The sequence below is a fragment of the Pseudomonas sp. MWU15-20650 genome, assembly GCF_023242475.1.
Lineage (GTDB): Bacteria > Pseudomonadota > Gammaproteobacteria > Pseudomonadales > Pseudomonadaceae > Aquipseudomonas.
Genome location: NZ_JALJFG010000044.1, coordinates 1 through 53,198, shown reverse-complemented (window position 1 = coordinate 53,198; position 53,198 = coordinate 1). Strand labels below are relative to the sequence as shown.

Annotated in this window: 58 protein-coding genes and 2 pseudogenes; 29 read left to right on the top strand and 31 right to left on the bottom strand. The window is 59.6% G+C overall.

Annotation, left to right across the window (positions count from 1 at the left end; all coding sequences use genetic code 11):
• Positions 1–36: 36 nt before the first annotated feature.
• Entirely contained in the window at positions 37–414 is a 378-nt protein-coding gene (locus tag M5B43_RS24675; protein WP_248752513.1) for a hypothetical protein, read from the bottom strand.
• A gap of 210 nt (positions 415–624) precedes the next feature.
• Here M5B43_RS24675 and M5B43_RS24670 point away from each other — a divergent pair, with 210 nt between their 5' ends.
• The 3 genes from M5B43_RS24670 (at position 625) to def (ending at position 2,476) form a co-directional block, all read left to right on the top strand.
• Entirely contained in the window at positions 625–810 is a 186-nt protein-coding gene (locus M5B43_RS24670; RefSeq protein WP_248752512.1) for a CsbD family protein, read from the top strand.
• A gap of 169 nt (positions 811–979) precedes the next feature.
• Positions 980–1,933: a YihY/virulence factor BrkB family protein gene (locus M5B43_RS24665; RefSeq protein WP_248752511.1), complete on the top strand. Its 954-nt coding sequence runs from the start codon at positions 980–982 to the stop codon at positions 1,931–1,933.
• Positions 1,934–1,936: 3 nt separating this feature from the next.
• Positions 1,937–2,476: a peptide deformylase gene (def, locus tag M5B43_RS24660; RefSeq protein WP_248752510.1), complete on the top strand. Its 540-nt coding sequence runs from the start codon at positions 1,937–1,939 to the stop codon at positions 2,474–2,476.
• 65 nt (positions 2,477–2,541) lie between these two features.
• On the opposite strand, the gene M5B43_RS24655 is transcribed toward def, so the two are convergent.
• Together M5B43_RS24655 and M5B43_RS24650 are read right to left on the bottom strand one after the other, a co-directional pair.
• Complete coding sequence (locus M5B43_RS24655) at positions 2,542–3,360, bottom strand: methyltransferase domain-containing protein (RefSeq protein ID WP_248752509.1); 819 nt, start codon at positions 3,358–3,360, stop codon at positions 2,542–2,544.
• 59 nt (positions 3,361–3,419) lie between these two features.
• The gene (locus tag M5B43_RS24650; RefSeq protein WP_248752517.1) at positions 3,420–3,857 is read right to left on the bottom strand and encodes a GNAT family N-acetyltransferase; all 438 of its coding nucleotides are present in this window, start codon (positions 3,855–3,857) and stop codon (positions 3,420–3,422) included.
• A 302-nt stretch (positions 3,858–4,159) separates the two neighbouring features.
• Between M5B43_RS24650 and M5B43_RS24645 the strand changes: the two genes are divergently transcribed.
• From M5B43_RS24645 to M5B43_RS24625, 5 genes are all read left to right on the top strand, one after another.
• Positions 4,160–5,089: a fatty acid desaturase gene (locus tag M5B43_RS24645; RefSeq protein WP_248752508.1), complete on the top strand. Its 930-nt coding sequence runs from the start codon at positions 4,160–4,162 to the stop codon at positions 5,087–5,089.
• 9 nt (positions 5,090–5,098) lie between these two features.
• A complete protein-coding gene (locus tag M5B43_RS24640; protein ID WP_248752507.1) occupies positions 5,099–5,890 on the top strand; it encodes a PhnD/SsuA/transferrin family substrate-binding protein in 792 nt (263 codons plus the stop codon).
• A 108-nt stretch (positions 5,891–5,998) separates the two neighbouring features.
• Positions 5,999–6,532: a sigma-70 family RNA polymerase sigma factor gene (locus M5B43_RS24635; protein ID WP_248752506.1), complete on the top strand. Its 534-nt coding sequence runs from the start codon at positions 5,999–6,001 to the stop codon at positions 6,530–6,532.
• On the top strand, positions 6,529–7,542 hold the full coding sequence (locus M5B43_RS24630; RefSeq protein WP_248752505.1) for a glycine betaine ABC transporter substrate-binding protein: 1,014 nt from the start codon (positions 6,529–6,531) through the stop codon (positions 7,540–7,542). The genes M5B43_RS24635 and M5B43_RS24630 overlap by 4 nt, the downstream gene beginning before the upstream one ends.
• A complete protein-coding gene (locus M5B43_RS24625; protein WP_248752504.1) occupies positions 7,542–8,477 on the top strand; it encodes an aliphatic sulfonate ABC transporter substrate-binding protein in 936 nt (311 codons plus the stop codon). Before M5B43_RS24630 ends, M5B43_RS24625 begins: the two co-directional genes overlap by 1 nt.
• An 84-nt stretch (positions 8,478–8,561) precedes the next feature.
• Here the strand turns inward: M5B43_RS24625 and gstA are convergent, their stop codons facing one another.
• Entirely contained in the window at positions 8,562–9,185 is a 624-nt protein-coding gene (gene gstA / locus M5B43_RS24620; protein WP_248752503.1) for a glutathione transferase GstA, read from the bottom strand.
• Positions 9,186–9,292: 107 nt separating this feature from the next.
• Here gstA and M5B43_RS24615 point away from each other — a divergent pair, with 107 nt between their 5' ends.
• Both M5B43_RS24615 and M5B43_RS24610 read left to right on the top strand, forming a co-directional pair.
• Positions 9,293–10,162 (top strand): LysR family transcriptional regulator, encoded by an 870-nt coding sequence (locus M5B43_RS24615; RefSeq protein ID WP_248752502.1) that lies wholly within the window; start codon positions 9,293–9,295, stop codon positions 10,160–10,162.
• A 168-nt stretch (positions 10,163–10,330) separates the two neighbouring features.
• The gene (locus tag M5B43_RS24610) at positions 10,331–11,650 is read left to right on the top strand and encodes a PAS domain-containing methyl-accepting chemotaxis protein (RefSeq protein ID WP_248752501.1); all 1,320 of its coding nucleotides are present in this window, start codon (positions 10,331–10,333) and stop codon (positions 11,648–11,650) included.
• A 76-nt stretch (positions 11,651–11,726) separates the two neighbouring features.
• Here M5B43_RS24610 and M5B43_RS24605 read toward each other — a convergent pair whose 3' ends face one another.
• The 7 genes from M5B43_RS24605 to M5B43_RS24575 all read right to left on the bottom strand — a co-directional run bounded on the left by M5B43_RS24605 (position 11,727) and on the right by M5B43_RS24575 (position 17,823).
• Entirely contained in the window at positions 11,727–12,236 is a 510-nt protein-coding gene (locus M5B43_RS24605; protein ID WP_248752500.1) for a hypothetical protein, read from the bottom strand.
• Between the two features lie 132 nt (positions 12,237–12,368).
• Positions 12,369–13,769: an MFS transporter gene (locus M5B43_RS24600; protein ID WP_248752499.1), complete on the bottom strand. Its 1,401-nt coding sequence runs from the start codon at positions 13,767–13,769 to the stop codon at positions 12,369–12,371.
• A 123-nt stretch (positions 13,770–13,892) separates the two neighbouring features.
• Positions 13,893–14,186, bottom strand: coding sequence for a hypothetical protein (locus M5B43_RS24595; RefSeq protein ID WP_248752498.1), 294 nt, complete (start codon positions 14,184–14,186; stop codon positions 13,893–13,895).
• A 439-nt stretch (positions 14,187–14,625) separates the two neighbouring features.
• Positions 14,626–15,258, bottom strand: coding sequence for a glutathione S-transferase (locus tag M5B43_RS24590; protein ID WP_248752497.1), 633 nt, complete (start codon positions 15,256–15,258; stop codon positions 14,626–14,628).
• 409 nt (positions 15,259–15,667) lie between these two features.
• Positions 15,668–15,814, bottom strand: a complete 147-nt coding sequence (locus tag M5B43_RS24585; RefSeq protein WP_248752496.1) for a hypothetical protein — start codon at positions 15,812–15,814, stop codon at positions 15,668–15,670.
• A gap of 252 nt (positions 15,815–16,066) precedes the next feature.
• Positions 16,067–16,306 (bottom strand): DUF6124 family protein, encoded by a 240-nt coding sequence (locus tag M5B43_RS24580; protein ID WP_248752495.1) that lies wholly within the window; start codon positions 16,304–16,306, stop codon positions 16,067–16,069.
• A gap of 485 nt (positions 16,307–16,791) precedes the next feature.
• On the bottom strand, positions 16,792–17,823 hold the full coding sequence (locus M5B43_RS24575) for a LacI family DNA-binding transcriptional regulator (protein WP_248752516.1): 1,032 nt from the start codon (positions 17,821–17,823) through the stop codon (positions 16,792–16,794).
• Between the two features lie 213 nt (positions 17,824–18,036).
• Between M5B43_RS24575 and M5B43_RS24570 the strand changes: the two genes are divergently transcribed.
• The gene (locus tag M5B43_RS24570; RefSeq protein WP_248752494.1) at positions 18,037–18,570 is read left to right on the top strand and encodes a gluconokinase; all 534 of its coding nucleotides are present in this window, start codon (positions 18,037–18,039) and stop codon (positions 18,568–18,570) included.
• Between the two features lie 84 nt (positions 18,571–18,654).
• On the top strand, positions 18,655–20,007 hold the full coding sequence (locus M5B43_RS24565) for a GntP family permease (RefSeq protein ID WP_248752493.1): 1,353 nt from the start codon (positions 18,655–18,657) through the stop codon (positions 20,005–20,007).
• Between the two features lie 332 nt (positions 20,008–20,339).
• Here the strand turns inward: M5B43_RS24565 and alaC are convergent, their stop codons facing one another.
• Positions 20,340–21,557 (bottom strand): alanine transaminase, encoded by a 1,218-nt coding sequence (gene alaC / locus M5B43_RS24560; protein ID WP_248752492.1) that lies wholly within the window; start codon positions 21,555–21,557, stop codon positions 20,340–20,342.
• 195 nt (positions 21,558–21,752) lie between these two features.
• Between alaC and M5B43_RS24555 the strand changes: the two genes are divergently transcribed.
• The gene (locus tag M5B43_RS24555; protein WP_248752491.1) at positions 21,753–22,235 is read left to right on the top strand and encodes a GyrI-like domain-containing protein; all 483 of its coding nucleotides are present in this window, start codon (positions 21,753–21,755) and stop codon (positions 22,233–22,235) included.
• Positions 22,236–22,290: 55 nt separating this feature from the next.
• Here the strand turns inward: M5B43_RS24555 and M5B43_RS24550 are convergent, their stop codons facing one another.
• On the bottom strand, positions 22,291–22,791 hold the full coding sequence (locus tag M5B43_RS24550) for a GNAT family N-acetyltransferase (protein WP_248752490.1): 501 nt from the start codon (positions 22,789–22,791) through the stop codon (positions 22,291–22,293).
• A 146-nt stretch (positions 22,792–22,937) separates the two neighbouring features.
• Between M5B43_RS24550 and M5B43_RS24545 the strand changes: the two genes are divergently transcribed.
• The 4 genes from M5B43_RS24545 to M5B43_RS24530 are packed head-to-tail and all read left to right on the top strand — an operon-like array spanning position 22,938 to position 25,474.
• Positions 22,938–23,357 (top strand): nuclear transport factor 2 family protein, encoded by a 420-nt coding sequence (locus M5B43_RS24545; RefSeq protein WP_248752489.1) that lies wholly within the window; start codon positions 22,938–22,940, stop codon positions 23,355–23,357.
• A 41-nt stretch (positions 23,358–23,398) separates the two neighbouring features.
• Positions 23,399–23,743 (top strand): YciI family protein, encoded by a 345-nt coding sequence (locus tag M5B43_RS24540; protein WP_248752488.1) that lies wholly within the window; start codon positions 23,399–23,401, stop codon positions 23,741–23,743.
• Positions 23,744–23,777: 34 nt separating this feature from the next.
• The gene (locus M5B43_RS24535) at positions 23,778–24,254 is read left to right on the top strand and encodes an SRPBCC family protein (RefSeq protein ID WP_248752487.1); all 477 of its coding nucleotides are present in this window, start codon (positions 23,778–23,780) and stop codon (positions 24,252–24,254) included.
• The gene (locus tag M5B43_RS24530; RefSeq protein ID WP_248752486.1) at positions 24,251–25,474 is read left to right on the top strand and encodes an RNA polymerase sigma factor; all 1,224 of its coding nucleotides are present in this window, start codon (positions 24,251–24,253) and stop codon (positions 25,472–25,474) included. Before M5B43_RS24535 ends, M5B43_RS24530 begins: the two co-directional genes overlap by 4 nt.
• Positions 25,475–25,568: 94 nt before the next feature.
• On the opposite strand, the gene M5B43_RS24525 is transcribed toward M5B43_RS24530, so the two are convergent.
• The gene (locus M5B43_RS24525; RefSeq protein ID WP_248752485.1) at positions 25,569–26,423 is read right to left on the bottom strand and encodes a LysR family transcriptional regulator; all 855 of its coding nucleotides are present in this window, start codon (positions 26,421–26,423) and stop codon (positions 25,569–25,571) included.
• Positions 26,424–26,511: 88 nt separating this feature from the next.
• On the opposite strand from M5B43_RS24525, the gene M5B43_RS24520 reads away from it, so the two are divergent.
• Positions 26,512–26,952 (top strand): multidrug/biocide efflux PACE transporter, encoded by a 441-nt coding sequence (locus M5B43_RS24520; protein ID WP_248752484.1) that lies wholly within the window; start codon positions 26,512–26,514, stop codon positions 26,950–26,952.
• Between the two features lie 82 nt (positions 26,953–27,034).
• Here M5B43_RS24520 and M5B43_RS24515 read toward each other — a convergent pair whose 3' ends face one another.
• Positions 27,035–27,793, bottom strand: coding sequence for an SDR family oxidoreductase (locus tag M5B43_RS24515; RefSeq protein WP_248752483.1), 759 nt, complete (start codon positions 27,791–27,793; stop codon positions 27,035–27,037).
• A 106-nt stretch (positions 27,794–27,899) separates the two neighbouring features.
• Here M5B43_RS24515 and M5B43_RS24510 point away from each other — a divergent pair, with 106 nt between their 5' ends.
• Positions 27,900–28,796, top strand: coding sequence for a LysR family transcriptional regulator (locus tag M5B43_RS24510; RefSeq protein WP_248752482.1), 897 nt, complete (start codon positions 27,900–27,902; stop codon positions 28,794–28,796).
• On the opposite strand, the gene M5B43_RS24505 is transcribed toward M5B43_RS24510, so the two are convergent.
• Complete coding sequence (locus M5B43_RS24505) at positions 28,793–29,710, bottom strand: LysR family transcriptional regulator (RefSeq protein ID WP_248752481.1); 918 nt, start codon at positions 29,708–29,710, stop codon at positions 28,793–28,795. The genes M5B43_RS24510 and M5B43_RS24505 overlap by 4 nt on opposite strands.
• A 112-nt stretch (positions 29,711–29,822) precedes the next feature.
• Here M5B43_RS24505 and M5B43_RS24500 point away from each other — a divergent pair, with 112 nt between their 5' ends.
• From M5B43_RS24500 to M5B43_RS24490, 3 genes are read left to right on the top strand one after another with little or no spacing between them, the layout of a single operon-like run.
• Complete coding sequence (locus M5B43_RS24500) at positions 29,823–30,578, top strand: 5-oxoprolinase subunit PxpA (protein ID WP_248752480.1); 756 nt, start codon at positions 29,823–29,825, stop codon at positions 30,576–30,578.
• Between the two features lie 58 nt (positions 30,579–30,636).
• Positions 30,637–31,515 (top strand): allophanate hydrolase subunit 1, encoded by an 879-nt coding sequence (locus tag M5B43_RS24495; protein WP_248752479.1) that lies wholly within the window; start codon positions 30,637–30,639, stop codon positions 31,513–31,515.
• Positions 31,512–32,486, top strand: coding sequence for a biotin-dependent carboxyltransferase family protein (locus M5B43_RS24490; RefSeq protein ID WP_248752478.1), 975 nt, complete (start codon positions 31,512–31,514; stop codon positions 32,484–32,486). The genes M5B43_RS24495 and M5B43_RS24490 overlap by 4 nt, the downstream gene beginning before the upstream one ends.
• Before the next feature lie 692 nt (positions 32,487–33,178).
• Here the strand turns inward: M5B43_RS24490 and M5B43_RS24485 are convergent.
• Together M5B43_RS24485 and M5B43_RS24480 are read right to left on the bottom strand one after the other, a co-directional pair.
• Complete coding sequence (locus tag M5B43_RS24485; RefSeq protein WP_248752477.1) at positions 33,179–34,795, bottom strand: inorganic phosphate transporter; 1,617 nt, start codon at positions 34,793–34,795, stop codon at positions 33,179–33,181.
• A gap of 103 nt (positions 34,796–34,898) precedes the next feature.
• The gene (locus M5B43_RS24480; protein WP_248752476.1) at positions 34,899–35,921 is read right to left on the bottom strand and encodes a transporter; all 1,023 of its coding nucleotides are present in this window, start codon (positions 35,919–35,921) and stop codon (positions 34,899–34,901) included.
• Positions 35,922–36,184: 263 nt separating this feature from the next.
• Here M5B43_RS24480 and M5B43_RS24475 point away from each other — a divergent pair, with 263 nt between their 5' ends.
• Complete coding sequence (locus M5B43_RS24475; RefSeq protein WP_248752475.1) at positions 36,185–37,813, top strand: methyl-accepting chemotaxis protein; 1,629 nt, start codon at positions 36,185–36,187, stop codon at positions 37,811–37,813.
• 50 nt (positions 37,814–37,863) lie between these two features.
• Here M5B43_RS24475 and M5B43_RS24470 read toward each other — a convergent pair whose 3' ends face one another.
• Positions 37,864–38,169: a PepSY domain-containing protein gene (locus M5B43_RS24470; protein ID WP_248752474.1), complete on the bottom strand. Its 306-nt coding sequence runs from the start codon at positions 38,167–38,169 to the stop codon at positions 37,864–37,866.
• Between the two features lie 166 nt (positions 38,170–38,335).
• Positions 38,336–39,487, bottom strand: a complete 1,152-nt coding sequence (locus M5B43_RS24465; RefSeq protein ID WP_248752473.1) for a glycerophosphodiester phosphodiesterase — start codon at positions 39,485–39,487, stop codon at positions 38,336–38,338.
• Between the two features lie 233 nt (positions 39,488–39,720).
• Here M5B43_RS24465 and M5B43_RS24460 point away from each other — a divergent pair, with 233 nt between their 5' ends.
• Positions 39,721–40,044 carry a DUF2025 family protein gene (locus M5B43_RS24460; RefSeq protein WP_248752472.1) on the top strand — a complete coding sequence of 108 codons (324 nt, stop codon included), beginning with the start codon at positions 39,721–39,723 and terminating at the stop codon, positions 40,042–40,044.
• Here M5B43_RS24460 and M5B43_RS24455 read toward each other — a convergent pair.
• Complete coding sequence (locus tag M5B43_RS24455) at positions 40,041–40,364, bottom strand: antibiotic biosynthesis monooxygenase (protein ID WP_248752471.1); 324 nt, start codon at positions 40,362–40,364, stop codon at positions 40,041–40,043. The genes M5B43_RS24460 and M5B43_RS24455 overlap by 4 nt on opposite strands.
• On the bottom strand, positions 40,361–41,068 hold the full coding sequence (locus M5B43_RS24450) for a CTP synthase (RefSeq protein WP_248752470.1): 708 nt from the start codon (positions 41,066–41,068) through the stop codon (positions 40,361–40,363). The genes M5B43_RS24455 and M5B43_RS24450 overlap by 4 nt, the downstream gene beginning before the upstream one ends.
• Positions 41,069–41,148: 80 nt before the next feature.
• Here M5B43_RS24450 and M5B43_RS24445 point away from each other — a divergent pair, with 80 nt between their 5' ends.
• Positions 41,149–42,033, top strand: a complete 885-nt coding sequence (locus M5B43_RS24445) for a LysR family transcriptional regulator (RefSeq protein WP_248752515.1) — start codon at positions 41,149–41,151, stop codon at positions 42,031–42,033.
• Here the strand turns inward: M5B43_RS24445 and M5B43_RS24440 are convergent.
• The 4 genes from M5B43_RS24440 to M5B43_RS24425 all read right to left on the bottom strand — a co-directional run bounded on the left by M5B43_RS24440 (position 42,030) and on the right by M5B43_RS24425 (position 46,080).
• Positions 42,030–42,548, bottom strand: coding sequence for a DUF1003 domain-containing protein (locus M5B43_RS24440; protein WP_248752469.1), 519 nt, complete (start codon positions 42,546–42,548; stop codon positions 42,030–42,032). The two genes, M5B43_RS24445 and M5B43_RS24440, sit on opposite strands and share 4 nt — an antisense overlap.
• Positions 42,549–42,623: 75 nt before the next feature.
• Positions 42,624–43,943 carry a PAS domain-containing methyl-accepting chemotaxis protein gene (locus M5B43_RS24435; RefSeq protein ID WP_248752514.1) on the bottom strand — a complete coding sequence of 440 codons (1,320 nt, stop codon included), beginning with the start codon at positions 43,941–43,943 and terminating at the stop codon, positions 42,624–42,626.
• 262 nt (positions 43,944–44,205) lie between these two features.
• The gene (locus M5B43_RS24430) at positions 44,206–45,264 is read right to left on the bottom strand and encodes a diguanylate cyclase (protein WP_248752468.1); all 1,059 of its coding nucleotides are present in this window, start codon (positions 45,262–45,264) and stop codon (positions 44,206–44,208) included.
• Positions 45,265–45,456: 192 nt separating this feature from the next.
• Positions 45,457–46,080, bottom strand: a complete 624-nt coding sequence (locus M5B43_RS24425) for a TetR/AcrR family transcriptional regulator (protein WP_248752467.1) — start codon at positions 46,078–46,080, stop codon at positions 45,457–45,459.
• 123 nt (positions 46,081–46,203) lie between these two features.
• Here M5B43_RS24425 and M5B43_RS24420 point away from each other — a divergent pair, with 123 nt between their 5' ends.
• The 4 genes from M5B43_RS24420 (at position 46,204) to M5B43_RS24405 (ending at position 50,452) form a co-directional block, all read left to right on the top strand.
• Entirely contained in the window at positions 46,204–47,262 is a 1,059-nt protein-coding gene (locus M5B43_RS24420; protein WP_248752466.1) for an MBL fold metallo-hydrolase, read from the top strand.
• 173 nt (positions 47,263–47,435) lie between these two features.
• Positions 47,436–48,116 (top strand): hypothetical protein, encoded by a 681-nt coding sequence (locus tag M5B43_RS24415; protein WP_248752465.1) that lies wholly within the window; start codon positions 47,436–47,438, stop codon positions 48,114–48,116.
• Between the two features lie 109 nt (positions 48,117–48,225).
• Positions 48,226–49,764 (top strand): amidase family protein, encoded by a 1,539-nt coding sequence (locus M5B43_RS24410; protein WP_248752464.1) that lies wholly within the window; start codon positions 48,226–48,228, stop codon positions 49,762–49,764.
• 127 nt (positions 49,765–49,891) lie between these two features.
• Positions 49,892–50,452: an AAA family ATPase gene (locus tag M5B43_RS24405; protein ID WP_248752463.1), complete on the top strand. Its 561-nt coding sequence runs from the start codon at positions 49,892–49,894 to the stop codon at positions 50,450–50,452.
• Here M5B43_RS24405 and M5B43_RS24400 read toward each other — a convergent pair.
• From M5B43_RS24400 to M5B43_RS24380, 5 genes and pseudogenes are all read right to left on the bottom strand, one after another.
• Positions 50,382–50,762 carry a helix-turn-helix transcriptional regulator gene (locus M5B43_RS24400; protein WP_248752462.1) on the bottom strand — a complete coding sequence of 127 codons (381 nt, stop codon included), beginning with the start codon at positions 50,760–50,762 and terminating at the stop codon, positions 50,382–50,384. The genes M5B43_RS24405 and M5B43_RS24400 overlap by 71 nt on opposite strands.
• Before the next feature lie 105 nt (positions 50,763–50,867).
• On the bottom strand, positions 50,868–51,818 hold the full coding sequence (locus tag M5B43_RS24395; RefSeq protein WP_248752461.1) for a hypothetical protein: 951 nt from the start codon (positions 51,816–51,818) through the stop codon (positions 50,868–50,870).
• 54 nt (positions 51,819–51,872) lie between these two features.
• Positions 51,873–52,127: pseudogene (locus tag M5B43_RS24390) on the bottom strand (MFS transporter); the annotation flags it as partial.
• 120 nt (positions 52,128–52,247) lie between these two features.
• Complete coding sequence (locus M5B43_RS24385) at positions 52,248–52,904, bottom strand: HAD-IB family hydrolase (RefSeq protein ID WP_248752460.1); 657 nt, start codon at positions 52,902–52,904, stop codon at positions 52,248–52,250.
• A gap of 59 nt (positions 52,905–52,963) precedes the next feature.
• Positions 52,964–53,125: pseudogene (locus M5B43_RS24380) on the bottom strand (HNH endonuclease); the annotation flags it as partial.
• Between the last annotated feature and the right edge of the window lie 73 nt (positions 53,126–53,198).

Below are 53,198 nucleotides of genomic sequence, written 5' to 3'. Positions count from 1 at the left end.
GGGAGCAAGCCCCCTCCCACTTTTTTTACCGCGTTCTTACAGGGCGAACTGCGCGAAGCTCACACCGGCGCCGGCAGGGCGAACGTCCTTGAGGAACGAATCCTTGTCCGCGCTCAGCTCCAGGGTAATCTCCGGCTTGCGCTTGCCCGCATTACGCACCACCAGCCCTTCGAGCTTCTCACGCAGGAACGCCGTCGGCACTTTCAGGTGAAGTAGCTGGTCGGTCTCCGCGTTGTGCATCAACAGGTGAATCCACTCGTACTGGCCCACGGCAATACGGCCCACCGGCAAGTCGAACCACCAGATGTTGCGTTTGCGGTCCAGATCGGTGAAGTGGCAGTTGTTGACGCCGAGTACGGCACCGCCCAATTCCAGGTTTCTGCGGGCGATGGCCTGTGCTTTATTGAGTTTCATAACCTTCCTACGGATCTGTTATTCAGCGTTATAGCCTGAAAGTGCCGGGCATTCTCGTGGGTTGGCCGCAAAACATAAAGCCAAACCTGCAAGGGGTGAGTCAATGTGCGATGAAATGCCTGCCGAAAATAATTGAAACTCTGCCGAACCGCTGCGGGTCAATCCCTGGGTAATGACCAAAACCCTTGATTGTTCTTTCGGAGAAATACCATGAGCAGCACATCGGATAAGGCAAAAGGTTTGAAAGACGAACTTGTTGGCAATATCAAGCAAGGCGTCGGCAACGTTACCGGCAACGACAAACTGCGCGCTGAAGGTGTGGTGCAGGAAAAGAAAGGCCAAGTCGAAAAAGCCATTGGCGACACCAAGGACGCGGTCAAGAAAGCGACCAAGTAAGACTGCTTTTGGGCAGCCCAACGGCCATCCACGGATGGCCGTTTTTATGTCATCTGCTGCAACTAACCTTTCGAAATTGTTTCAAAGTCGCCAAATGGGCTACTTTGATGTAGAAAACGGCCCCTGAGTCGCCCACGAACTCAACCTTTTTGCGGCGAAAGGAGACGCTATGATTTTTCCGGTACTTGATGGTCTCAAGCTGCACAAGGTGCTGGTGCGCACCGTCAAGGAATTCGTCGACGACGAAATGCCCACCTACGCTTCAGCGCTGGCCTACCAGATGCTGTTTTCGCTGTTTCCGTTCCTGCTGTTCCTCATTGCCCTGATCGGTTTCCTGCACCTGCCGGACTTCTTTACCTGGCTGCGCATGCAATCGGAGCTGGTGTTGCCGCCCCAGGCGCTGGAGCAGGTCAACCCGGTGATCGACCAGTTGCAGCAGTCCAAGGGTGGCTTGCTCTCGGTGGGTATCGTGATTGCCCTGTGGACCGCTTCCGCCGGCGTGCGCCTGATGATGAGCGCGATGAACGCGGCCTATGACGTGGTCGAAGGCCGCCCGATCTGGAAGCGTTTCCCGCTGTCGATTTTCTACACCGTCGGCATCGCCGGCATGCTGCTCGCTGCCGCCGCGTTGATGGTGCTTGGCCCACAAGTCATGGAGTGGCTGGCCGGGCAGATCGGCATGCAGGCGTTCGTCGTCACGCTGTGGACCATCCTGCGTTGGCCACTGATCGTGATTTTGCTGATGTTCTCCGTGGCCCTCATGTATTACGTGATGCCCGACGTGAAACAGAAGTTCCGCTTCATCACCCCAGGCTCGGTGCTGGCCGTGGTGGTGTGGATCATCGCCTCCCTGGGTTTTGGCTATTACGTCAAAACCTTCGCCGACTACAACGCCATGTATGGCAGTATCGGTGCGATCATCGTCCTGCTCTTGTACTTCTACATCTCCGCTGCCGTGCTGTTGCTGGGCGCGGAGATGAATGCGGTGATCGAACACATGTCGGCCGAAGGCAAGGACCCCGGTGAAAAGGACTTCGACGAACACCCGCCCGCGGATGAAAAACAGCACGTCTCAGGCTTGGGCCGAGACCACTCCATCAAATCCACTACAGACGAAGCCTGATCGATGATCCGTGAAATCCTCAAAATGGGCGATGAGCGTCTGCTGCGCATCGCCCCACCGGTTCCGCCGGAAATGTTCGACAGCCCCGAGTTATGGCAGTTGATCGATGACATGTTCCAGACCATGGAACATGTGGGCGGAGTGGGCCTGGCCGCACCGCAGATTGGCGTAGACCTGCAGTTGGTGATCTTTGGCTTCGAAGCCAGCGAGCGCTACCCGGACGCGCCGCCCGTGCCGCAGACCATCCTGATCAACCCGCTGATCACACCGTTGAGCCCCGTGCTGGAAGAGGGCTATGAAGGGTGTCTCTCCGTGCCCGGCTTGCGCGGCGCCGTGAACCGCTACCAGCAGATTCGCTACGAAGGGTTCGACCCCAAGGGCGAGCCGATTGTGCGTGTTGCCGAAGGCTTCCATGCGCGGGTGGTGCAGCACGAGTGTGATCATCTGATCGGTCGGTTGTACCCGTCACGGATTACCGACTTCAGCAAGTTCGGGTTTATTGAAGTGATGTTTCCCGACATGGACCCAACGGCTGATGAGTAACTGCCAGGCACGCTGAGATCAAAAATGTGGGAGGGAGCTAGCCCCCTCCCACAGTACAAACTGGGTTATTGAACGGGTTTTACGAACCGCAACGTCATCCGATCCGACTCCCCAATCGCCACATACCTGGCCTTGTCCTGCTCCCCCAACTTCAGCGTCGGTGGCAACGTCCAGACGCCGCCGGGGTAGTCCTTGGTGTCTTTCGGGTTGGCATTGACCTCGCTCTGCCCAGCCAGCTTGAACCCGGCATCGGTGGCCAGTTTCACCACCTGGGCGGTGGTCAGGTAACCACTGTCCTTGATGGCTTCCAGGTTGGCCCCGTCCTTGGCCCGGTGATCTTCCACGCCCAGCACGCCGCCCGGTTTAAGCACCTGGTAGAACGCATTGAATGTGGCGTTTGCAGTATCGGCGGCCACCCAGTTATGCACATTGCGAAATGTGAGTACGGCGTCGGCAGAAGCGGGTTTGCCAAACACGGGGGCCTTGGGGTCGAACTCGACCACGTCGGCCTTGGCATAGTGCGTGGGGTCAGCCGCCAATTTCTTCCTCAGGTTCTCGGCGGACGTACGCGCATAGGCGCTGCTGCTCGGTGCCTGTACGGCGGCGATGTACTGCCCGTGGTCCTTGAGCAATGGCGCCAGTATTTCGCTGTACCAGCCGCCACCTGGCGTGATTTCAATCACCGTCTGCCTGGCGCTCAAACCAAAGAATTCCAAGGTTTGCTGCGGATGGCGATAGCCGTCACGCGCGCGGTTGGCCGGGTCGCGCCAGCTACCGGCCAGCACGCTCTCGTACTGCTTGGCGGTAATCGGTGCGTCGGCTGCCTGGCTGAAGGTCGGAGCGAGGAGGGCAGTGAGGGACAGAGCTGCAAGCGTCGTTTTCATGATCATCCTGGAAGGGGCCACTGTGCCATCGAGGCTAGCATGGGCCCTCTACCTGGCGATCACACATTATCGAAGGTCGACCTCACTAAACGTTCTAAGCCCATGGCGATCATGGGCTTGTTTCTTTTGTAGCGAACCAGCCGTTCGCTGAGGGATTGCGGCAACAGCGTGTCCTGTGTGAACCCCATGCGTTGATACCACGCTTCCAGGTCCGGATGGCACAGCAACCACACCGTACCGTCCACCGGGGCCACGGCCGTCAGGATCAAGCGCGCTGCCAACCCTTGGCCGCGATAAGCCGGGTCAACAAACACCCCGGTCAACCATTGGCCACCCACCACCGGGCTCAGGCACAACCCGGCCACAATCTCGCTATCGCGCGCCACCCACAAACACCCGCCCTTGAGCGCCTTCATCGACGAATTGTGGTGACGGTAAAACTTGTTCAACAGCGGCCACAGGGGCTCTGCCAGCGGTTCGATGTGCAATGGGGGCATGGTCATAAGGTGAGTATTATCAAGGGCCGAGGATTATAAGCGCCTTCTGCGCGGCAATAGGTGGTATACCCAGTGTTACATCCCCTGTAAGTGGAGCATGCATCATGGCCAAAGGTATGGATTCAAAGAAAGCCGCGAAGAAAAAACCGGCAAAGACCGCCGATGAAAAACGTGCGGACAAAAAAGCCAAGAAGTCCGAGACCGGCCTGTTCGGTCACTGAGTTACAAGCTTAGAACCAAACGATCTGCAAGATTTTTTCGCCTCACAGCACAGAGCAGGAAACACCTGCTCTGAGCTGACGATGGCCAACTATCTTGATCTGCCCCACCGCCGGGAAATCGAAACCCTGGCACGAAGCTTCACCGCAAGGACCGAATGGCCGACCTGGCTATTGCTGGTCGGCGTATATGCCGGCTGGTTCAGCGTGATACTTGCCAGCCACTGGCTGGGCCTGTGGTTGAGCACCTTGTTGCTGATCCCGCTGGTGACCCTCTGGCTGTCGCTGCAACACGAGTTGCTGCATGGTCATCCCACCCGTTCCACTCTGTTGAACACACTGCTCGGCTACGCACCGTTTGCCGTGTGGTACCCCTACACCCTGTACCGCGACAGCCATCTGCTGCACCACAACGATCAAGACCTGACCTTGCCGGGCATTGACCCGGAAAGTCGCTACCTGAATCAACAGCAGTGGGACAACAGCTCGCCGTTCGAGCGCCGCGTGCACGGGCTGACCAAGACCCTGTTGGGGCGCTTCCTGCTGGCGGCACCATTGGCCATCGCCCGGTTAGTGCGCGATCAATGGCAACGCCTGCCTCAGGTATGGCCGATGTGGCTCGCCCACGGTGCGATGACGCTGCTGATGCTGGGGTTTATTGCCCACTACAGCGCGTTGCCGGTGTGGCATTACCTGTTGCTGGTCAGCGTGCCGGCCTTGTCGCTGGCGTCGGTCCGTTCCTACTATGAGCACCGCCCGCACCCGCAGCCCGAACAACGCACGGTGATCAACGAAGCGTCGTGGCCGTGGAGCTGGCTGTTTCTCAACAACAACCTGCACCTGGTTCACCACGACTTGCCGAAACTGCCCTGGTACCTGCTGCCCACGGTGTACCGTGCGCGCCGCAGGCAGTGGGTGGCACGCAGCGGTGGGTTTGTGGTGCAGGGTTACGGCCAGTTGATCAGCCGTCACAGCCTCAAGGCCATCGACAGCCCTCGGCACCCTTTTGCTTGAGAGACGACCATGAGTGATCACTACGCCGAGCTGTGGATGTATGTGGCGCCGCAGCCAATCCAGCAGGCCAACCAACAATGGCTCACGCGCATTTTTGAGCGCTTGGGCCTGCACCGGCGCAACGCCGACCCCTTCGATCTGCGCGGCCTGTGGCTGGCTCCCGAACTGCTCGTCAGCCAAACCTGCGGCTACCCGCTGATGACCCAGCTGCGCGGCCAGGTCCGGGTGATCGGCCGCCCCCGCTATGAATTGCCGCACAGCGGCGGCGGCGAGCATTGCAGCCTGCTGCTGACCCGCGATGACAACCCGCGCACCGCGTTGGCGGCGTTCTACAACAGCCGCGGCGTGATCAACGGGCCTGACTCCAACAGCGGCATGAACCTGTTGCGCGAACGCCTGGCACCTTTGCAGCGCGATGGCCGCTTCTTTGCCAGTGTCGGTGTCAGCGGTGCCCATCGCGAAAGCCTGCGCTGGCTACGGGAAGACCGCGCCGACCTGGCCGCCATCGACAGCGTTACCTATGACTACCTCGCGCGCTTCGCTCCGCAGGAAGTGGCCGGGTTACGCGTCGTCACCCGTAGCGCACCGAGCCCGACCTTGCCCTATATCGGCACGCTGGGTTTGAGCGATGAGCAGGTGGTGCAGATTCGTGAGGCAATGAACCTGGCGTTGCAAGAGCTGCCCGACGTGGTCGAAACACTCGGTGTACACGAAGTGCTTTCGGCCACCGAAGACGACTACCAGGTGCTGTTGGATTACCAGCAGCAGGCGATCCGCGTGGGTTATGCTGAACTTCGATAAGGTTATATAAAAATACATTTTAAATATTATTAAAGAATAAGCAGCCTTGCTAGGATCGCTCCACCGGAACACCGGACATAACGCGCAACCTACTCAGATGGAGCCACTATGTCCGGCGCCGACACTTCTCACAGCGATTACGTGGGCGGATTGTTCCGCAGTCATTACGACTGGCTGTGCAGCCGTTTGCACCGCCATCTTGATTCCCGCGCACACGCCGAAGACATTGCCGCCGACACCTTTGTCCAGCTGTTGAGTGCGTCTGGGGTCACACCGATCCGCCAGCCCCGGGCGCTGCTCACCACCATCGCCCAGCGCTTGATGTACCAGCTGTGGCGCCGCCGGGACCTGGAGCGGGCCCACCTTGATGCGCTTGAAAACGATGAGACATCCAGCCCGCCATCCCCCGAAGACCTGGCACAAATACTCGAAGCCTTGCAGGCCATCGACCAGTTGCTCGACGGTTTGCCGGCCAAGGTCAAGGCGACCTTCCTGCTGTCCCGACTCAATGGCCTGACTTACCCGCAAATTGCCGCCGAGCTGGGGATTTCCTCCCGCTCGGTCAGCGATTACATGACCCGCGCCCTCAACCGTTGCCTGCGGGTGACCGTCACTGCCGAATCACCAAGAGACTACTCATGAAAAAACTAAAAAACTTGCTCGGTGGTTCGCTACTGGCACTGACCCTAGTGGCCCAACCGACTGTCGCGGCTCAAGCCATCAAACCCATCCACTTCGGCGACATCGCCTGGGAAAGCGGCAGCCTGATCACCGAGGTCCTGCGCGCGATCGTCGAGAAAGGCTACGGCCTGCCCACCGACACCTTGCCCGGCAGCACGGTGAGCCTGGAGGCCGCCCTGGCCAAGGATGATATTCAAGTGATCGGTGAGGAATGGGCCGGGCGCAGTCCGGCGTGGGTCAAGGCTGAAGGCGAAGGCAAAGTGTTCGGCCTGGGTGACACGGTCAAAGGGGCCACCGAAGGCTGGTGGGTGCCGGAATACGTGATCAAGGGCGACGCGACACGCGGCATCAAACCGTTGGCGCCGGACCTGAAGTCGGTGGCCGACCTGGCGCGCTACAAGGATGTCTTCCGTGACCCCGAAGACCCGAGCCGTGGGCGTTTCCTCAATAGCCCCAGCGGCTGGACCTCGGAGATCGTCAATAGCCAGAAGCTCAAGGCGTATGGTCTGACCGATAGCTTCGTGAATTTTCGTACCGGCTCTGGCGCGGCGCTGGATGCCGAAGTGGCATCGTCGATCCGACGTGGCAAACCGGTGTTGTTTTACTACTGGTCGCCAACCCCGCTGCTGGGCCGTTTCAAACTGGTCAAGCTGGAGGAGCCGGCGTTCAACGCCCAAGCCTGGAAAACCCTGGCCGACGCCAACAACCCGAACCCCATCGGTACGCGTTCGTTGCCGGCGCACCTGGCGATTGGCGTGTCGGCGCCGTTCAAGGCGCAGTACCCGCAACTGGTGGCGTTCTTTGAAAAAGTCGACCTGCCGATTGATTTGCTCAACGGCATCCTGGCGCAGATGAGCGAGAAACGTGAACAGCCACGCCAAGTGGCGCTGGCATTCCTCAACGAGCAACCGCAGGTCTGGCAACAATGGGTGCCGGCGGATGTGGCGGCCAAGGTCAAGGGAGCGCTCTGATGCTGAAAATCCTCGCTGCTGTGGTTCTCTCGCTGGCGGCCGCTGACGTGCTGGCTGCCGAACCTGCCACCTTGCGCATTGGCTACCAGAAAAGCTCCGTGAGCATGGTGCTTGCCCGTGAGCACAAGCTCTTCGAAGACGCGCTGCCCGGCACGCAGGTGCAGTGGATCGAATTCCTCGGTGGCCCGCCGCTGATCGAAGCGCTGAACGGCGGCAGCCTGGATATCGGCAACATTGGCGATATCCCGCCGATCTTCGCCCAGGCCGCCGGCATCGATTTGCAGTACATCGCCGTGGAACCTAACGAGGGCAAGACCGAAGCGGTGCTGGTGCCAAAAAACAGCACTGTCCAGAGCGTGGCCGACCTCAAGGGCAAGCGTGTGGCGCTGCTCAAGGGTTCCAGCGCCCACAACCTGTTCCTCAAAAGCCTGCTGCGCGCCGGCTTGCAGTGGAAGGATGTGAACGTGGTGTACCTGTCACCTTCCGATGGCCGTGCTGCGTTTGAACAAGGCAAGGTCGACGCATGGGTCGTGTGGGACCCGTACTACTCGGCGGCAGTGGTCGACGGCTCCGCGCGTGTACTGGGTGACGGCCAGGGCCTCAACCCGGCCGGCAGTTTCTTTGTGGTCAGCAGCCCGTTTGCCCGGCAGCACCCGCAGGCCATCGCCGCGATTATCAAGACGTTGGCCAAGGCCCAGCGCCTGTCCCTGGACCGTCCCGAAGAAAGCATCGCGCTGATGGCCAAGACGCTGGGCCTGCAACCGGCGGTGGTCAAAAGCTATTTCGAACACCGCTCGCCCACGCCGATTCGCCCGTTGGAGGCGGTCGACATCAGCAACCAGCAGCGCACCGCCGACCTGTTCTTCGCCAATGGCCTGATCCCGAAAAAGGTTGATGTACAGCAGATCGTGTTCAAAGCGCCCTCGCCACAGTGATAGGGTTCCTTCTCGGGCCCTCACCACAAAGAGCTCTTTGGGGCAGGGCGCTCGGCAGATCCATCGCCAAGTGGCGCCTCTGGATCAGGACCGAGCGGGGTCAGTGGATGGGTTTTCGACCGCCAACGCCGCAATCACCGCAGGCCGTTCACCTATCCGCTGCTCAAACGCAGCGAGCGCCGGCCACTGGCGCAGATCAATCGCGTGAAATGCGGCCCAGCGCAGCACCACGAACAGGTAGGCATCTGCCACCGAGTAGTGCGCACCCAGCAAGTAATCCTGACGCTCCAGGGTTTGCACCAGAATGGCAAAGCGCTTGAACAACGTGGCCTGGAACATTGCCCGTACATCGCCTTCAATGGCGTCATTGAAGAAGACGGCCAGCCCGCCATGGATTTCGCTGGCAATAAAGTTCAGCCACTCCTGCAAGCGTACTCGCTCCCAGCTGCCATTGGCCGGAGCCAACTGGGCGGCGGGTTTGAGGTCGGCCAGGTATTGCACAATAGCGCTGGCTTCGGTCAGCACCTGGCCATTGTCCAGTTGCAGCGCGGCCACATAGCCCTTGGGGTTGATCTGCAGGAAGTCTTCGCCGTTGGCGGTGGTTTTTGCCTGGTTGTCCACCCGTACTAAATCGAAAGGCAGCGCCAATTCGCGCAGCACGATGTGAGGGGCGAGAGAACAGGCATTGGGGACGAAATACAATTTCATAAAGGGCCGCTCCTGGGCGTATGTCGTTGATTTGCGCCAGTCTCACGGGCATGGCACCGTGGGTAAAATTAAACTTTCAGACCCTACCCATAAGGACAGCTACTGCCATGATGAACCTGATGCATTGGCGCCTGCTGGTGGCCGTGGCCGATCACGGCAGCATTACGGCGGCCGCCGAATGTGTCGGCATGACCCAGTCCGCCGCCAGCCAGGCCATGGCGTCCATGGAGTCGGCGCTGGGGGCGCAACTGTTCATTCGTGAGCCGCGCAAGACCTTGCCCACTGCCCTGGGGTTGAGTGTGGTTGGGCATGCACGGGTGATGCTGGGTGCGTTGCAGGCGATTCGCAGCTCCGTGGATGAGTCGCGCCCTCTGTTGCGCGGCAGCATTCGCATCGCCAGTTTCCCTACGGTGCTGGCGACCTTTCTGACGCCGCTACTGCAACGCTTCGCCCAGATGTACCCGGGTATTGAGGTCACCACGCTGGAGGTCACCGACAGTGAAGTGCACACCTTGCTCGAGGCCCACCTGATCGACCTGGGCGTGGTGCTTAACCCCAAGCCCGAGCGTAACACCACGGTATTGGGGCGCGACGACTGGGTGGCCGTGCTGCCGATCAACCATCCCATCGCTCGGCGTGCGGCCGATGCCTGCGTGTCGTTTGAGGAGTTGATTGAACAGCCCTTTGTGCTGGCCACCGGTGGTTGTACCGCCAATGCCCGAAGCCTGGCGACGGCCGCAGGGCTGACCTTGTGTGATATCCGCGTGGAGGTGCGCGAATGGAACAGCGCCTACAGCCTGGTGCGCGAGGGCGTTGGTGTCACGCTGGTGCCTGAAATGGCCTTGCCGGCCCAGCGCAAGGGCCTGCGCGTGATGCCACTGGCGGTGCCGCTGCACCGCGAATTTGCCTTGGTCGGCGCGCAAGACCGGCCACCTTCGGCCGCGGTCACTGCCTTGTTAAAAGTGCTGGCAATTTAGTGGCCTTGCATAGCGCCAAGCCCTGTCTATGCTGATCCAGAACCGTTGATGACGCTTGGTTTATGAAGTGTTTCGTAGGGTTATCTCCCCATGAAGGTTTGCCTGCTCTCTCCCATCAATGAATGGAATGCGCCGTGTGAGGCGCCGTGAATCAAGGGTGATCTGACTATGTTCAACCGCCAGCACAAATCCGACCTGCAAGAAATCCAGCGTTTTTCCTGCGCCCTCACCGAAGCCAACGCCAAACTCGTCGCCATCAGCCGCTCCATGGCGATGATCGAGTTCGACCGCAACGGCATGATCCTCGATGCCAACCCCAACTTCTGCAAAACCATGGGCTACAGCGTCGAAGAGATTCGTGGCAAGCACCACCGCATTTTTTGCGATGATGCCTACACCCACACCGAGGGTTACGCCAAATTGTGGCGCGACCTGGCGCGGGGCGAGGCGATCAGCGGCACCTTTATGCGCCTGAACAAGCGCGGCGAAGAGGTGTGGCTCGAAGCCAGCTACATGCCGGTGCTAGATGGCGACAACCAGGTACGCAGCGTGATCAAAGTGGCGTCGGATATCACCGCGCGGGTTCACCATGAACACGAGAACCAGAGCCTGATCGACGCCATCAGCCGCTCCATGGCGGTGATCGAATTCACCCCCCAGGGCCGGATCATCAACGCCAACGACAACTTCCTGCGCACCGTGCAGTACACGCGGGACGAAATCATCGGCCAGCATCACAGCCTGTTCTGCCACCGCAGCGACGTGGAGTCCCCGGCATACAAGGCGTTCTGGGCCTCGCTCAACCGTGGCGAATACCATTCCCATCGCTTTGAACGCAAAAACAAATACGGCAAAACCCTGTTTCTGGAAGCGTCCTACAACCCGATCTTCGACGCCAATGGGCGCTTGTACAAAGTGGTGAAGTTCGCCAGCGACATCACCGAGCAGGTCACCACCCTGCGCACCGCTGCCGACTCGGCTCACGCCACCTCGGTACAAAACGACGCCTGTGCACGCAAGGGTTCGGAAGTGGTGCAGCAAACGGTGCAGATCATCGAGGACATTTCCAATGACCTGAACCGGGCCGCACAGAGTATCGACGCGGTCAACAAACAGTCCGACATCATTGGCGCCATTGTGCAGACCATCCGCAGCATCGCCGAACAAACCAACATGCTGGCCCTCAACGCGGCGATCGAGGCTGCGCGGGCGGGTGAGCATGGGCGCGGGTTTGCGGTGGTGGCCGACGAAGTGCGCAGCCTTGCGGCCCGTACCAGCCAGGCGACGGTGGAGATTGTGGACGTGGTGCGCAAGAACCACGACCTGTCGCTGAGCGCGGTGTCGAGCATGCAGTCGAGCTTGAGCCGCACGGGGCTTGGGGTGGAGCTGGCGAACGAAGCGGGGCAGGTGATCCTGGAGATCCAGGAAGGGTCACGGCATGTGGTGGATGCGATCAGTCAGTTCAATTCGACGCTGCAACTGCAATAGCTGAAAACGCTGCCGATCCGATGATCCAACGGTGTGAGGGCGCGTGCTCCCTCACACCTCTATTTTGCGCAGTGGGTTAGATCGCGGCCAATGTTTCTTTCACCGACTGCGCCGGATCAGTGGCTTTAGCCGCTACCTGCTGCTCTTGTTGTTGCTTCACACGGTCAGCCACTTGCTTGGCAATCGCGTCCTGTTTTTCCTGCGGCATGGCCTGTACTCCTGCTTCGGTCAACCCCTGCTCCTTGAGCAGTTGTTCGCGAATGCGTTCGGCTGGGCTCTTGCTCATGGAGTCGGTGAAGTCGGCACGGGCGGTGCTGGTCGTTGAACCGGACGCAGGCACACCCGTGGTTGCCGTGGTCGCCGCCGTGGTGGCTTGCAATTGCACACGGGTCTTGGCGAAGGCTTCGTCGATACGGTCGTTGGCTTTGTCCAGGTCCTTCTGCGCGGCCGGTACCGTGACGCCTTGCTGTGCGGCCTGCAGGGCACCGCTGTACAGCGTGCTGGCGGCGGCGTTGGCCGGGTCCATGTCCGGGCGCTTGAGCTGTTGGACGGTCGATACGGCTTGGGTGTTGTTGTTAACCAGCATGGTCGGTCACCTGTGGAAATCGTCGGTGCGACAGCTGGAGCAATTAGCGTGCCGGGCGCGATACCCCGTGTTTATTGGAGATGGCCTGGCCGTCACGGCAAAGCTTGTCCCGTCGACGGCCAACCGTTGCCGTCAGTGGGCGATATTTTCCAATGCCAGGTTACGCGTACGCGGCCCGAACGCACTGATGGTGACCATCACGATCAACATGCTGCTGCCAATAAATGCCAACACGCCCGGCGTGCCCAGGTGTTCGAGGATAAAACCGATCAACAGGCTGCTGAATACCGTGGACAAGCGGCTGAACGAATAGCAGAACCCCACCGCCCGCGCGCGGATATGGGTGGGGAACAATTCGCTTTGATAAGCGTGATAGCTGAAGCTCAGCCAGGCGTTGCAGAAGGTGATCATCACCCCACAGGCCACCAGCCCCACCGCCGTGGTTTGCAGGGCGAACAGGCTGCCGAAGATCATCGCGCCCAGGGCGGAACCGACGATCTGCCATTTGTTTTCAAAGCGGTTGGCCACTTTTACAAACAGCAACGGCCCCAATGGGTAGGCAAGGGTGATGATAAAGGCGTACATCAAACTGTGGGTCACGCTGACGCCCTGGCCCGACAGCAGCGCCGGCAACCAATTGCCAAAGCCGAAAAAGCCGATGGCCTGAAACACATGGAACACGATCAGCATCAAGGCGCGGCGGCGGTACGGCGGTTGCCAGATGTCGGCGAAGCGGCCGTTGCCTTGCACGCTAATGGCTTCGGGTTCTGGTGCATCCAGCGGTTTACCGTGATCCTTCAGGCAGCGTGCCTCCAGGCTGTCCATGATCTGCCCGGCTTCCTCAACGCGGCCTTCCTGCGCCAGCCAGCGCGGTGATTCCGGCAGGCGCTTGCGCAACTGCCAGATGAACAGTGCGAACACCGCGCTCGTCAGTACCACCCAGCGCCAGCCGGAGATCCCGAACGGTGCCTGGGGCACCAGCCACCACGACATCAAGGCCACTGCCGGCACCGACAGAAACTGGATGAAAAACGCAAAGGCAAACGCCGAACTGCGCATGCGCTTGGGTACCAGTTCCGAAAGGTAGGCGTCGATGGTCACCAGCTCGATGCCAAGGCCGATGCCCACCAGAAAACGCATGCCGATGATGCCCAGGGCAGACGTTTGAATGCCCATCAGTACCGTGGCCACGGTGTACCAGACCAACGCGAAGGTGAAGATCGCCCGGCGCCCGAAGCGATCAGCGATGGGGCTGAGCAGGCTGGCGCCGAGGAACAGGCCCAGGAACGTCGCCGAGGCGAACGCGGCCTGGTCCGAGAAGCCGAACACGCCCTCATTGCCGGTATGAAAAATCCCGTCACTGATCAGGCCAGGGCTGATATAGGCGGTCTGGAACAGGTCATACAGCTCGAAAAAACCGCCGATGGAGAGCAACGCCACCAGGCGCCAAATAGTGGCGACGGCGGGCAGGCGGTCGATGCGGGCGCTGATGTGGGCGGCTCGGTGGGGGGCGAGGGTGTCTGAGGTCGACATGAGGCAGCTTCCAGGGGGCGATGACCTGGAATCTTAGCTGGCTAACGGGAGCCGCTGCTGGTGAAGTTGCTTGCGACATAGGCCGGCTCTCACATCAGGAGGGAGCCGGTGGATATTGAGCATTCAAGTATCCAAACCTGTAACATTAAATGTGTATTTGAACTCCTGGCAGACACCGGCTACGGTTGCAGTGAAAGTGCCAGTTCCAGTCAAGTGCTGGGCGCCTTCGATAAAAGTGGCGCTGTAGGAGCCGCTTTCTGCCTCGTGAACACGAGTGGTGTTCCCTGTTTGGTGGGAGTAGGAGGAAAAAGGAACATTCCCTTCAGGATCGAAATCTCCTGTGGAGTCGCCAGGTTTGAATTTAATGCCGAGCGAGATGCCGACTGATTCTTTTGGGTCGGAAGTGCTGATGTGCAACCGTCCTCGTAGATAAAGTGCGTCTCCATAGTCAAATTGGTAGAAGGTAACATCGTCTGCAATGAAGTTGCCATATATCGATTTTTCTACTGTTATGGGCCTGTAGATAGTTTGTGTTTCGGTTTTATAAATAACATTGTCTAGCCCTCGCTGTACTTGTTTTTTAGCGGTGAGCGTTGAGGGTAAGGCGGGGTGAATAGAGCGTCAACTGTCAAGGTTGACAGTGTGGTCTGCTGCGTTGATCGTTTATTATGGTGGGTTTGATGCGTATGGGTGTGCCACTTAAAATTAAGTTTTCGCCATTTGTTAGTAAGTTCATTTAACTGATTTTTGTAATGATTAATAAAGGCTTTTAATCAAGCTCAAGCGCTTCAGCTTGTTGGCAAAAGACCCGCAATGATCAAGTCGAGTGATCCGGGTCTTTATAATTTTTGCGTACTTAGTTATGGCCGTCGAGGGCGAACATCTGGAAACCGCTATGCTGGCTGAGCCGCTGATAGTAGGCGGCAATGGCGGGGTAGGGTGGACGCTCCATGGGGGACACCTGCCAACGATGCACCGAGAGGCCGATAAGTATATCGGCGAGTGTGAAGTCATCGCCGGCCACATAGGCGCCTGTTTTAATCAACTGCTGCTCCAGAATGCCCATTTTATCGTTCCAGGATTGTACTGCTGCGGCGATCTGCGTTGCATCCAGGCCGTCCGGATTATTGCGCACCAGCGCGGTGAATGCGTCGCCCCAAGCACGGTTGAGTTCGACGGCTTGCCAGTCAATCCATTGCTCGACGCGGGCCCGTGGTGCTGGCTCGATGGGTAGGAGGTCATGGCGCTGATAGAGGCCGACAAGGTAGCGACAGATGGTATTGGACTCCCACAGTACGCCATGGTCGTCGATCAGCACCGGCACCTGAGCGTTGGGGGTCAAGGCGAGGAAATCGGGGGATTGAGTGGGCTTGAAGCCTATGCCCCAGTCTTCGCGCACATAGTCGATGCCCAGTTCCTGGCAGGTCCACAGTACTTTGCGCACGTTGATGGAGGAGGTGCGGCCCAGGATTTTCAGTGAGTGTGCCATTGAGCTTCCCTGCGATCATGAGTGACAGGGGTAATTTACCAGACGTTTGGGAGCTATAGCGAGGTTGGGCAGAGGTCAGAAAAGGCAAGCACCTGCCTGACCAGGCGCAGTGCTGCCTTCAAGTGGATGGTGGTGTGAGCGGTTATTCAGGAGCATTGAAATCGTTAATGTAGTACACGCCACTTTCGACGGTAATAATGTCGTTTGGGTCGTCGGCGTTGGCGGCTTCGAAGGCAAATTTTGCATCAAGGATATTGTTTTCGTTGTTGACGATTTCAAATGTTCCCGAGATGGCCGGATATTGATACAAGCCTCCATTCGGATTAGGCTTGTTATAAATAACTTGAACATGTTCCTGCTTTTTTGAATGGGAAAGTTTATAGGTGCCTGCTACGAGGTTTTTATCTATTTAAAATGCAATAAAATGGCTGTCCTGTATGAACGCCAGTGTGGTGTTTTTTGTGCCGGGGAAGGTGTTTAAGTGGAGAATGTTGTGAGAATCAAAACTCTGGTTAGCCTCTTTTAGGAAACCAGTGATTTTATTGGGCAAATTCATGATGAATCTCCTTGAGAACAATGAGCAAACGAGGGTGCTGCGCCTAATATTTAGGCCGCATACACAGTGCGGGTCTACTGTCATTTATGACAGTTTTATGTGTCGACTGACGAGTGGTTGCGTACATTGACGACCGCCTGTTGAAAGGAGAGGGCGATTTGGTCGACTCTCGTCTGTCCTCCAGGTTGGGAAATACGGGAGGCTGCCTTAGATCAGACTGATGTGCTTATTGGCCCGAGCCTCCCCTTGCTACTAGGCCAGCGGTACTTGCTGGTCCATGGCTTTGCCCACCAGCAATACGCTCAGCTCGCTCAATTGATGAATGGCCAGGGCCACATCGCGATGTTTACCGGTGAGTTCATCGGACAGGTCAAGCAGCAGGGTGCTGACGCAGCAGACGGTTTCGTAGCTGTTGGCCAGTAGGGTTTCGGTGGAGATATCGGGGATGAGCGTGAAGAGGGTGGTTGGCGGCGTATCGATTTGTTTGATCATTAGAGCATCCAGGAATGGGCTGCCGCCGTATCGCTACTAAACGAGGGTGGCAACTGTACGCAGGTTAGTAGACCGGTGGACACTCAAAGCCGGCGCACCCGAAAGTGCCCTACGCACAGCCGCCATTAACGCGGGCAGACTTATGCACTTAGAGTGACCGAACTCGGGCTACTAAACCCGATCACCGAGAAATTCAGCGACCGTCAAACCTTAGAGACCGCCACCGAGGCGCACAAGCCGGCGGATTCTGACGTAAGCGTAGGCAGCGGAGCAAGGCGCTTACTGCAATGTCAGGCACTTCCTACAGGCGTCCCACAGCGCTCTGACTGCTCTTACACGATTACGTAGGAATTCTGAGTTTCAGGTGGTTCAGTTAGAGATTGATTGACTGACCCACCGCCTTCGCGAGCAAGCCCGCTCCCACAGGGGATCTGTGCCAGGTGCTGATTCTGTGGACACCACATTGATTGCGTTCAGCTCGACGCTCAGGTGCTCTCGCGCACCTGCAACTCAAACCCCATATCCACCACCGGCTTGGCGATCTTGTTGCCTGCCATGATCGTCAATAAATGCTCCGCCGCCCGCCGGCCAATGGCTTCGCGGGGGGTGCTGATGCTGCTCAAGCGCGGCACCATGAACGAGGAGGCGGGCAAGTCGTTGAAGCCCAGCACCGCCACTCGCTCCGGCACCTTGATGCCATGGCGCAGGGCCTCGAGCAACGCACCCTGGGCCAGGTCGTCGTTGCCGAAGAAGATGGCATCCACCTCCGGGTGGCTGGCCAGTAACTGCAAGAACAACTCGCCCCCCAGGCCCACGGACGAGGGGCGCGGTGTGAGTAACTCCAGCGCCGGGTCGTACATGCCGGCCTGCTGCAAGGCCCGGCGGAAACCTTCGCCCCGCAGCAGCGTACGTTGGTCCAGCTGCGCGCCGATATAGGCCAGGTGCTTGCGCCCACGGGACAGCAAGTGCGCCGCTGCCGTTTCACCTGCGTTCAATTGCGAGAAACCTACGCAGTTCACACCGGCGTTGGGGTCCAGGTCCATCATGTACACGCAGGGCACATTGCTGGTCTCGACCATCCGTCGTGCGCTTTCGGTGCGGTCAAACCCGGTCAGCAGTAAACCCCGTGGCTGGTAGGCCATGTAGTTACGCAGCAGGTTCTCTTCTTCGTCGCGTGAATAGTGGGAGTTGCCGATCAGCACTTCAAAGCCCTTGGGCCGCAGCACCTGGTGGATGGCTTCCAGGGTTTCGATAAACAGCAGGTTGGACAACGACGGCACCAGCACCACCACCGAATGGCTTTGGGCCGAGGCCAGGGCGCGGGCGGCGGGGTTGACCACGTAGTTGAGTTCGGCGGCGGCGTGCTGCACCTTTTCCACCAGTTCGGTGGCCACGGTGCTAATGCCACGTAGTGCGCGGGAGGCGGTAATCGGGCTGACGCCGGCCAGGCGGGCGACTTCATTAAGGGTAGGGCGGCCCGTTGTGCGGGTATTTTTATCGTTCTTGGAGGTCATCAGGCGGCTTGCCAAACAAAAATCGAGGCACTAAGGTAGCGCTGTCTCCAAAAGGCTGCAAATTCTTGAACGTTGGGTTGCCTGATCCTGTTCAAACCGTTGGGGCGGATGCACGCGTCACTCCATAAAAAAAGACAAGTTGGCGCGGGAAAAGCCTGTTTTTGCACTAGCCTTACAGCGTGCAAAGGTAGCGCTATCTGCGTCCTGAGGTGTTTCATGAGTCAACCTGTTACCGCCCTGGTCATCATGGGTGTTTCCGGCTGTGGCAAGTCCAGTGTCAGCGCAGCCTTGTGCCGCTTGAACGGCGCCACCGCGATTGAAGGCGACAGCTTTCACCCCGCCGCCAACATTGAAAAAATGAGCGCTGGCCACCCCCTCAACGATGATGACCGTGCCGGCTGGCTCGATATCCTCTGCGATGAACTGCGCCGCTCGCTCAAGGCCGGCGAACATCCGGTGCTCACCTGTTCAGCCCTGAAAAAGAAGTACCGCGACCACCTGCGCGAAGCCGCGCCGGGCCTGGGCTTTGTATTTCTGGAACTGACCCGCACGGTGGCCGCCGATCGTGTGTCCCATCGCCCCGGCCATTTCATGCCGGCGAGCCTGATCGACAGCCAGTTCGCCACCCTTGAGTCACCGGTGGGCGAGCCGCTGACCCTGGCGCTCAACGCCAGCGAAGACAGCGTCGAGGCGTTGGCCAAGCAGGCCCATGCCTGGTGGCTCCAGCACGGCTTTGAACCTACTCACTGATTTTTTGCCGGAACAGATAGCGCTATCCCCGGCGAAAAATTCAACACCCGCTTTAATAACAACAACAAACAGGAGAGACCCCCCATGTTTGGCATGTCCCAAGAGTCTTATCTGCTGCTAGATGCAGTGGTCACTATCATCGGGCTGATCTTCTTGATCACCAAGTTCAAGGTCCACCCGTTCATTGCACTGATCATCGCGGCCGGCTTCCTCGGCCTGACCTCGGGCATGCCCGTGGACAAGATCATCAAGGCGTTCCAGGACGGTTTCGGCGGGGTGCTCGGCTTTGTCGGCATCATCCTCGCGCTGGGCACGATGCTCGGCAAGATGATGGCTGAATCCGGCGGCGCCGATCAGATTGCCCAGACCCTGATCCGCGCTTTCGGCAAGGAAAAGGTCCAGTGGGCCATGATGTTTGCCGCATTCCTGGTGGGCATCCCGCTGTTCTTCGAGATCGGCTTTGTGCTGCTGATCCCGCTGGTGTTTATCGTGGCGCGCCGTACTGGCGTGTCGCTGATCAAGATCGGCATCCCGCTGCTCGCCGGCCTGTCGGCGGTACACGGCCTGGTGCCACCGCACCCGGGCCCGCTGCTGGCTATCGGCGTGTTTGGCGCGGACATCGGCAAGACCATCCTGTACGGCCTGATTGTCGCGCTGCCGACCGCCATTATTGCCGGCCCGATCTTCGGCACGTTTATCGCCAAGTACATCCCGGGTAACCCGTCCCAGGAACTGGTGGATCAACTGGCCCGTGAGCCAGAGTCGAAAAACCTGCCGAGTTTCAGCATTACCTTGATCACCGTGCTGCTGCCGGTGTTTCTGATGCTGCTCAAGACCTTTGCTGATGTCGCGCTGCCGGACGGCCACGCCATCCGCAACTGGATGGACATGATCGGCCACCCGATCACCGCGCTGCTGCTGGCCTTGCTGCTGTCGCTGTACACCTTTGGCCATCGCCAGGGCATCCATTCCAAGCAAATCCTCAAGCTGCTCGACGCCAGCCTGGCACCGACCGCCGCGATCATCCTGATCATCGGCGCCGGCGGTGGTTTCAAGCAGATGCTGGTGACCAGCGGCGTGGGTGATGTGATCGGCCATATGGCGGTCAACGCGCAGATCAACCCGATCCTGCTGGCCTGGCTGGTCGCAGCGGTGATTCGTGTGGCCACCGGTTCTGCCACCGTGGCGACCATTACCGGTGCCGGCATCGTGGTGCCGGTCGTCGGGATGATTCCGGGTGTGAATCGTGAACTGCTGGTGTTGGCGACAGGGGCGGGGTCGTTGGTGTTGTCTCACGTCAACGATGCGGGGTTCTGGCTGGTCAAGCAGTACTTCAACATGACCGTGGCCGAGACGTTCAAGACCTGGACGGCGATGGAGACCATTCTGTCGGTGGTGGCGCTGATCTTCATCATGCTGCTGTCGTTGGTGGTCTGACAGGCACACCGCCAAACAAATGTGGGAGGGGGGCTTGCTCCCGATAGCGGTGGATCAGCCAGCTTGTTCTTAGCTGACCCACTGCAATCGGGAGCAAGCCCCCTCCCACATGTTGACCGAGTCAGGCGCCGGTTTTTGGTACTCGCCCATCTGATGCATGGGGCTGGCCGGTCAAGCAGTACTTTAGCATGCAGCTGTCGTTGGTGGTCTGACAGGCACACCGCCAAACAAATGTGGGAGGGGGCTTGCTCCCGATAGCGGTGGAGCAGCCAGCTTGTTCTTAGCTGACCCACTGTAATCGGGAGCAAGCCCCCTCCCACATGTTGACCGAGTCAGACGCCGGTTTTCGGTACTAGCCCATCGGCCCTGAACATCCCGCGAATCCCCCGTACTGCCTGGCGGATCCGGTCCTGGTTCTCGATCAGTGCAAAGCGCACATGGTCGTCGCCGTACTCACCAAAGCCGATCCCCGGTGACACACACACCTTGGCTTCCAGCAGCAGTTTCTTGGCAAATTCCAGCGAGCCCAGAGCGGCATACTGCTCGGGAATCTTGGCCCAGACGTACATCGACGCCTTCGGGTTCTCCACCATCCAGCCCAGCTCGTGCAGGCCCTTGACCAGCACGTTGCGGCGCTGGCGGTACTGCTCGGCGATGTCCTTCACACACTGCTGATCGCCTTCCAACGCCGCAATGGCGGCGACTTGCAGCGGGGTGAACGTGCCGTAGTCGTGGTAACTCTTGATCCGTGCCAAGGCGTTGACCAGTTCCGGGTTGCCGACCATGAAACCAATGCGCCAGCCGGCCATGTTGTAGCTCTTGGACAGGGTGAAAAACTCCACCGCAATGTCCTTGGCGCCAGGTACCTGCATGATCGACGGAGCTTTCCAGCCGTCGTAGACGATGTCGGCGTAGGCCAGGTCGTGGACCACCAGCACGTCGTACTGTTTGGCCAGGGCAATCACCCGTTCGAAGAAGTCCAGCTCCACGCACTGCGCGGTCGGGTTGGAGGGGAAGCCCAGGATCATCATCTTTGGCTTGGGGATCGAGCCACGAATCGCCCGCTCCAGCTCGGCGAAGAAGTCCACACCGGGCACCAGCGGCACCGAACGTACCTGGGCGCCGGCAATCACGGCACCGTAGATATGAATCGGGTAGCTCGGGTTGGGCACCAGTACGGTGTCGCCCTGGTCCAGGGTGGCCAGCATCAAGTGCGCCAGGCCCTCCTTGGAACCGATGGTCACGATGGCTTCGGACTCAGGGTCGATATCCACCTCATAACGGTCCTTGTACCAACGCGAAATCGCCCGGCGCAGACGCGGAATGCCTTTGGAGGTGGAGTAGCCGTGGGTGTCTTCACGCTGGGCGACAGTGACCATTTTCTCCACGATATGGGGAGGCGTGGCACCGTCAGGGTTACCCATGCTCAAGTCGATGATGTCTTCGCCGCGCCGACGCGCAGCCATCTTCAGCTCGGCAGTGATATTGAAAACGTAAGGGGGGAGTCGATCTATGCGCGCAAAGCGGCGCGGCGAACCTTGATCTGCCATTGTTGCCTCGGAGTACGTAAGCGCCCGGAACCGTCCGAGCGACGTCGGCCACTGCGGTGGCCTGCGGGGCAGACAATACGGTCGATAGTGGCCAGTTGTCCAGATGCACACGGAAATATTCTGAATGGAGTACCGCGCGGATATGCCCCTATACTCGATGCGGGTTTGTTCCCTCATAAGAAGGAGACTGTTCAGATGGATCAGCAGACAAGACAACCGTTTGAGCCGCGCATGGAAGCCGGCAAGGCCCTGGTGATCGCCGGAGTACAAGGGCGTTATTCGAAAGCCACCGTGGGCGACATTCCCAAGCTGTGGGAATTGTTCGACACCTGCATCAAGGACATCAAAAAACGTGTCGGTGGTGTGACCTACGGCGTTTGCCACAACCCCAGCCATGGCGAGTTCGATTACATGGCAGGGGTAGAAGTCCGGAGCAAGAAAGAGGTACCGAACAACTTCGAAGTCATTGAAATTCCGCCGCTCAATTACGCGGTGTTCCCGCATCACGGGCCTGTGCAGGCGCTGGAGCAAACGTACGAGCGCATCATGTTCGAATGGCTACCGCATTCGGGCTACAAGGTGATGGGGGCGGACTTCGAGCGCTATAGCGCGGATTTTGATGCGAAGAAGGGCACGGGGACGGTGGAGATCTGGTTGCCGGTCGGAGAGCGGGGCTGAAGCTGCAGCCAATGTCACGTAGACAGGCACGTGTGAACGTCCCGTCTATGTGACATTACCGTTGTGGATTGAACACCTGGCTCAACCTGCGCTCATACCCCCTTCGGCCCTTATACGCCTCCCCGCTGTCGACCCACCCGGCCGCCAGATACAGCCCCATCGCCGCCACATTGTCGGTGTCTACCGACAATTCCAGCCCCGTGACCTGTGGCCACGCCTGCAATGCCACCGCCGGCAGCGCCTGTAAGCAGGCTTTGCCGAATCCACGCCCTTGCTGCTGCCGATCCACCTGCAATGCATGCAGCGTGGCACTGTGTTCATCGGCCCAGTGGGGCAGGCACGGCGGGCGTTTGAGCAGCAGGAAGGCCACGGGCAGGTCATCGGCGAGCAGGGCGAAGCCTTTGATCGCGGTGGGGTGGGGATTGACCAGCAGGCTGTTCAACGCGCAGTAGATATCACCGGAATACGCCAGTTGCTCGGGATGCACTTGCAGCAGGTCGAGCTGCTGTTTTTGCACAGTGCTTAGCGTCTCATAGGGGACTAGACGAGTTTCCATCGAGAGCGCATCCAAAATCCTACAAAGGGGCGTGGATTCTAGCGGGTTTCCGTGGGCGAAATTATTTTTCAACGCGGTGTCGATTTCCCCAGAGGCCATTCGACTAAGGGTGTCTGTTGTGATTTTCCACCCCACGGAGTATCGCCATGAGCACTGCAATCAACACCTTGATCGAACAATGGAAGCAAGCCGTTGTTTCTCGCAATATCGACAAGATTGTCAGCTTTTACGCCGACGATATCGTCTCGTTCGACGCCGTGACCGCGCTGCAATTCAAGGGCAAGGCTGCCTACCGTGCGCATTGGGAGGCGTGCATGAAGCACTGCCCCGGCCCGGGTATCTTCGAGTTTCATCAATTGCGCATCGTACAGGCCCAGGAGAGCGCATTTGCCCACTGGCTGGCCCATTGTGGTGGCGCTGGGCCAGACGGTGTGGTCAAGGCGTGCTGGATGCGCGTGACCGCCGGTTACCAGCGCATCGATGGCCAATGGAAAGTGGTACACGAGCACTGGTCGGCACCTTTTGACATGGAAAGCGGCACCGCGCTGTTCGACCTGAAACCTTGATCGCTGCGAACTATAGTCAGTAGTCCGAAACGGAGAACGTCATGAAATACCTGTGCCTGATCTACAGTAACGAACAGGTGTTGCACACCTCACCGGACAGCCCTGAAGACCCGGAATGCTTAGCCTACGCGCAGTCCATCAAGGCCAGCGGGCGGATGCTCGCGGCCGAACCGCTGGAGTCCGTGACCACTGCCACCACGGTGCGCATGCGCAATGGCAAGCTGTCGATCACTGACGGGCCGTTTGCCGAAACCAAGGAGCAACTCGCCGGGTTTTACCTGATCGAGGCCAAGGATTTGAACGAAGCGCTCCAGGTGGCCGGCGGTATTCCGGCGGCCCGGGTCGGCAGTGTGGAAGTGCGCCCTGTGCGCCAATTGAATCTCTGAACATAACAACCCTAAGACGCCAGGAGGTTTAACCGTGAAGACTCAACCCGCCGAATTTGAACTGTCCATCAGCCGCTTGATCGATGCGCCCCGCAGCCGGGTGTTTCGCGCCTGGACCGAGCCCGCGTTGCTGCAACAGTGGTGGGGGCCGCATGGCATGACCACGCCTGAGTGCGAAATGAACCTGTGGGTCGGTGGTCTGTTTCGCACCCTGATGCGTGCGCCGGATGGCAGCGAGTACCCGACCCAGGGCGTGTTCCTGGAAATCGACGCGCCCAACCGCCTGGTGTTTACCGATGCCTTTACGCCGGGCTGGATGCCTTCGGGCAAACCCTTCATGAGCGCCGAGGTCACCTTCGAAGAGGTCGACGGCAAGACCCTCTACACCGCCCGCGCCATGCACTGGAGTGCTGAAGACAAACAAGCCCACGAAGCCATGGGCTTTCACGACGGCTGGGGTCAGAGCCTGGATCGCCTGGTGACGCTGGTGACCCAGGGCATGGTCGATTGACGTCTTCGATCGAGGCGGTTTACCGCAGTGAATCGCGGCGCGTACTCGCGACGCTGATTCGCGTGCTCGGTGATTTCGATCTGGCCGAAGAGGCGTTGCACGAGGCGTTTTTCGTCGCCGTGCAGCGCTGGCCCCACGAGGGTGTACCGGATAATCCGCGGGCCTGGCTGGTGTCGACCGGCCGCTTCAAAGCCATCGACCGCTTGCGTCGCCAGGCGCGTTTTACCCCGTTATTGCAAGAGCAGGCTGACGCGCTGGAAGCGGCGGACTGGAGCGTAGAGGACGTGGAAGACGACCGCTTGCGCCTGATCTTTACCTGTTGCCACCCGGCGCTGGCGGCCGACGCCCAGGCGGCGCTGACCTTGCGCGAGATCTGCGACCTCACCACCGAGGAAATCGCCCACGCGTTTCTTGTCACGCCCACCACCATCGCCCAGCGTATCGTGCGCGCCAAGGCCAAGATCCGTGAAGCGAACATCCCCTATCAAGTGCCGTCTCTGGCCGAGTTGCCCGAGCGGCTCGACAGCGTATTGCGCGTGATTTACCTGGTGTTCAACGAAGGTTACTCGGCCTCCTGGGGCGAGGACCTGACTCGGGAGGACTTGACCCGCGAAGCCATTCGCCTGGGGCGCTTGCTGACGGAATTGTTGCCGGAGCCGGAAGTCACCGGCCTGCTGGCGCTGATGCTGCTGCACGAATCGCGTCGCGCGGCACGCACTTCAGCCTGTGGTGAGTTAGTGCTGTTGCATGAGCAAGACCGCACGTTATGGGAGGCTTCCTTGATTGCCGAAGGCTGCGCCCTGGTAGAGCAGGCGCTGACCACTCGGCGCTTTGGCCCCTATTGCCTGCAAGCGGCGATTGCGGCGGTACACGCCGAGGCGCCGAGCGAGGACGACACGGATTGGCGGCAGATTGTCGGGCTCTATGACGTATTGCTCACGCAGATGCCCTCGGCGGTGATCGAGTTGAACCGTGCCGTGGCGGTGGCGATGTGGCAAGGCCCGTTGGCCGGGTTACAGGGGGTAGACCGTATTTTGCTACGGGAAGAGTTGTTGGATTACCACTTGGCGCATTCTGCGCGTGGGGAGTTTTGTCGGCAGTTGGGGCGGGTTGAAGAGGCGCGTGCGGCGTACGAAAAGGCCCTGTCACTGACCCAGCAAGCCCCGGAACAGCGCTTCCTCGAGCGGCGCCTGGCCGAGCTCGACGCCCCCAAGCAGTGACAAATAACCACTGGGAAGGGCCTTGCCACAGGTTACCGGTTGCTCGCTCTAGCGCTTAACTGACGGACATTAGGGCTTCATTGTTCCCACAGGCTCATTCGAGCATCTTGCCCAGCAACCAACTCCCCGCCGGCCCTGGCGGATGTTGCCGCGACCACAGTGCATCCACGGCCACCGAGCGTGGCCAACTGCGGGCCTTGAGTTCGACCAGTTGGTCGCCACCAAAACGCTCCACCAACCATCGCGGAATCGGTGCCCAGCCGAAACCCAGTTGCGCCATTTCCATCAGCATCAGGTAGCTGGGGGCCGACCACACCCGTCCGCTGGCGCGCGTTTCATTCGGATTAATGATGCTCGCCAGGCGCAGTTCGCGGTGTTGCTGCAAGGTGTGTGCGGGGATGTTTTCCAGGCTGGCCAGCGGGTGTTTGGGCGCGACGAACAGCGCGATTTCCGTGCGCTCTTCTACTGGCGCGCTGGTCAGGTCGGGAGGGTAGGTGTCTTGTTTCTCGATAAATGCAATCTGCGCCCGGCCGCTTTGCACCAGGTCGATCAGGTCGTCGCATTCGGCGATCAGGCATTCCAGTTCCAGATCCGGATGGCGCTGTTCAAAGGCTTTGAGGGCAACTTCAAAGCGGTCGGACTGGTAAGTATCGGACATGGCGATCGTCAACTTGGGCTCCAAGCCCAGTGACAGCTGGCTCGCCGCCAGTTCCAGGCGACTGCTGGCTTCCAGTACCTGTTCGGCCCGTTGCAACAAGACATGGCCTGCCGGGGTGAGCGTTGGCTTGCGGCTGCTGCGGTCAAACAGCACCACATCCAAGTCGATTTCCAAGCTTGCCACCGCCGCGCTGACGGTGGACTGACTCTTGCCCAGTTTGCGCGCCGCGGCGGAAAACGAGCCTTGCGTAGCTGCCTGGACAAACGCCTGCAGCACTTCGTTTGAGGCCATTACTATCGCCTTTGTCGATGGTTATTAGTTATGAAGTATCGACTCGGGGCGTGATCATGGCAACCATCGTCACTCACGGAGCCCGGTTATGACCCCTACCAAATCCACCACTGAACGTGTTTTCCAAGCCCTCGGTTTCGAAGGGCTGGCCTTGTTGATCTGTACGCCGTTGCTGGTCTGGATCACCGGCCGACCGGCCCTGGAGATGGGCGCGGTGACCTTGGGCATCAGCTTGCTGGCGCTGACCTGGAACGTGGTTTTCAACAGCCTGTTCGACCGTCTCAAAGCACGCCTGCAGTTGGCCGGTGGCGGTTGGACCCGGGTGGTGCACGCGCTGCTGTTCGAAGGTGGCCTGATCATCCTGGCGGTGCCATTGATTGCCGCGTTGATGAAGATCAGCCTGCTGGATGCGTTCATCCTCGACATCGGTGTGCTGCTGTTCTTCCTGCCGTACACCTATGTGTATCACTGGGGGTATGACGTCATTCGGGAAAAAATCGTACAGCAAGGTGTGCCTGGCCAAGCGTGAGGGCCGCGACCCAACGAAAAACGCCCGCGGGGGGCGGGCGAACATCGTGACGGGAGACGTCAATGAGGCTGGTGCAGAATCCCTACAGGAACATACCGCCCGACGCTTCGATACGCTGGCCGGTGATCCAGTTGCTGCCATCGGCCAGCAAGGTCGAAATCGCCCCGCCAATATCGTCCGGCAAACCGGCGCGGCCCAGGGCGGTGTTGTTGGCCACCATCGCATTCACATCCGCGTTGTCGCGCACCGCACCGCCGCTGAAGTCGGTAGCGATCGCGCCCGGCGCCAGGGTGTTGACGGTAATGCCTCGCGGGCCCAGCTCCTTGGCCTGGTAGCGCGACAACACTTCCACTGCACCTTTCATCGACGCGTACGCGGCATAACCTGGCAGGCTGAACCGCGCCAGGCCACTGGAAATATTGATGATGCGCCCGCCATCGCTGATCAGCGGCAGCAGTTTTTGCGTCAGGAAAAACGGTGCCTTCAGATGGATCGCCACCAACTGGTCGAACTGGGCTTCGGTGGTTTCGGCAAAGCTGGCGTGGGCGCCGATCCCGGCGTTGTTGATCAGAAAGTTGAAGTGGTCTTGTGCGAAAACATCCTTGAGCAGCGTGCCGACTTGGCCGACGAACGCATCGAAGGTTGCGCTCTGGCTGACGTCCAGTTGCAGCATGGCGGCGCGGCCCCCCAGCGCTTCCACTTGGGCAACCACCGCTTGGGCTTCGCCCGCGGCGCTGTGGTAGGTGCCGATGATGTCAACGCCTTGCGCGGCCAAGTGCAGCGCGGCGCTTTTGCCCAGGCCACGGCTGGCGCCGGTGATGAGTGCGATTTTACGGGTCATGGAGCAGTCCTCAGGTGGGGTGATTGGGACTGAGTGTATTTGTCCGCCAATAACGTGATAAACAGCGCTATACCGGAATCACTGCCCGGATAAGGCGAACAATCCCATGAACAAGCTTGAGCTGTTGCGCACCTTCGTGCGCGTCACTGAGTTGTCGAGTTTTACCCAGGCTGGCGAAAGCCTGGGCTTGCCGCGCTCCACGGTGTCCGAGCATGTGCAGGCGCTGGAAGAGCTGCTGGGCGCGCGGTTATTGCAACGCACCACGCGCAAGGTGCAGGCGACCCAGGACGGCCGTGTGTTGTATGAACGCAGCAAGGATCTGCTGGCGCATATGGAGGAGCTGGAGGGCTTGTTTCGCCAGGATGAGACCCAATTGGCCGGGCGCATACGGGTGGATATGCCCAACGTCATGGCGCGGGGGTTGATCTTGCCGCACTTGCCCACGTTCATGGCGCGCCATCCCCTGATCGACATGGAAATCAGCAGCTCGGACCGCCAGGTGGACCTGATCGCCGAAGGTTTCGACTGTGTCGTGCGCGTCGGTGCCCAACCCGACCAAACCGTGGTGGCGCGACGGGTGTGCAGCATGCCGATGGTTAACTGCGCGAGCGCGGCGTATCTGCGACGTTATGGCGTGCCTGAGACGTTGGCTGACCTGGCCAATCATCAATTGGTGCATTACGTACGGCCGCTGGGCGCACGCTCGGCAGGGTTTGAGTACATGGCCGGCAGCAAAGTGCAGCGGTTACCGATGGCAGGAAGGGTGACCGTCAACAGCACCGATGCGTATCAGTCGGCGTGCCTGGGGGGATTTGGCATCACCCAGGTGCCCCAACTCGGGATACGCGACTTATTGGCCAGCGGCGAGTTGGTGGCCGTGTTGCCGGACTACCAGGCGCCGCCGCTGGACGTGTCGTTGCTGTACGCCGGCCAGCGGCATTTACCATTACGGGTGCGGGTGTTCATGGACTGGCTTGCCGCGACCCTGCAAGCCCATCTTTAGCGCCGCGCCGACAACTGCTGTGGCGCCAGGAACGCATCGTGGAAGTAATCCCGGAACGCTTGCATCGCCGGGGTAAACCCGCGCTCGCGGTGCCAGGCCAGGCCGACGCTCATGGGCGTCACCGGGTCGGTCACGGTCAGCGTCTCGATACGCTTGCCTTCCAGGGACCAGGGCCGGTGCACCAGGTCCGACAAAATCGCCACGCCGCTGCCATTGGCAACCATGCTGCGCACGGCCTCCACCGAGCTGGTGCGCAGGCGCACCTTGGGTGTTTGCCCCGCCTGTTCCCAGTAGCGCATGGCGCTGTGCTCGGCTTCATCGACGGTGAGCAGGATGTAGGGTTCCCGAGCCACATCGGCCAGGCTCACGGCACCGCGTTCGCATAACGGGTGATGGCTGGGCAGCCACAGGCGGCGTTCGGAATTGAAGAGGATTTCCGAAACGATGTCCGGATGGGTGAGGTTGGCGGTGAGCACCACGGCCATGTCGAACTGGCCATCGAGCAGGCCGTGTTCGATGGCTTGGCGTTCCTGCTCGAACACCTCGATGGTCACGTCCGGGTGCCAATGCTCCATGCGCTGCAAATGGTGCGGCAGGAAGTAACCCAGCACCGTATAGCTGGCCGCCAGCCGCAGCGCGCCGCTGGCACGATAGTCGGGCAGCGGGCTGTTCAGCGCATCCTCCACGCTGCGCACAATCACATAGGCGCGGTTGAGAAAATGCCGGCCGGCGTCGGTGAGGTTCATGCCCTGGGCCGAGCGCACGAACAACTGCACGCCAAGCATCGCCTCCAGTTCCTTGATGGCGGTGGTGACTGCCGATTGGGAGATGTTCAGGTGAATCGCCGCCTGGGAAATCTGGCCGATTTCGGCAGTGGCGACGAAGTAGCGAACCTGGCGCAAGGTGAGAGACATCGACTACTCCAGCCATCTGATTTTCAGAAGATGGGCTATCTGATAATAGATCTTCCCAAGGGGTCAACCCCCGGCCTACTTTCCTGGCATCACCTTTGGCGGAGCGACCTTGATGCAGGCAGTGGATTTCAATTCGGACATGGGCGAGGGGTTTGGCCCCTGGACCATCGGCGACGGCGTTGACGCGCAACTGATGGCCTATATCAGCTCGGCTAATATCGCCACCGGCTTTCACGCCGGCGACCCCGGCACCATGCGTCGCACCGTCGAGCGCGCCAAGCAGCTGGGCGTGGGCATCGGCGCCCATCCGGGCTTTCGTGACCTGGTGGGCTTCGGTCGCCGGCATATCAATGCGCCGGCCCAGGAACTGGTGGACGACATCCTCTATCAGCTCGGCGCCCTGCGTGAAATCGCCCGTGCCCAAGGCGTGCCTCTGCAACACATCAAACCCCATGGCGCGCTGTATATGCACCTGGCCCGCGACGAAGAAGCGGCGCGACTATTGGTGCAAAACCTGCAAATCATCGAACCGACGCTTTTGCTGTACTGCATGCCCAACTCGGTGATCTGGCGCGTTGCCAAGGCACTGGGGCAGCCGGTGGTGCGTGAGTTCTACGCCGACCGTGAATACGATCTGACCGGCTCCATCGTATTTACTCGCACTGTGCGTGCGCTGGATCCTGCGATGGTTGCAGCCCGTGTCTTACGTGCTTGTCAGACGGGGCGGGTACGCACCGTCGAAGGTGAAGACCTGTTGATCGAATTCGATTCCATCTGCCTGCACAGCGACACTCCCGGCGCCCTGGAACTGGTGCAAGCCACCCGTGAAGCCCTGGACCAGGCGGGTATCGAAGTCAGAACCCCCTAATAAGATCCTCACATCACTGTTTGCCTGCCTTTCTACAATGACTCCAAGAGGAACAGACATGGCTGAAACGTCCCCCATCCGCTACAGCTTCGGCGGTGATGAACACCTGTTTGCCGAAGTCAGCGACAGCATGTCCCTGGAGGCCTTTTTCAAAGGCATGGCCGTGACCCGCGCCGTGGAGCGCCTGGCGCTGGAAGGCGTGCTGGATGTGTGCCTGGCCAATGCATCGTTCCAGATTCGCTTCGACCCCGACCGCATCGCGCCCCACGTGCTGCTCGACGCCGTGCAAAGCGCCGAAGCCCAGGCCGTGGCCGAGCGCACCTTACACACGCGCATCATCGAAATCCCGGTGCTCTACAACGACCCCTGGACCCATGAAACCCTGATGCGCTTTCGTGACCGCCATCAAGACCCCAGCGCTACGGATCTGGAATACGCCGCGCGCATCAATGGCCTGGCCGACGTGGACGCGTTTATTGCCGCCCACAGTGGCGCGCCGTGGTTTGTGTCGATGGTCGGCTTTGTCGCAGGCTTGCCCTTCATGTTCCAGATGGTCGAGCGCGAGCGGCAGTTGCAGGTGCCCAAGTACCTGCGCCCGCGCACCGACACGCCGAAACTGACCCTGGGCCATGGCGGCTGCTTTGGTTGCATCTACTCGGTACGCGGCGCGGGTGGTTACCAGATGTTCGGCGTCACCCCGGCACCGATCTACGATCCGGCGCAGCCGTTGGCGTACCTCAAGGAACACATGGTGTTTTTCCGGCCTGGCGACATCGTGCAGTTCAAGCCGATCGACCGTGAAGCGTACGACCGGGCCGTTGCCGAGGTGGACGCAGGCCGTTTCGACTTGCGCATCCGCCCAGTGGAATTTTCCCTCGACGCTTTTCTCGCCGACCCCATCGGTTATCCGAAAACCCTGCAAGAGGCGCTGGCATGATCAAGGTACTCAAACCCGGGCTTGCGACCTCTGTGCAGGACCTGGGCCGTGAAGGCTATTACCACTTGGGCATTCCGCCGTCGGGTGCGTTGGACCAATACGCGCTGAGTGCGGCCAACCATCTGGTAGGCAATCCTGTGGGCGCGGCGGGCTTGGAATGCACGCTGATCGGGCCTGAATTGGAGTTCCGCCAGGACGCGCTGGTGGCATTGAGCGGTGCCTTGATGTCGCCGCGCCTGGACGGTGAAGTGGTGCACCAGGACACCGCTTTTCAGGCGAGGGCCGGGCAGGTGTTGCGCTTCGAGTTTCCCAAGGCCGGCGCGCGTACGTACCTCGCCGTCGCGGGCGGCATCGATGTGCCGTTGGTGCTTGGCAGCCGTTCCACTTACAGCCTGGGGGCGTTGGGTGGTTTTCAGGGGCGGCGCTTGCAGGAAGGCGATGAGTTGCCTATCGGCAAGGCCCGCGTTTCGGGGCGTGTGGGCAATAGTTTGCCGATGGTGTTGCGCCGGTCGGTGGGCGGCGACGTGACATTGCGCGTGGTGCCGGGGCTGTATTACGAGCGCCTGGCGGAGGCGGCCAAGCACAGCTTTTTTGCTGAACCGTGGACGGTAGGCTCCGAGGCAGACCGCATTGGCTATCGCTTCAAGGGCGGCAGCGCGTTGAGCTTTCAACCACGGGAGCAGCCGTTTGGTGCCGGGTCTGATCCGTCGAATATCGTCGACAGTTGCTACCCCATCGGCTCGATCCAGGTACCGGCGGGGCTGGAGCCGATCGTGTTGCATCGGGATGCGGTGTCGGGTGGTGGGTACGCGATGATTGGCACGGTGATCAGTGCCGACCTGGATTTGATCGGGCAGATGCAGCCTAACCAGCGTGCAGGGTTTGTGGCGGTGACTCTGGAAGAGGCGTTGGAGGCGCGACGGGTGTACAAGAAACGCCTGAAGGCAATGGCCGGACTCTTCACTCACTGACACACAGCAGATCAACGTGTGGGAGGGGGCTTGCTCCCGATCGCGGTGGATCAGTCAGCTTATCCTCAGCTGTCCCACTGAAATCGGGAGCAAGCCCCCTCCCACATTTTCACTGTGGAGTGTCAGGGCGATTGGGTGAACAACCAGTACAAGTCAGCACCTTCACTCAATGATACACAGCAGATCCAAGTGTGGGAGGGAGCAAGCCCCCTTCCACATTTTTACTGTGGTGTGTCAGGGCTATTGGGTGAACAGCCAGTACAAGTCAGCACCTTCACTCACTGATACACAGCAGATCCAAGTGTGGGAGGGAGCAAGCCCCCTTCCACATTTTTACTGTGGAGTGTCAGGGCGATTGGGTGAACAACCAGTACAAGTCAGCACCTTCACTCACTGACACACAGCAGATCAACGTGTGGGAGGGGGCTTGCTCCCGATCGCGGTGGGTCAGTCAGCTTATCCTCAGCTGTCCCACTGCAATCGGGAGCAAACCCCCTTCCACATTTTTACTATGGAGTGTCAGGGCGATTGGGTGAACAACCAGTACAAGTCAGCACCTTCACTCACTGACACACAGCAGATCAAAGTGTGGGAGGGGGCTTGCTCCCGATCGCGGTGGGTCAGTCAGCTTATCCTCAGCTGTCCCACTGAAATCGGGAGCAAACCCCCTCCCATATTTTTACCGTGTTGTGTCAGAAGAGTTGGGTGAATAGCCAGTAAAGGCTACCTGACAGCACAATCGCTGCCGGCAATGTCAGCACCCACGCCATCAGCAAGTTGCGGATGGTCTTCATCTGCAAGCCACCGCCGTTGGCCACCATGGTCCCCGCCACACCCGAGGACAACACATGGGTGGTCGAGACCGGCAACCCAAACATATCCGCAGCGCCGATGGTCAACATCGCGACTGTCTCGGCCGAAGCGCCTTGGGCGTAAGTCAGGTGGGTCTTGCCGATTTTCTCACCCACCGTCACCACGATGCGCTTCCAGCCGACCATGGTCCCGAGCCCAAGGGCGATGGCCACGGCGATCTTCACCCACAGCGGAATAAAGCGCGTGGAGTTGTCGATTTGTTGCTTGAACAGCTGCAGCTTGCCTTGGGTGTCGGCGTCGAAATTGCCGACCTTGCCTTTGTCCATCAGGCGAATGGTTTCGCTGGTCAGGTACATGTCGTTACGCACGTTGCCGACAGCTTCAGCCGGTACGGCAGCGAGGGAGCCATAGCCTTTTACTTCTTCGCCGATATGACCGGTGAGGGCGGCGAGTGCCGGCACCAGTTCCGGCGTCGCTTCCTTGGTACGTACATAGGTCGACAATGCGGCGCGTGAGTCAGCCGGTGCCGGCTGCGGAGCAGATTTCACCAATGCCGCTTGGGTGACTTCCGCCACCGCTGCAAATTGCAGCGACTGGTCAGCGGGCATGGTGCGGTTCAGTGCATAAGCCATCGGTAGGGTGCCGACCAGGATCAGCATGATCAGGCCCATGCCTTTTTGCCCATCGTTGGAGCCGTGGGCGAACGATACGCCGGTGCACGTGATGATCAGCATGCCGCGAATCCACCACGGTGGCGGGGCGTCGCCTTTCGGCGCCTTGTACAGCGCGCGGTTTTTCACGAAGGCACGCAGGGCCAGCAACAGCAGGGCGGCAAACGCGAAGCCGATCAGTGGCGACAGCAGCAGTGCATAGCCGATCTTGATCGCCTGGCTCCAATCCACGCCGCTGGTGCCGTCACGCCCGTGCATCAACGCATTGGCCACACCGACGCCGATGATCGATCCGATGAGCGTGTGGGACGAGGAGGCCGGCAGCCCCAGCCACCACGTGCCAAGGTTCCACAGGATCGCGGCGATCAGCAAGGCGAAAATCATCGCGAAGCCGGCCGAGGAGCCAACCTGTAAAATCAGCTCGACCGGCAGCAGGGCAATGATGCCGAACGCCACCGCGCCGCTGGAAAGCAGCACGCCGAGGAAGTTGAAAAAGCCCGACCACACCACCGCAAATTGCGGCGGTAGCGAGTTGGTGTAGATCACTGTCGCCACCGCATTGGCGGTGTCGTGGAAGCCGTTGACGAACTCGAACCCCAGGGCGATCAACAATGCCACGCCCAGCAGCAGGAACGGCGTCCAGGTGGTGACCACCGTGCCCAGCTCGTGCATGTCGTGCATCAGGCTGTAGGCGGTGAACAACAGGCCCATGGCGAGCACGGCGAAGAAAACGATCACCGTCACCAGGCCGGGTTTTTTGTCCAGCCTGGGTTTGGGGGCTGCGTGTGAGGCGGTCGTGGAGGCAGTCAGGGAAGGGGTGGCCATGCCGGAGCATCCAGTGTTGGGAAGGATGTCATTGATGATCATTGCAGAATGTTACAGAGATGCTGCGATACATCAGTGTTTAGTTGATTGGGTGTGCCACTGGTCAGTAATCCTTACGTTTTCTGAACGCCCATCGCCCGGCAATCAATGTAAACGTCGCCACCAATGCCACCAGAATCCAGAACCCCTCCGGGTCAGTGGAAAGCGGCACGCCGCCCACGTTCATGCCGAAAAAACCGGCGATGATGTTGATCGGCAGCGCCAGTACCGTCACCACCGTGAGGGTGAACAGGGTGCGGTTGCTTTGTTCGTTGAGGTTCGCGGCGATTTCTTCTTGCAGCAGTTTGATGCGCTCGCCCAAGGCGGTCAGGTCGTTGATGATCAGCGCAAACTCCTCGGTGGATTTGCGCAACTCCTTCACGTCTTCTTTTTGCAGCCACTGCGGTGGGCGATTGAGCAGGCGCAACAACGAGCCAGGCTCCAGCGCCAGCAGGCGCTGCAGGCGTACCAGGACGCGGCGCGCGGCACCCAGTTCCGCACGGTTGGTGGACAGGCGCGAGGACAGTAACTGGTCTTCGATATGGTCGACGCTGAGGCTGGTCTTGCGCACGATCTGCGTCAGCACTTCGCCTTGATCGCGCAGCAAATGCACCAGTAGCTCCAAGGGCGAGCGAAACTGTTCACCGGCCTTCACCGACGAACGTAATTTATCCACCGAGTGCAACGGTTGCAGGCGCGCGCTGACCAGCAAGCGGCTGCGCGCGCAGACCCACAACGTGGAGATATCCGACGAAACCATGCTGCTGAAGTTGAACACCACATCGTTGACCACCGCCAGCAGGGCTGAGTCGACGTGTTCAATGCGCGTGGAGCGTGAACCTTCGTGCAGGGCTTCGAAAAACTCGTCCGGCAGCTGCAAATGCGCCTGCATCCAGCGCTCGCAGGCGGCGTGGGCCAGGTTCAGGTGCAGCCATAAAAACTCTTCCGGGTCGGCGGGTTGTTGCAGGGCCTTGAGTGCGGTGGCTGAATCAATCTGCACACCTTTTTCGCCCGGGCGAAAACGAAAACCGTAAAGCAGGCCAAACAGGTCGGGGTCCTGGTGGCCGTGGTCGATGCTGTGGTTCATGGAGGCTCGCAGAGAAAGCGCCTGTAGGACGTTTCACAGGTTCGCGTGGGCGAATCATTGCAAGGTAATTTGACAATTTTGTGACGGCTTGAGGTTTGTTTCGAGGCGGTGACACTTTATTGACCGCTGGTCAGTAATCCTCTCAAGAAGCGTCTAGCCCAGCCGATTCAAGGGGTCAAGAACCGCTTGGATGAGCGGTGCCTTTGATGACAGGGAAGTTATGGCGTGCTTGCACCCTTTCCCCTGTTTCGAGGCTTTCCCCGATGAACTTTTTGCGAACCTCCTTGAGAGCACAAATCTTGTCGCTGCTCGGTGGCAGCCTGCTGGCGATGTTGTTGATCGCCCTGGCGTGTTTCAACTTTCTTTCTAACGGGGTACAGAGTTACCGCAGTTTGATCGAGGGGCCGCTGCTCACCTCGCAGTTGATCGATGAGGCCAACCTGCAGTTCAAGGTGCAAGTGCAGGAATGGAAAAACGTCCTGTTGCGCGGCAAACAGCCCCAGGACATGGAGAAATACTGGGGCCAGTTCCAGGACCGCCAACGCGATGTCCAAGGCATCCTGGCTCGTTTGGTGAGCCAAACCCGCGACGATGCGAGCCTGAACGGACGCATTGAGGCCCTGCGTCAGGAGCACCAGCAATTGGGCGTTGCCTACGAGAAAGGACGCGCGGCCTACCTGGCCGCCGGTGCCGACCCCACTGCGGGCGATAACGCGGTCAAAGGGGTAGACCGTGCCGCCAGCGAACAGATGAGTGCCCTGGTCAGCGACCTGCGTGAACAAGGTACCAAACAGTCCCAGGCGATCAGCGCGTATGCCGAGCGTACGGTGATGGTGGGGTTGGCCATCATGTTGCTGTCCGGTGGGGTGATCGGTCTGTTCAGTTTGTGGTTGATCAACCGTAACCTGATCTTGCCGATTCGTGGCTTGATCGACTACGTGACTCAACTGAGCCATGGCCGTTTTGCCGAGCGCGTGGCCAGCCGCCGTCAGGATGAATTGGGCCATCTGGCGGCCGCCGCGAATACCTTGCGTGACTTCCTCGCCGAAACCTTCAATCGCTTGCAGCGCAGCGCCACCGACCTGGTAAGCGCCAGCGGCGAGTTGAATTCGATCGCCGGGCAGATGGCGACCGGCACCCACGAGCAATTCAACCGCACCGACCAGGTGGCCACGGCCATGACCGAAATGTCCGCCACCGCCCAAGAGGTCGCACGCCATGCCGCCAGCGCCTCACGTGCTGCCGATGAGGCCGACCAATCGGCGCGCGAAGGCGGTGAGGTGATGCAAAGGACCATCGCTACCATCGGGCAGATGCGCAATGAAATCCTCAACACTGGCAGCATCATTCGCCGCCTGGAAACCGACAGCGTACGTATCGGTAAAGTCCTGGAAGTGATTCGCGGGATCGCCGAGCAAACCAATTTGCTGGCGCTGAATGCGGCCATCGAGGCGGCGCGGGCAGGCGAAGCGGGCCGTGGGTTTGCAGTGGTGGCCGATGAGGTCCGCAGCCTGGCGCAACGCACGGCGGCGTCGATCATCGAGATCAACCAGATTATCCAGGCGGTGCAAACCGGTGCCGTGGATGCGGCCGAGGCGATTGTTAGCGGGCAGTCGTGCAGCGATGACAGCGTGGAAAAAGTCAGCCAGGCCGGGGCCATGCTGGCTCACATCACCCAGGCGGTGGAGGCGATCCGCGACATGAACCGTCAGATCGCCACGGCGGCTGAAGAACAAACGTCGGTGGCTGAGGACATCTCGCGCAACATCACGCAGATCACCACCGTGGCCACCGCCAACCTCGACAATGTTCAGCGTACCGAGGCGGCGAGCCACAACCTGCGCGGGTTGTCGACTGAGCTCAATGAGGTGACGGCGCGTCTGGGCGCTTGAGCCAGGCATAAAAAAACGCCACGTAGAGTGGCGTTTTTTTTCAGGTCGACTCAAGCGTCTTGCTTGTCTTCCAACACGGCACCGGTCTTGGCATCGAGTTTCACTTCAAACTTCTTGCCGGCGGTATCGGTCAGGTCGACCTCGTACACCAGCACACCGTTTTTGTGGTCCAGCTCGGTGTCGGTAATCGTGGCGCCCGCGTGTTTGGCGAGTGCAGCGGCGTTGAGTTGCTCGAATGGCTTCACGGCGCCGGATTTGAGCAGGCCCTCGATATGGTCCGGGCGAACATCCGCCTGAGCCAGGCCGGTGGTCAGGGTCAGGGCAGTGGCGGCAAACAAAGCGGTCAACGTTTTCATGGTGTTTCCTTTTGGCTGAGCTGTTTAAGTGGGATCAGGTTAGTCCGCGCAACTTAATCCACCCTTAATTAGTTCAAGCCGTTGCGCCGTCTGCTCAATCTGATCGCCGAGGATCAGGCCGTAGTCACTCCCCGACACCGAGGTGGCCTGACCATTGGGGCTTCACTCAGTAGCCATTGTCCTTCAGCAGATCCTGCACGCTTGATGACGGCCAGCGCTTATAGAACTTGAGCAGTTCAGCGGCGCGGTTGGTGAAGATGCCATCGACGCCGGCCTTCATCACTTTTTCGAAGTCCACCGGCTCATCGACGGTGTACACGTGCACCAACAGGCCCTTGTCGTGGGTCAGTTGGTTCATTTCAGGCTTCACCAAGTCGGTGTAGCTCTGGTCGCCGTGGTTGGTCAGCTCGGCCGAGGGGCCCGTGCCGATGGCGCCCAGGCTCTTGGCCTCGTCGACCCATTTCTCGAACTCGGCAGCGTCCTTCGGCTCTTGCTTGGCGTAGTAGGCGGCTTTGGTCGGTTCGCCGGACTCTGCGAACGTCTGCGTGGATTTGGGCTCGATGCTGCCTGGGCCAACCCACAACAGCAGGATTTTCGGGGTGTTGGGCATTTCTTTTTGCAGCTCTTTCAAGCTGTCTTTTTCAAATGTCTGCAGTACGACACGGCCTTTGTCCTGGCCCACACCGGTGTTGCTTTTGCCCAGTTTGGAGCCGGCCGAACTCAACCAGCCTTTATCCAGCAACTTGTTCTTCAGGTCGGCTTCGATACCCGGGAACTGCTTGGGCTCCTTGGTCTCGATGTACAGGCCGGGTTTGTGCTGCGGGTTGCCTTCGGCGATCTTGATGATTTCGTCCAGGCTCTGGATTCTCAGGCCGACGAATGCGGGGCGGGCGCGATCCGGGTAGGCGGCGTTGAACCAGCTGCCGGCGTCCAGGGTGCGCAGTTCGGCCCAGGTGAATTCGTTGGCCGGGCTGTCCTTGCGCTCGGGAAACTTGGTGGCCACGTCGGTGGTGCGCTGCAGATTGTTGTCGTGCAGGGCGAACAGTACGCCGTCTTTACTGCGCTGCAGGTCCATTTCCAGGTAGTCGGCACCCAGGTCGCGGGCGAGCTTGTAGGCCGCTGCGGTGGATTCGGGAGCGTCGTAGGAAGCGCCACGGTGAGCAATGACGGCCGGGTATGGGATGCCTTCGTTTGTTGCCAATTCAGCCGGGCTGATCGGGTCGGCAGCCTGTGCAGGGCCAAAGCCGAGCATCAGCGCCAGCAGCAAGGTGCTCCCTATAGTGGCTGGCACCGGGCCGTTGGTAAACGTGACAGGCATATGCGAAGTCCTTTCGTGTAGGTAACTTTGAGAAGGCGTCCTTTTTAACAATTGATTGCGAAAGGCGCCATCACCAAACCGACATTAACGTGTGCACGGGCCAATTTTTTGGGTTTTTTTGCGGGGCGTTGCAGTATTCTTGGTCGAAGCTGCCCCATTAGAGGGCAGTATTTTTCTGCCATGCGTGTAAACCATCTTTCCAGTCCCTGTGGGACTTTTCAGTGAGGTTTACCATGCGCATCACTTCCGAGCTCATCTGCCAGGCGGCCGACCAACTCCATGGTTTCGTCGGCCTCAACCGCAAGACTGGCCAGTACATCGTGCGTTTCAGCGAAGATGCCTTTGGCATGGACGTAGCCGATGACGGCATCATCCCCACCGCTGAGTTTGTCTGGCTACCCGCAGCCGATCACACCATGACCTTGTCCCGTGAACGCATCCAGTTACTGCTGGATCAGAACATTGACGACCGCATCAACATCACCGAGCCACTGCGGGTGTATATGCGTCGCGTGGAGATCCCGCAGATCAGTGCGTTACGCAGTCTGGTGAGTTAATTCGCATCAAAACCGTAGGCCCGCTCCACCCTGCACACGCGCGTATGAAACGCGCTGTACCAGGTGGAGCGCCCTTGTTCACGTACGGCCCGATGTTCGACCTGCTGTTTCCACGCCAGAATCGCGGCTTCGCTGTCCCAATAGGACACGGTAATCCCCAGGCCATCCTCGCGCGCCGATTCCACGCCGAGAAAGCCCGGTTGTTCGTGCGCCAGTTCCAGCATGCGGGTGGCGGCCTGGCCATAACCTTGGTCGCCGTCGGTGCGCAATGAGCTGAAAATCACGGCGTAGTAGGGTGGGGCGGGGGTCTTGGCGATCATACCGATGCCTCCTGGCAGGCGTTGAGTAACGCCAGCGCCAACGCGGGTGTGGTGCCCTGGAGTGCGGCGCGTTCGGGTTGGAACAACGTGGCGACGAAGAACGGGTGATCAAGCAATTCCACCGCACGCAGATCACCCGCCGAGTCGTGGCCGCTGGGGATCAGGTCGCCCTCAAGCAGCGCATTGGCAAACTCGGGGTTGATGCCGTAGCGGCAGTGATAGCCCTCGTGGACATCCAGCGTGCCGTAGGCTTGGGCAATACGCGTGTAGGGCACCAGGCGCACGGTGTCGGTGGCTTCTACCAGGCTGCACGTCAGCGGTGTGATCACGGCACGTTTGGCGTCTGGGGCCAGCTCGCCATGCTCGGCATCGGACCAACCGAGCACGTTGCGGGCATATTCCAGCACCGCGTGCTGAAAACCACCGCAGGTACCCAGGAAAGGGCGCCGCTGCTCACGGGCAAAGCGTATCGCCCGCAGTGCGCCGTCGGTGTCGCGATAGGGGCTGGCGGGCACACACCAAAAGCCGTCGAAGGCGTGCAAATGGTCGGTGGTGGTGAGTGTATCGGTGTCGAGCCATTGGACGTGAACGCTCAGGTCAAGGGCCTCGGCCGCCTGCCGCAGGGCCACAGCGATAGCCTGGTGCGCAGTAACATCAGGGTCGTAATCGCCGATCAGGGCGAGGTGCAGGTGGGTGGTTTTCATCGTGTGCATCCCATGGCTTGTGGTGTCCTGATGCGCACTATAGATTGGCGTTCGTGCAATCAATATTGGCGTTTACCCATATGCTCAATGCAGCTACGCACTATCAGATCGACTACCCCGACCTGTCGTTGATCCTCGCCTTGGTGCGCGGCGGCACCTTGGCGCGGGCAGCGGCGTTGTTGCGGGTGGATGTCTCCACCGTATTCCGTGCGGTACGGCGGCTGGAGGCTGCCCTGGGCCAGACCCTGTTTGAAAAATGCCGCAGCGGTTATTTGCCCACCAGCCTGGCGAGCAATCTGGCGCAGCAGGCCGAGTGTGCCGAACAGGCCCTGGAGGCCGCACGCATTGGTGTGGAGCAAGGCGGTGAAGTGATCAGCGGCACGGTGCGCCTGACCTGCACCGACTCGGTGTTACAAGGCTTGCTGCTGCCTGCGCTGGCGCAGTTCATGCCCGGGTACCCAGCGTTGAGCCTGGAACTGAGCACCTCCAATGATTTCGCCAACCTCAGTCGCCGCGACGCGGATATTGCCCTACGCCTGACCAAGACGCCGCCGGAACACCTTGTCGGACGTTGCCTGGGGACGGTGGCGTATCAAGTATGCGCCAGTGCCGGGTATGCCCGTCAGCACGAAGGCCGCGCGTTGGCCGACCTGGCCTGGATCGCACCGGATGACTTCTTGCCCGATCATCCCACCGTCGTCTGGCGCCGTGAGCAGTTGCCAGGCGTGCGTCCCAGTTATCGCTGCAACAGCATGCTGTCGGTGACCGAACTGGTGCGCGCGGGGTTGGGGGTTGCGGCGTTGCCGGATTTTCTAATCGGGGAGGGGTTGCAGCCACTGAGCCCCGCATTGGCGGGACGTGACACGGCGCTGTGGTTATTGACGCGCTCCGATTGCCGGGCGCTGCGTTCGGTGGTGGCGTTGTTTGATGAGTTGGGCAGCCACGTAAGGTGGCCGCGGCGTTAGGTTTTTCGCATAAACTGCTCATGCATTTCGCACGTCAGGGTTTCAATACGCTCGGTCAATTGCTTGGTCATTTCCGTCAGCCGGGTGTTTTGCTCCAACAGCTCCAGCATTTGTTTGTTGGTCTGCGCGGCCTGGGCCTGGCGTTCGGTGTTGGCGATGGCGATGGCTTCGCGGTGCTGTGCATCGGCGTCGGACTGGGCCTTGTCGCGAGCGGCCTGGCGTGTCTGGGCCAGCAGGATCAGGGGCGCGGCGTAGGCCGATTGCAGGCTGAAGGCCAGGTTGAGCAGGATGAACGGGTAGACGTCGAAGTGGGTGATGCCGGTGACGTTCAACACCACCCACAACACCACGATTGCCGTCTGCGCGCCGAGGAAGGTCGGTGTACCAAAGAAGCGCGCGAAGGCTTCGGCCTTGAGGGCAAAGGTGTCATTGCCAAAGGTTGGTGCCAGGTGGGCGTGGCCTCGGTGGAAACGCAGGTGATCGACGGGGGCGGCTTCTGGTTTGTCTGGGGTCATGGAGGGCTCGAGTGTTGAATGCAAAGACAATCAACACTATAGACCGAGCCTCCTGTCAGGCGCATGAAGAACCGGTCAGTTGTTGCCTCGTTCATTGGCAAACGCACTGACCGCCTGTACCGCCTCGCCCGTACCTTCGCGAATGTGCAGGATCACCGTGCCCGCCTGATTGGCCAGTTCGACACCTTGGGCGGCGCGGTCGCGGGTGGCGTCCATGCTGTCGATGGCTTGTCGCGTTTCCTCTTGGATCATGGCGATCATGTCGGAAATCTCGGCGGTGGAACCGCTGGTGCGCGCCGCCAATTGCCGCACTTCATCGGCGACCACGGCAAAGCCACGACCTTGCTCGCCGGCTCGTGCCGCTTCGATGGCGGCGTTGAGGGCCAGCAGGTTGGTCTGGTCGGCGATACCGCGAATCGTGTTGACGATGGCGGTGATCTGCTGCGAGCGGTCACCCAGCTTGGCGATCAGTTGCGAAGAAGCATCGATGTCGGCGGCAATTTCGCGCATGCCGCTGGCCGTTTGCTGGATCACCTGGGCACCTTTTTCAGCAATGTCCCGGGTATGCAGGGAGATGTGATACGCCTGGGTGGCGCTTGCGGCGTCGGCGGCATGTTGTTGCACCCTGGCGGTGATATCAGAGGCGAACTTCACCACCTTGCACAGGCGTCCGCCCGCATCGTACACCGGGTTGTAGTTGGCTTCGAGCCATACCGTTTGGCCATTCTTGTCGATACGCTCGAACTGGCCGCTGAACATCTCGCCCTGGTTCAAGCGTTTCCAGAACTCACTGTAGGTCGAGCTGCTGGCCAGCTCCGGCTTGCAGAACAGACGATGATGCTTGCCCTGGATCTGCGCGAGGCTGTAGCCCATGCGCTGCAGGAAGTTCGCATTGGCGCTGATGATGGTGCCATCGAGGTTGAACTCGATCATCGCCATGGCCCGGTCGATGGCTTGCAGCTTGGCGTTGGCCTCACTTTCGGCCTGCAGGCGCGGGGTGACGTCCATGGCGTACTTCACCACTTTGATCACACGGCCCGCGTCATCACGTACCGGGTTGTAGCTGGCCTCCAGCCACACCGATTGACCGTTGCCGCCCACTCGTTCAAAAGTGCCCGACTGGAACTGGCCATTGCGTAATTGCGTCCACAGTTGGTTGTACTCGGCGCTGCGGGCGAAGGCCGGTGTGCAGAACATCCGGTGAGGCTGGCCCACAACCTGTTCGGCACGGTAGCCCATGGTCTTGAAGAAGTTGTCATTGGCCCGTAGCACAGTGCCTTGCAGGTCGAATTCGATGACGGCCATGGAGCGCTCGATGGCGTCCAGCAGGCTGGCTTGTTGGGCATTGGTGTGTTGCAGGGTATTGATGGCTTTTTTGTGGGCGTTAAATAGCATGTTGGAGGGCTCGGGCACGCAAGTGTATGAGGTATCCATGTAAATGCGCCTGACCCCGTAGGGCCCACGGCCTCACGGTTGACTTGCTCATTGCCAGCTTCCTGGTGCTGACAGAGGGGGGGAACAACGGTTTCAGAGTCACTCGCCTGCCCATAAGTTCGTCCCGTGGGGAGAACCATTTTTGGCGAGGTGACCAATGGCGGCATTATGCTATTGCTGCTAGGTGTCGGGAGTAGATTCAGACGAGGTGTTGTAGGACAACTCAGGCGGAACGGGCGACTCTGCAGTCGCTGGCATGCACCCGGTTGCGGCCTGTGTTCTTGGCGACGTACAGCGCACGGTCCGCGGCGTTGAGCCACATGACGGCATCGCTGAAGGAGGGGTGGAAGTCCGCCAGGCCGATACTCAGGCTCACGCGCAGCCCGGGAACCTGCGGGTTGTGATAGTTGCTGAAGGTTTCGCGTAGGTGTTCCATGACCTGCGCCGCTTCCTCCAGGCGCATTTGCGGAAGAATCACACAGAACTCATCGCCTCCGTAACGGCCGGCCAAGTCGTTTTCCCTCAGGTGCTGACGTAACTCTCGGCTCACATGCTGCAGTACCGCATCACCGATGATATGGCCGTGGGTGTCATTGATCTGCTTGAAGTGGTCGATATCGATCAAGGCGATGGTGGCTTGGCCTTGTTGTTGCTGGCATTTATGGAACTTGAGGTTCAGCAGGTCTTTCCACGAACCATGGTTGAGCAGGCCGGTGAGGCTGTCGATGCGACTCAAGGCACTGAGGGCACGTTTATGTTCTGACAGTTTGATCGCCAACTGGTAGCAGACCATGCCGATGGCCATCGGATAGAGCGTCAGCATCGGCAAGGACGTATAGACCTCGGTGAGGCTGACGTTGGGGTTGAACTCAATACCGAACAGCCCCCAGGCCACACCGGTACCGGCGGCTTGTGCCAATAGCCCGCGCAGGAACAGGCGTTTGCCGCCGGCCGCGACGTTGTTCATGGCCATCATCGACAGAATGGTGACCGCCGTCAGTGGCGTGAACTGGGTGGCCGCCGCCCAGAAACCGCCCAGCAACGAGTCATACAGCATGTTGCGTTGTTCGGCTTGGTAGGGAAAAAGCGAGCGGGTCGAGATCAGGTATGCCGCATGGGGCCAGACATAGCCATTGAACAACAAGAGTGCCCAGACCCAACCGGGCATCGACAAGGGATACAGAGCGCCAGTGACGCTGATGCAACCGATACCCAGGCCGATGATCCTTGGCTTGTAGATACGCCTGGCAAATGAAAGCCCTTTGCCTCGTCTGTTTTCCATAGTGTCCTGGTTCAGCTCTTTTTTGCAGATACAACAGCGCGCGTCAGCGGGTAAAACCGTTGATCGGATAATAGATGTGAATATTGTCGATTATTCGCGTGGGAATAATCAGTGTCCTTCCAGGCCATTTGTGCAGAACAGCGTATGGATACGCCAAAAGCGACCCGGAATGTCGCTTGTGCAACCGGTTTACTAAGGGTGGGGCGTGCGGACTTCATAGCCGGCGAGGAACAGATCGATCGCCGATTCGATAACCCCGGCCTGGGCGGCGGCGTCGAGAGTGGGTTGGCCCAGGGTGATTTGCGGCCAGAACGCAAAGGCTTTGAGCAGGCTCTGGATCTGGTGGGCTGCGAAAGCCGGGTCGGTGCAACGGAGGCGACCATCTTCCTGGGCCGCGCGTACCCACAGGGTAAAGCCTTCTTCGCGCTTGCTCAGGCGGTTGACCATGTCTTGCGCGCGCTCCGGCGAATGGATGGTGGCAGCAATCGCCACGCGGGCCAGGTCAAGGAAATTGGCGTCCGACATCATCTGCATCTTCGCCTCCAGCAACCCGCGCAGTTGGTCGCGTAGCGGGCGGTCGGGAGCGTAGCTCACGTCCAGTTGGGCGACACTGCTGGCCCACAATTGGTGGAGGATTTCTGCGAACAGCTCTTCCTTGCTGGGAAAGTGGTTGTACACCGTGCGCTTGGAAACGCCGGCGGTGGCGGCGATTTTGTCCATGCTGGTGACCTCGAACCCGTTAGCCCGAAATTCGGCGATGGCGGCGGCCACGATGGCTTCGCGTTTACGGTCGGTGAGGCGCTGAGGGGCAGTCATGGGAGGGCATTGGGCTCAAAGATGAAATTACACTCGGCAGTTTACTTGCTCAGGGTTTTGTTGCAATCTAGAAACTACACTGTGCAGTGTAGTTCATGAGCGGACCGTAGGAGTCACTCTGTAATGGCCACGATTTCATCCCATCTTGACCCAACGCCGGCGACGCCAAAACCTGCCGAACAAGACCCAGGGCTCTTCAGCAACGACGCGCCGGTGCCGCGTGGCGGCTTTGGCAAAACGTTACGAATTTTCTGGAACATGCTGTTCAACAAGCCGCGCACCACACGGCCTGTGGGGAACATCCCGGTACATCCGCTGACCCGTGAGCAGTTGCTGGCCGCGCCGGATCACAGCGTGTTCCGACTGGGGCATTCGACCGTGCTGCTGAAAATGCGTGGCAAATTCTGGGTCACTGACCCGGTGTTTGCCGAGCGTGCTTCACCCTTCAGTTGGGCTGGCCCCAAGCGTTTCCATCAGCCACCCATCAGCCTGGAAGAATTGCCTGCGTTGGAAGCGGTGATTCTTTCCCACAATCATTACGACCATCTCGACCGCAAGGCCGTGGTCCAGTTGGCCGACAAGACGCGCCACTTCCTTGCGCCCCTGGGCGTAGGCGACACGCTGGTCAAATGGGGGGTGGACGCCAGCAAAGTACGGCAGTTGGATTGGTGGCAGGGTACCGAGGTCGATGGCATTCGGTTTGTCGCTACGCCCGCGCAGCATTTTTCCGGGCGCGGTCTGTTTGATAGCAACCAGACCCTGTGGTGTTCCTGGGTGATGATCGACGATGCGCGGCGGATTTTCTTCAGCGGCGACACTGGCTATTTCGACGGTTTCAAACGCATTGGCGAGCAATACGGGCCGTTCGACCTGACGCTGATGGAAACCGGAGCCTACAACGTCGACTGGCCCCACGTGCACATGCAGCCGGAGCAAACGCTACAGGCGCATATCGATCTCAAGGGCCGCTGGCTGCTGCCGATTCACAACGGCACTTTCGACCTGGCGTTTCACGCTTGGCATGAACCGTTCGACCGCATCATGGCCCTGGCCTGGGAGCGCAACGTATCGATTACCACCCCGGCGATGGGGCAGGCGTTTCGCCTGAACCAGCCCGAACGCGGGCATGCCTGGTGGTTGGATGTAGAGGCTCAGCGTGTGAAGGAGCACGCAGTGGGCTGAAACAAGGGCGTCTGGAAAAAGGAGTTTTCAGGATGTTTCGGCCCTGCGACAAACGTAAGATGAGAGTGCGATGATCCCCGGAAATTTATTTTCGAGGGCCTGCTTTGATGGACGACAAATGTAAGAAGTATTGGCAAGCTGGTCTGCCTTGTCGCCCAGGGCAGCTATCGCCCATGCCTGTGGATGCCGTCGACACGGGCGCTTGCACGACCCCTTCGAAAACCGATGGCGCTGGCCATGGTTCGATCGTCTTCGGTACCGAGCACCTTGAGCACGTTGCGCTCATACCCGGCTACAACGCGCTGGCCCCGATGATAAGGCCTGTACGAGACCCTGCTTTATCCCTCATCGCCATGAGTGGGGTCGACCCCACCGGGCCGGTGATGGTGGAGGTCCCTCTGGTGCTGAATAACACCACCTTTTCCGCCTCCATGTTGCTGGCGGGGTGGCGTATCGGCTACGCCGGCCAGTATGTACGCGGTGATCATATCGAGCCCGTCGAACACCGCGCAGAGATGCACACCGTCTTCGATATCCTGCGCCAGGCCGGTGCGCGATTGGTCGAGGTGGACGCGCAACGGGGAGATGACACCTTTCAATTCAACCTTCAAACCCACAATGAAATCGATGAGCTTGTGACGGGCCACCGTCTCGATGCCTTGGTGTCCGACGGCCTGAGTACCGCGTTTCATCGCGCATGCAGCAGTGGCTACCCGAGTGTCTGCGAAACGCTGGAGGATGGGACCCGGTTTTGGTTTTATGGCGCGCGCTGGGCGGGCGATCGCCTGACTGTTCTGTTGCGAACTTACCGTCAGCTCATCCCAGCATTGGTTCCTACGTCAGGAGCGGAATGATCATACCGTGGAGCGGGATTCCCCTTAATAGAGCTGCGTGAACAGCTGCTTAGACTGGTGTCGGGTTATCGGCCGATAGCTCTCACATTCAGTCACGTTAGGGGGCTTTATGATTGGATCAAGTTTGACCGGTGGGTTGGCAACAGGGCTGTTCCAGGCACTTTCTAATCCTGCGCAAGGCTTCAAGAGTGCTTGCCAAATGTCAGAGGAAATGGCCAAGCAAGGGGTCACCTCCGAGTCGCTCGTGAAGAACTCATTCAGGCAAATTGCCAATATTGATCGTGGACTACAGGGCGGCAACGCGTTTGTTGAAACTAACCCCGATGCCCTGACGGAGGCAAAGGCCCGCGATCAGGAACGTTTCAAAGGCCACGTGCGTGGCTACTTGCACGGCGTGCCGATAGCGCTGAAAGATGTATTCGAAACCAAGGACCGCATGCAGACAAGTGCAGGCTCCAGAGCCTTGGTGGGGGCGCCCGCGACAAAAAATGCCAGGGTCGTGGACAACCTGCTGAAGGCCGGGGTAGTGATTGTGGGTAAAACCAACATGAGTGAACTGTCCAACTTCCGCTCTGAATCACCGGCGGATGGGTGGAGTTCCCGAGGTGGCCAGACGCTGAACCCACACCGCCTGGGAGGGCCGGTGGCGGGGTCGAGTTCCGGTTCTGCCGTGGCGGTTGCCCAGGGGCATGTGCCTTTGGCGTTAGGGTTGGAGACCAACGGATCGGTCATCGCTCCAGCCGCCTGCAACGGCGTTTTCGGCCTGAAAACCACGGTGGGGCTGCTCAGTACCGAAGGCATCATGACCAGTTCACGTCTGGATGCGGTGGGCACTTTCACGCGTACTGTCTGCGATGCGGCAGAAGCGCTTAATGCAATGACCGAGACCACTGCCTACACCGCTGGCCTGCGCTCCGATGCCTTGAAAGGTAAGCGAATTGGCTACACGCCGGTGCCTGAGTTGTCCGCGGAAGAGGCCAGGGACCCCGCGAAGCGGGCGGACAGTAAGCACTACAAGGATGCGCTTGAGGTGTTGAAGTCCCAAGGTGCGATCCTGGTGCCGGTGGGGCGCCTGGACGATGGTGTTGCTGACGAGAGCTTCCAGACTTACAACGACGCATTGTTCTCAGAGGTGAAGCAAAAGCTGGAAGATTACCTGGCTGGGCGGGAAGGTTTACCAGTCAAATCGCTTTCGGAGCTGATTGCTTTCAATAAACGTCACCATAAGCCCGGTGAGCCTGATCAGAAATTATTGGAGCTGATCAACAGCCTGGAGACAACACAGGATCAGCGCGATCAGTTGTGGGAGACCATCATCCCCATTTTCCAGAAAACCATCGATGACCCGATCAAGGCGCACAAGCTCGACGCCATGGTGTCGAATTTCCACTCATACAACTATTTTTTCAGCGCAGCAGCAGGTTACCCAGGCATATCGGTACCGTCTGGAATGGACGATGAAGGTATGCCGACGGCACTTTACTTTCACGGTTCGGGCAACAGCGAGGCCACATTACTGTCGGTTGCCTATGGTTATGAACAAGCGACGCAGGCGATCAGAGAACCAGCATTCCTGGCTGGAGCGCCCTACACGCCGGCACCCGTAAATGCCGATGAAGCGGTTGAGGGGCCAGCAGCCAGCACCTGAGTGTTGCTCAACCTCTGCTGACGACGCACAGCAGAGGTTGCTCAAGCCGTCGCACAGGGGGCGCTGGACAGTGCAATTGCAGGCCCGACGCCGTTACGGATGACACGCAATGCTATGGGCGCAAGCCATGGACAACTACAGAATCCACATTCTCGGCGCTGCCGGTGCCGGCACCACCACCTTGGGCAAGGCTATGGCCGAACGCCTGGGCGTTGCCTATTTCGACTCGGATTTCTATTACTGGCAGCAAACACCAGACCCTTTCACCGTCGCCCGGCCTCGGGATGAACGCATCCGTTTGCTGCAAGAGCACACCGCCGGTCATGAGGGCTGGGTGCTATCCGGCTCACTCTGTGGCTGGGGCGACGGCGTGATCCCGCAGTTCACCCATGTGGTGTTCCTGCGCCTGGACCCTGAAGTACGCCTGCACCGCTTGCGCCAGCGGGAAGTGCAACGCTATGGCGAGCAGGTCCTGGAGGGCGGCAACCGGTATCAAAACAGTCTCGCCTTCCTGGCTTGGGCCGCACGTTACGATGACGGCAACCACAGCCTACGTAGCTTGCGGCGGCATGAAAGCTGGTTGAAACCGCTGAGTTGCCCGGTGATCCGGCTGGACTCTACGCACCATTCGGTTGAGGGGTTGGTGAGTCAATTGATGTCGTTGTTGAGCCCATCAGGCGCGAGATGATGCCGTGTGCCGCAGGCCCGGCCGGTGCAGGCTCAAACCGGCGCGCGCTCATGCCCCACCCCGGTGCAAAGCCCGGGAAAAACACCAACCCTTGCGCCTCGAGGCGAAACGCCAGGCTCAGGCAGACGTCATCGTCCACCTCGCCGTGGTTCTCGAATTGTTGAATGGCCTCCACCGCCACGCCAGCCTGGCGGGACAGGTCTTCACGGCTCCAGCCCAGCATCGCGCGGGCCTGCACGCTGTGCTTGGCGGTGAATTGGTGCAGGACGATCTGTTGATCTACGAAAGAGCTCATTGCCAGAGAGGACATGGGGGTTCTCCAGGTTCGACGGGGGAGGGCAAACTATACTGTGTTTTTGTACAGTTGTTTGTACCGCTCATCAACTGGATTTTTTTCGACCGCCTTTCAGCTCGATTACTCGGCCCCTGGTAGCTCCCGAATAATCAGGTGATCCAGGTTTTCAATATTCGCGCTGAACACCCCGAATGTCTGCTCGGGATTCTTTTGGCTGGGCACCTGTTTGAGCTGCGGCGTAACCCCATAGAAGAAGCAATACAACGCCCGCTCACTGCTGGCCGCCGTCTTTATCTGTTCCAGGAACGCCGTGCGCTTGCGGTAGTTCTCGATCAGTTTTTTGCTCAGGTAGACGTTGACCGAATAGGGCTTTTTGTCGAGCCACACCTTCTTTTCGAAGTCGATGCGAAAGCTGCTGGTGTAGTCCTTGATGGCTTTGATCTTGCCCCAGTAGATCAACCCCTTGTTGTCTTGCAGGTATTCGATCTTCTTGAAAAACGTCCAGTAGGTTGCGGTATGTTCGCCGATCTTCAAGGGCATGGCCTTGAGCTTGTCCTTGTCGTCGATATTTGACACGTAGCATTCCACCGGGTGGGCGAACACGCTGGTTCTGTCCGGGGTGGTGTCGTTGTTGCTGCTGTGGGACGTAGGCGAACGGCTTGAAGGCGCTTTTGTCGGTTCTTGTGGGGCACTGCCCTCGGTGCCGACGACGGGGGTTTTACGTTCGTACTGACGGCGCGTCAGCACAAATTCGGAGGGGAAATTTTCCTCGCGCTCGTCGTCATGTTCGCCCGCAGCGGTCTTGTGGGTGCTGGCATAGCGGCAGCCGTCGATATGCCGGGTGCCGGTTTTGTTCTTGAAGTGCGGTGTGCGCAGGTAGTTGACGTTCTTGGCGTTGAAGGTACTCAGCGCATTGTCCGTATCAAACGCAGCGCGGCAGGCATCATTGGGGCAAAAGAAGGTGTCTTTATCGGAATCGAAATCGGTGGTTTCGTCGAAATTCAGGTCTCGTACATCGTAGATCGACAGCTTGTCATCGAGACTCAGGCTGTAGGCCGTGTCGAATTTCATGGGGCTCGGGTCCTTGAGAAGTTTGGCTATTAATAGCCGGATCCTACGTAAATATCAGCAAGAACCTGCAACGCATCGCCCGCTCAAGAAGCACAGCGTCCCGCCAATGGCCTTCAGTGCGCCCAAGGTATAGAACATGCTCACGGGGGCTGCGTTGATCAGCAAATACCCACAAATCACCGGGCTCATTGCCCCACCGAATGCCGCCAGGTTCTGCGCCCCGTAATAGCTGCCGCGCAGGACGTCAGGGGCGATGGTGTCGATCAACAGGAACTCCGAGGGGTAGATGATCAGGTCAGCAACAGAAAACCGGTGGCGCTTGAGCGCATGGCCAGGATCAGCAGCTTGCGCTTTTCCAGGCGGTCGATGAGGTAGCCGCCATACACGATGGGATCGACTCGGCCCATCTGCCAACCCCATCTACCTGCATCACCGCTGCAACTTGCGCTGCTTCTTCTTCGAATGAAAATGCCGAAAATGCGCATCCTGCGCCGCCGCCAACAGCTCCCGATCCCCACGCGTATCGCCCCAGGCCCGCAGCCGATACTCGCCCAAATCCCCATACACCGCCTCAAGCCGCAGCACCTTGTTCTCACAGCGGCAATTGTTGCCCGTGAGCTTACCGGTCAACACCCCGTCAACCACCTCAAGCTCAGTGCCGATCAACTTGATCCCCAGCCGATTCGCAAACGGCTGCAACACCAACGCCGGCGACGCCGAACACAAGGTCACCACCGCCCCGGACTTCACCTCATCCGCTACCGACTGCAAACCACTTGGGCGCATCAACTTGCTCCAAGTGCGCTGGCAATACGCCTCAGCCTGCTGCTGCACCCACGCCTTCTCCACCCCGGTCATAAAGGTGCGGATCAACTGCGCCTTCAACTCATCCCGGCTGATCTGCCGTACCAAAAAACGCAGCCCGGGCACCGCCAGCTTGGCCATCCGGCCATAAAACTCACCAGGGCCAAAGGCAAACCTGAGGAAGGGCACGAAACTGTCGTGGTGGGTGAGGGTGCCGTCGAAGTCAAAGACGGAAAGTACTTTGGCGTCTACGGGGCCGGCTTCGAGCATGTCTGGGTTCACGGGGTGGCCTCGGTCCTATCTGGTATTTTTGAGCGTGCATCAGGTGTGACATCAGGCGTTTACTCCCGTGCCAATCTTCCGACCTTGGCGTAAAGCCCCTCGGTGAAAGCATCCCGGTCACTCGACCGGTGACAACGCTGATCGCAATTGGGGCACAAGGCTACAGCATTGGTGATGCGATCCGAACCTTTCTGGGCGAGGTGCTTAATGTGATGTGCTTCAAAAAGTGGCAATGCATCGTGCATAAAAAAGCCCTGAACAAGTCAGGGCTTCATGGTGTTGCTTGGCTCAGGA

Coding starts and splice junctions, on each gene's coding strand:
- M5B43_RS24675 (WP_248752513.1), bottom strand. CDS start 414: ATGAAACTCAATAAAGCACAGGCCATCGCCCGCAGAAACCTGGAATTG.
- M5B43_RS24670 (WP_248752512.1), top strand. CDS start 625: ATGAGCAGCACATCGGATAAGGCAAAAGGTTTGAAAGACGAACTTGTT.
- M5B43_RS24665 (WP_248752511.1), top strand. CDS start 980: ATGATTTTTCCGGTACTTGATGGTCTCAAGCTGCACAAGGTGCTGGTG.
- def (WP_248752510.1), top strand. CDS start 1,937: ATGATCCGTGAAATCCTCAAAATGGGCGATGAGCGTCTGCTGCGCATC.
- M5B43_RS24655 (WP_248752509.1), bottom strand. CDS start 3,360: ATGAAAACGACGCTTGCAGCTCTGTCCCTCACTGCCCTCCTCGCTCCG.
- M5B43_RS24650 (WP_248752517.1), bottom strand. CDS start 3,857: ATGCCCCCATTGCACATCGAACCGCTGGCAGAGCCCCTGTGGCCGCTG.
- M5B43_RS24645 (WP_248752508.1), top strand. CDS start 4,160: ATGGCCAACTATCTTGATCTGCCCCACCGCCGGGAAATCGAAACCCTG.
- M5B43_RS24640 (WP_248752507.1), top strand. CDS start 5,099: ATGAGTGATCACTACGCCGAGCTGTGGATGTATGTGGCGCCGCAGCCA.
- M5B43_RS24635 (WP_248752506.1), top strand. CDS start 5,999: ATGTCCGGCGCCGACACTTCTCACAGCGATTACGTGGGCGGATTGTTC.
- M5B43_RS24630 (WP_248752505.1), top strand. CDS start 6,529: ATGAAAAAACTAAAAAACTTGCTCGGTGGTTCGCTACTGGCACTGACC.
- M5B43_RS24625 (WP_248752504.1), top strand. CDS start 7,542: ATGCTGAAAATCCTCGCTGCTGTGGTTCTCTCGCTGGCGGCCGCTGAC.
- gstA (WP_248752503.1), bottom strand. CDS start 9,185: ATGAAATTGTATTTCGTCCCCAATGCCTGTTCTCTCGCCCCTCACATC.
- M5B43_RS24615 (WP_248752502.1), top strand. CDS start 9,293: ATGATGAACCTGATGCATTGGCGCCTGCTGGTGGCCGTGGCCGATCAC.
- M5B43_RS24610 (WP_248752501.1), top strand. CDS start 10,331: ATGTTCAACCGCCAGCACAAATCCGACCTGCAAGAAATCCAGCGTTTT.
- M5B43_RS24605 (WP_248752500.1), bottom strand. CDS start 12,236: ATGCTGGTTAACAACAACACCCAAGCCGTATCGACCGTCCAACAGCTC.
- M5B43_RS24600 (WP_248752499.1), bottom strand. CDS start 13,769: ATGTCGACCTCAGACACCCTCGCCCCCCACCGAGCCGCCCACATCAGC.
- M5B43_RS24590 (WP_248752497.1), bottom strand. CDS start 15,258: ATGGCACACTCACTGAAAATCCTGGGCCGCACCTCCTCCATCAACGTG.
- M5B43_RS24585 (WP_248752496.1), bottom strand. CDS start 15,814: ATGAATTTGCCCAATAAAATCACTGGTTTCCTAAAAGAGGCTAACCAG.
- M5B43_RS24580 (WP_248752495.1), bottom strand. CDS start 16,306: ATGATCAAACAAATCGATACGCCGCCAACCACCCTCTTCACGCTCATC.
- M5B43_RS24570 (WP_248752494.1), top strand. CDS start 18,037: ATGAGTCAACCTGTTACCGCCCTGGTCATCATGGGTGTTTCCGGCTGT.
- M5B43_RS24565 (WP_248752493.1), top strand. CDS start 18,655: ATGTTTGGCATGTCCCAAGAGTCTTATCTGCTGCTAGATGCAGTGGTC.
- alaC (WP_248752492.1), bottom strand. CDS start 21,557: ATGGCAGATCAAGGTTCGCCGCGCCGCTTTGCGCGCATAGATCGACTC.
- M5B43_RS24555 (WP_248752491.1), top strand. CDS start 21,753: ATGGATCAGCAGACAAGACAACCGTTTGAGCCGCGCATGGAAGCCGGC.
- M5B43_RS24550 (WP_248752490.1), bottom strand. CDS start 22,791: ATGGAAACTCGTCTAGTCCCCTATGAGACGCTAAGCACTGTGCAAAAA.
- M5B43_RS24545 (WP_248752489.1), top strand. CDS start 22,938: ATGAGCACTGCAATCAACACCTTGATCGAACAATGGAAGCAAGCCGTT.
- M5B43_RS24540 (WP_248752488.1), top strand. CDS start 23,399: ATGAAATACCTGTGCCTGATCTACAGTAACGAACAGGTGTTGCACACC.
- M5B43_RS24525 (WP_248752485.1), bottom strand. CDS start 26,423: ATGGCCTCAAACGAAGTGCTGCAGGCGTTTGTCCAGGCAGCTACGCAA.
- M5B43_RS24520 (WP_248752484.1), top strand. CDS start 26,512: ATGACCCCTACCAAATCCACCACTGAACGTGTTTTCCAAGCCCTCGGT.
- M5B43_RS24515 (WP_248752483.1), bottom strand. CDS start 27,793: ATGACCCGTAAAATCGCACTCATCACCGGCGCCAGCCGTGGCCTGGGC.
- M5B43_RS24510 (WP_248752482.1), top strand. CDS start 27,900: ATGAACAAGCTTGAGCTGTTGCGCACCTTCGTGCGCGTCACTGAGTTG.
- M5B43_RS24505 (WP_248752481.1), bottom strand. CDS start 29,710: ATGTCTCTCACCTTGCGCCAGGTTCGCTACTTCGTCGCCACTGCCGAA.
- M5B43_RS24500 (WP_248752480.1), top strand. CDS start 29,823: ATGCAGGCAGTGGATTTCAATTCGGACATGGGCGAGGGGTTTGGCCCC.
- M5B43_RS24495 (WP_248752479.1), top strand. CDS start 30,637: ATGGCTGAAACGTCCCCCATCCGCTACAGCTTCGGCGGTGATGAACAC.
- M5B43_RS24490 (WP_248752478.1), top strand. CDS start 31,512: ATGATCAAGGTACTCAAACCCGGGCTTGCGACCTCTGTGCAGGACCTG.
- M5B43_RS24485 (WP_248752477.1), bottom strand. CDS start 34,795: ATGGCCACCCCTTCCCTGACTGCCTCCACGACCGCCTCACACGCAGCC.
- M5B43_RS24480 (WP_248752476.1), bottom strand. CDS start 35,921: ATGAACCACAGCATCGACCACGGCCACCAGGACCCCGACCTGTTTGGC.
- M5B43_RS24475 (WP_248752475.1), top strand. CDS start 36,185: ATGAACTTTTTGCGAACCTCCTTGAGAGCACAAATCTTGTCGCTGCTC.
- M5B43_RS24470 (WP_248752474.1), bottom strand. CDS start 38,169: ATGAAAACGTTGACCGCTTTGTTTGCCGCCACTGCCCTGACCCTGACC.
- M5B43_RS24465 (WP_248752473.1), bottom strand. CDS start 39,487: ATGCCTGTCACGTTTACCAACGGCCCGGTGCCAGCCACTATAGGGAGC.
- M5B43_RS24460 (WP_248752472.1), top strand. CDS start 39,721: ATGCGCATCACTTCCGAGCTCATCTGCCAGGCGGCCGACCAACTCCAT.
- M5B43_RS24455 (WP_248752471.1), bottom strand. CDS start 40,364: ATGATCGCCAAGACCCCCGCCCCACCCTACTACGCCGTGATTTTCAGC.
- M5B43_RS24450 (WP_248752470.1), bottom strand. CDS start 41,068: ATGAAAACCACCCACCTGCACCTCGCCCTGATCGGCGATTACGACCCT.
- M5B43_RS24445 (WP_248752515.1), top strand. CDS start 41,149: ATGCTCAATGCAGCTACGCACTATCAGATCGACTACCCCGACCTGTCG.
- M5B43_RS24440 (WP_248752469.1), bottom strand. CDS start 42,548: ATGACCCCAGACAAACCAGAAGCCGCCCCCGTCGATCACCTGCGTTTC.
- M5B43_RS24435 (WP_248752514.1), bottom strand. CDS start 43,943: ATGCTATTTAACGCCCACAAAAAAGCCATCAATACCCTGCAACACACC.
- M5B43_RS24430 (WP_248752468.1), bottom strand. CDS start 45,264: ATGGAAAACAGACGAGGCAAAGGGCTTTCATTTGCCAGGCGTATCTAC.
- M5B43_RS24425 (WP_248752467.1), bottom strand. CDS start 46,080: ATGACTGCCCCTCAGCGCCTCACCGACCGTAAACGCGAAGCCATCGTG.
- M5B43_RS24420 (WP_248752466.1), top strand. CDS start 46,204: ATGGCCACGATTTCATCCCATCTTGACCCAACGCCGGCGACGCCAAAA.
- M5B43_RS24415 (WP_248752465.1), top strand. CDS start 47,436: ATGCCTGTGGATGCCGTCGACACGGGCGCTTGCACGACCCCTTCGAAA.
- M5B43_RS24410 (WP_248752464.1), top strand. CDS start 48,226: ATGATTGGATCAAGTTTGACCGGTGGGTTGGCAACAGGGCTGTTCCAG.
- M5B43_RS24405 (WP_248752463.1), top strand. CDS start 49,892: ATGGACAACTACAGAATCCACATTCTCGGCGCTGCCGGTGCCGGCACC.
- M5B43_RS24400 (WP_248752462.1), bottom strand. CDS start 50,762: ATGTCCTCTCTGGCAATGAGCTCTTTCGTAGATCAACAGATCGTCCTG.
- M5B43_RS24395 (WP_248752461.1), bottom strand. CDS start 51,818: ATGAAATTCGACACGGCCTACAGCCTGAGTCTCGATGACAAGCTGTCG.